Here is a 57,267-nt window from a genome sequence, read left to right as displayed (position 1 = left end):
GCGCTCGCTTGTCGCGGAGATGGAGCTGCTGCCGCAAACGATCGACGCGGCGCTTTCCGGAGAGCAGCTCCAGCCCCTGCTGCTCGGCCCGAAAGAAGCATGAGCAGCCTAAAGGTCCGCCTGCCGCCATCCGCCCACGCCGCTGCGAGGCGGATGGCGTATTTTTGCAAAATAATTTATATTTTACCCTGTCTTGCGGCTATGCCGCCACCCCTACATGTAGTTGCCGCACGCCGGCGCCGTCACTAAATAACGGATATTTCACACCAAACCAAGAACAAAAACCGGCTGATTTTAACAAATCGCGCCTTTTCCCGCACTTTACAAAAGGTAATACAGCGAGTATAATAAAAATACTTTGATCATGGGGAAAACGGAGTATTAGAGAAATGGCCAGTGATTTTTCTCGCACGCTCGCGCTGCTGCGCCGGGAAAAGAAAATAAGCCAGCGCACGGCTGCGGATGATCTCTCGGTCTCTCAGGCGCTGCTCAGCCACTACGAAAACGGCCTGCGTGAACCAGGCCTTTCTTTTGTCGTGCGCGCAGCTGATTACTACGGTGTTTCGTGCGACTACCTGCTGGGCCGCTCGCTCGCGCGGGATGGCTCCGCCGTGCCGAACGAAAGGCTGGATGTTCAGCCCGACCCTGCGCAGCAAAAAAATTTGGTGCTGGACGCTGCCGGTCTTGTTTTGGAACTGGCCGAGCAGACGGGCAGCAAACAGCTGCCGAAAGAAATCGAAGAATACTTTTCCTTTGCCATTTACAAAGCTTACCGTTACATGTATCTGTCCGACCCTGCCGGCGTGCAGACCGTATTCCGAACCAAAAGCGAACACTTCGACGCGCTGAGCGATGCGCGCATGAAATTGAGCGAGCTGCGCATCCGCGCCGCCGCCGAGGGCGCGGGCGGCTTCGGACTTGCGGCCGAAGAGCTTGCGCGGCCTTCCATTTCGCCGGACGAGTTGCTGCGCCGGTATCCCTCTGTATCTAAATCTCTGCTCACCGTGTTGCAGCAGGTATCCGACGCGCTCGAAGGTCTTTCCGGGCAAAAACCTAAAACATTACAAAAAATTTAAAATAACTGTTGACAGGTCCCCGCCTCCTATGGTATTATAAATATCGTCGCCGAGCGAAAAACAAAACCTGCAAAATGCTGGTGTAGCTCAGTTGGTAGAGCAGCTGATTTGTAATCAGCAGGTCGGGGGTTCAAGTCCGTCCACCAGCTCCACCACCCTTCAAACCGGCGCACAATTTCATATGGGAGGTTTCCCGAGTGGCCAAAGGGAACAGACTGTAAATCTGTCGTCTATGACTTCGGTGGTTCGAATCCACCACCTCCCACCATGTGAACAGGTCGATTGTTTCTTTGAGCAATCGACCTGTTTTCTCTTTTTTCTGAAACGATGTAAGGAGAGCGAACGATGCTTAGCACACATGAAATTTTAAAATGGCGGCAGCAGCAAAGCGGCCTGAACCGCCTGATGAACATGCAGATCACCGAACTGACCGAGGGGCACGCGGAGGTCACGCTGGCGCTATCTCCCGCACTGCTCAACCCCCTAGGCATGGCGCACGGCGGCACGATCTATTCCCTGTGCGACGTCGCGGCCGGTACGGCGGCGGCCTCGCGCGGCAGGGTCGCGGTGACGCTGAACAGTTCCACCAATTATCTGCGCCCCGGCAAGCCCGACCGCACGCTGCGCGCCGTTGCGACCGAGCGAAAGGCCGGGCGGACGACCGGCGTATTTCTGGTTGAGGTGTTCGACGACCGCGGCGAGCACGTTGCGGACGCGACCTTTACCATGTACTATACCGGCCAGACGCTGGAGGATATGATATGCCCCGTGGAGGACTGAGCGAGGCGCTCATCTCCCCCCTGCTCGATTGGTATGACGGCGCTGGGCGCGACCTACCCTGGCGCGCCCAGCCAACGCCCTATCGTGTTTGGGTGAGCGAGATCATGCTGCAACAGACCCGCGTGGAGGCGGTTCGCGCTTATTTCGAGCGTTGGATGGAGGCGCTGCCCACCATTGAGGCCTTGTCCGAAGCGGACGAGGCGGTATGTCTGAAGCTTTGGGAGGGCCTTGGTTATTATTCCCGGGTGCGCAGCCTGCACAAGGCAGCCAAAATCGTCTGCGCACAGTACGGCGGCGCGCTGCCCGCGGACTACGAAGCGCTGCTCGGGCTTCCCGGTATCGGCGACTATACGGCGGGCGCGATCGCTTCGATCGCCTTCGGCCTGCCCCAGCCCGCGGTGGACGGCAACGTGCTGCGCGTCGCCGCTCGGTTGACCGCGGATGAGACCCCGATCACCGACCTTAAATACAAGAAGCTAATCGCGCGGCGGCTTTCCGACCTGATACCGCACGACCGCCCGGGCGATTTTAATCAGGCGCTGATGGAACTTGGCGCGACCGTCTGCCTGCCAAATGGCGCGCCCGCCTGCGGCGTCTGCCCCCTGCGGCATCTATGCGCCGCTTTGGAAGACGGCACCGCTTCCCTGCTGCCCAAACGCGCCCCTAAGAAGCCCCGCCGCATCGAGGAGCGCACGGTATTGCTCGTGCGTGCCGGCGCGCTTGTAGGGCTGTCACAGCGCCCGGAAACCGGCCTGCTCGCCGGGCTTTGGGAGTTGCCCGCTCTGGCCGGCCATTTAACGCCAAGCGAGGTGCGCCAAGCCCTTGCCGCGCGCGGCTGGCAGGTGGACAACCTGTTCTCTCTACGCCCTGCCAAACATATTTTTACGCATGTGGAATGGCATATGACGGGCTATTACGTCGAGTTGTCGGGCCGCCCGGAGGAGCTGCAATTTGTCACCCCCGCCGCGCTGCGCGCCAACTATGCGCTGCCCAGCGCGTTCCGCCCGTTTTTATCGGTCATTGAGGAGGAAATATGACGCCCGAGCTTGTCGTACACAACATACCGCCGCTTTATGACGAAAACTCCCGCGTGCTGCTGCTCGGCTCAATCCCAAGCCCCAAATCGCGGCAGGCGGAGTTTTTCTACGCCCACCCGCAAAATCGGTTCTGGCGCGTACTGGCCACCGTGTTGGAGGTACCCGCGCCGCAGACGATCGAGGACAAGCGGACGCTTTGCCTGACCCACGGCATTGCCCTGTGGGATACGATCGCGCGGTGCGAGATCGCGGGCGCATCCGACGTTTCGATCAAAAACGCCGTGCCGAACGATATCGGCGCGTTGCTGCGACAGACGCAGATCAAGCGCATTTTCGCCACGGGCGCAAAATCAGCCGAATTGTACCGCCGCTTGATCGAGCCCACGCTGCACGTACCGATCACCCAGTTGCCCTCGACCAGCCCGGCCAACGCCGCATGGTCGCTTGAACGGCTGACCGAAGCCTACCGCATCATTCTTTGAAAGAAGGCGCACGAAAACGAATAAGGATCTTTTTGACAAACCAAAGCTTAAAAAGCTGATTGTGCCGCTGATCATCGAGCAGGTGCTTTCGCTCACCATCGGCCTTGCGGATACTATTATGGTATCCTCCGTTGGCGAGGCGGCGGTCTCCGGCGTGTCTCTGGTCGACATGCTGAACGTACTGATCTTCAACATCTTCGCCGCGCTTTCCACGGGCGGCGCGGTCGTTGTGGCGCAGCTGCTCGGCGCCAGAGAACGAGAGCGCGCATGCAGCGCGGCCAAGCAGCTGCTCACCGTCGTTGCCCTGATCTCGCTTGTGATCACCGGCCTTGTGCTGCTATTCCGCACGCCCCTGCTCCGCCTCTTGTTCGGCTCGATCGAGGACGACGTGATGAGCAGCTCGCTCCGCTACCTGACGATCAGCGCGATCTCCTTTCCGGCGTTAGCGCTGTACAATGCCGGCGCGGCCCTATTTCGCGCACAGGGCAATTCGCGCGTGTCCATGATGATCGCGGGCCTGATTAACATCGTCAACATCGGCGGCAACGCGCTGCTAATCTTCGGCTTCCATCTGGGCGTGACCGGCGCGGCTGCCGCCTCCGCTTTTGCCCGGCTGGTCGCTGCCGTCGCCATCTTACTGCTGCTGCGCGCGCCCGAGCACGAAGTATCGCTCTCCCGCGGCGGCTCGTTCAAGCCGGACGGCGGGCTGATCCGCCGCATCCTACAGATCGGCGTGCCGAACGGGCTGGAAAACAGCCTGTTTCAGCTGGGCCGCGTGCTGGTCGTCAGCATCATCGCGCTGTTCGGTACCACGCAGATCGCGGCGAACGCGGTCGCAAACAATCTGGACGCGATCGGCGTGCTGCCCGGCCAAGCCATCAACCTTGCGATGATCACCGTTGTCGGCCAATGCATCGGCGCGGGCGACGCGGCGCAGGCACGGCGAATGGTCAAAAAGCTGATGCGGCTTACTTATCAGATCTCCGCCGCGGTCTGCATTGTCACAATCTTACTGTGTCCGCTGATCTTGCGTATCTACAATTTATCGCCTGAAACGCTCGCGCTTGCCCAGTTGCTGGTGACGATCCATAACGGCAGTGCCATTCTGCTGTGGCCCGCCTCCTTCACGCTCACCAACGCCCTGCGCGCGGCAAACGATGTGCGCTACCCCATGGTGTGCGCCATTGCCTCGATGATGCTCGTGCGGCTCGCGACCGGTTATGTGCTTGCCGTACAGTTTAATCTGGGCGCGCTCGGCATCTGGATTGCCATGGTATGCGACTGGCTGTGCCGCTCCATCTGCTTTGTCACCCGCTTCCGCGGGGACAAATGGCTGAAAAACGCGCCCTTGCAGGAGGCGCAGCCCCAAACGTAAAAACCCGCCCGGAACACCAACGTGTTCCGGGCGGTGAGACTGTCAAAAAACTGTTTTTGACAGTCTGTCGATCGAAACAAAGCCCCATTTCGATCGAGTATTCCGGCTTCTGCGCGCGCCTTACAGGCACACTTGAAGTCGGTTTGTATAGCCCGTAGGCCTCTATCCATTAACCGCCGCTCGGGCGGCGATTAAATGAGAGCAAACCGAGATACACGGCCCAGGCCGGCCTCTCTTGGCCTGCGGCCAATTCACCTTCTGCTCCCGGTTTTTATGGATTTTGCCGCAAGCGGTAAAATCCTATTTTATACGCGCTGCGGCGCAAAGAAGTCCTTTGACAGCATAACCCGCCCGGAACACCAACGTGTTCCGGGCGGGTTTTACATAGCAGCTTTTATTTTTCGCTGCCTTCGCCGCAGTATTTATTCAGCGTTTCGCGGATGGCGCGCGGGCCGCGGTTCATCTCATTGAAGAGCTGCACCACGATCTCGCCCACGCCGACCTCGAACAGGTTGACGCCGAAATACATACGGCTGCTGAGCAGCTTGTACAGTTGTTTTTCCGGCACCTGATCGCCGAGCTTGACCGCGCCCATCATGGCGCGCACAGTGTCGAGGTTAGGGTCGGAGCTCAGCTCGATCGCCTCGCCGCGATCATCCACGCCGACCAGATAGCGCAGCCAACCGGCCAGCACCAGCGGGATGTAGATCAGCTTGGTGGCCTTGTGCATCGGCGAGGTGGAGTTATAGTAGGCGTACAGCGTTTCGCCAAAGCGCAGCGAAAGCTTACGCGAGGTATCGGTCATGATACGCTGGGGCGTGTCTTGCAGAAAGGGGTTGGGATAGCGCTCGCCCAGAATGCGGTGCAGGAACTCGACCGGATCGATCACGCCCGGGTCGGCCACCATCGGCATGGCTTCCAATTCGCTCATACGGGTGACCAGCGTGACCAATTCCTGATCCTTCATTTCATCGCTGATCTTATTGTAGCCGAGCAAGCAACCGAATACGCCCAGCGCCGTATCCATCGGGTTCATGCAGGTGCTTACCTTCATATGCGCCGAACGTTCGACGATGTCGCGGCGGGTCAGGATAACGCCGCACTGCTCGAGCGCCGGATGACCGTTCGGGAACGCATCTTCAATCAGCAGATACTGCAGGCTTTCGGTGTTGACAAAGCCGGCGGCATAGGTGTTTTTCGCGGTGACAAACGGCAGCATGCCTTCGATCCCTTGCTTCTCAAGCATTTTGGCAATGCGTTCATCCGGATGCGGCGTGATCTTATCGATCATCGACACCGGATAGGTGCACTGGCGAAGCAGATAATCGCACTCTTCCTCGGTGATCAAGCCGTTTTCCAGCCACGCTTCGACCATCAGGCGAACGGCGCGTTCCAAACGCTCGCCGTTGTTCTGGAAGTTATCCAGCGAAACAAGGGCCAGCGGCGGCAGACCGGCGCGGCAGCGCGCCAGACACAGCGCGCTCAGCTTGCCGAAGAAACACGCCGCCTCGTCCGGGCCGTTTACGCGGTCGTGCTCATAGGCGGGCAAGAATTCGCGTTCGGGCGTTTGGATTACATAGCCCTTTTCCGTCAGCGTAAAGCTGACCATTTGCAGGCTGGGCGCCAAGAAAATTTCTTGCAGGCGCGCGCCGTCCTCGCTCAGCTTGAGGCTTTCCGTGACCGAACCGACGACTTCCTTGTTCAGCGTGCCGTTGGAATAAACGGTCACGACGAGGGACAGGTGGTCGCGGTCGCGATAGCAACGGTCGATCAGGTCTTCATCGTACCCGTCGCAGCAGATCACGCCGGTCTTCGACAGGCCCGCGGTCAGCAGGCGCTGGGCCAGCACGGCGGGAAACGCGCGGAACAGGTTGCCCGCGCCGAAATGCAGCCAGGCAGGCGCTTCCTGCGTCAGCCGGCGCGTCTCGTCGATATCGTATTGCGGCAGGCGGAAACCGCGCCAAGACGCATGATGCTTAATACTCTCTCTTGTCAGCTTCATCAGCGGCACATCCTTTCAGTAAACGGAAAAGCTCCGTTCTTTCCAATATCTATAGTATACCAAAAAAAGAGCCGCCTGCATAGAAAAAAATAGTCTATTTGCCGAAAGGTTTATGTGGTGCGCTGCTTTGCCGGACGCGGCGGCGCCGTCACGCCGGGCAGCATGCGGTAGAACCGGTCGATCAAACGCATGCCGAAATATAAAAGCGCGATCTCGACCGGCAGCATGAGCAGATTTTTGGGTACGCGCAGCACCAGCAGCGCTCCCATTGCCTTGCCTCCCGTGATTGTCAGCCACAGGGTATTGAGGCCGATGTTGCAAAACAGATTGATGCAGGCTTTCGCGCCGATCGCGCGCCATACGGTGAGCTTGCGCGGATAAAGCCACAGCCCCCAGATCAAACCGGCCGCGATGGCGGTGACGGTAAAGCCCGGGAAATAGCCGCCCATGGTGAAGCCGCCAGCGAAATAGCCGAGCACATCGGTCGCAATGCCGCCCAGCATGGCCACCGTGGGCCCGAACAGCATGCCGATCGCCGCGTTACACAAAAAGCCGAAGCCGATCCGCAGATTGGGCGGCAGCTTGATCGTGAGGCCCAACAGATCGAGCGTGAGATTCACCGCGATGAGCAAGGCCGTGAGCGCCAGACAGCGCACACTTTTCAGTTCGTGCAGCGAGCGGATAAAGATATTTTGTTTTTTGGACATAGAAAAAGACACCTCCATAAAAATTCTCTGTTGCCACAGCGATTTAGGAGATGCCTAAACAGTTGCAGCAGCGGGATGCGATCACTTTACCGCAAGGAATTACTCCCTTTCGTCCGCCGAACAACTCCCCGTCTCGGCGGCACTTAACGCAAAATGATCTACTCTGCTTTTTCTGCCTTTATTCTATCACGAATCTTTCACTTGTCAATACCAAAGATATGGCGGATGGTACGGCAAACGCCGTCTTCATCGTTAGAGGGGCAAATGTATTTTGCCGTTTTTTTGAGTGTGTCGTGCGCGTTTTCCATGGCGTACGATTCGCCGACCGACTGCAACAGCTCCAGATCGTTCAGGTAATCGCCAAACGCCATGCAGTCCTCCGGCGCGATGCCGAGCGCTTCGCACAGCGAGCCGATGGCCTGCCCCTTGTTCATGCCCGGCCGCATCAGGTCGACCCAGTCCGCGCCCGAGAGCGCGACCTGCGCCTCGGCGGCAAAAGGCGCGAGCGCGGGCAGCACGGTCGATTCCGCTTTGCGCGAACAAAAGACCGCGACCTTGCATACCGGTTCCCGCTCCGCTAAGCGCAAAAGATCGGGCGCATAGCGGCGGCGCGCGTAATAATGCGCCATATTTTCAAGAAATACGCCGTCCTTTTCGTTTTCGTAAAACGCGCCTTCCCGGCAGGCCAAGATCGCCGACGCGCCCGGAATTTCACGGGCCGTTTCGACCGCACGCTGTACCACCTCCGCCGGCATGGCGGAAAAGGATATGATCTTTGCACCGTCGCACACCATGGCGCCGTTTTCGCTGATATACACGAGTTCGTCCGCCATGGGCGCGAACATTTCGCGCAAATTATAATACTGCCGCCCGGACGCGGGCGCAAAGCGCACGCCCTGCTTTTCCAGCGCCCCGATCAAAGGAAACAGATCGGGAGAAAGCTGCTTATCACTATCCAGCAGCGTGCCGTCCAGATCGGCCGCGACCAGTTTGATCGCCATGATACTTCCACCTTTCTTCTCTTGCTTACAGGAACAAACCGCCCACTTGGTAGATGACAAGCGCGACGATATAGGCCAGCCCGGTTTGGAAAGCGGCCGCGCCGAGCGCCCAGCGCCAGCCGCCCATTTCGCGCCGGATCGTCGCGAAGGCGGACATACAGGGCATGTATAGCAGCGTAAACGTCAAAAACGCATAACCGGAAAGCGGCGTGAAAACCGTGCCGATCAGCCCGGACAGCATCGCGCTGTCCCCCGCCGCGCCGTAGAGCACGCTCATCGTCGAAACGACGGCCTCCTTCGCGACAAGGCCGGTCAGCAGCGCCACGGATTCCTGCCAGTGTCCAAAACCGAGCGGACCGAACACCGGCGCGATCGCGGCGCCAAGCACGCCCAAAATACTTTCCGCACTGTTACCCGCCACGGCGAGCGACAGCGTGAAGTTTTGCAGCAGCCAGATGACCACGCTCATCAAGAAAATAATCGTACCTGCCTTGGTGATAAAATCCTTGGCCTTCTGCCACATATTGAGCACCGTGCCCTTAAAGGAGGGCATGCGGTAGGTCGGCAGTTCCAGCACAAAACCGGAGGAAACGCCGCGAAAAACAGTTTTCTTTAAAATGAATCCCGCCAATATGCCGACTAAAATACCCAGCACGTACAGGCTGAGGATGATCAGCCCTTGATGCTCTTTAAACACCGCGCCCGCGACAAGGGCGTACACCGGCAGCTTGGCCCCGCAGGACATGAAGGGCGTGAGCATGATGGTCATGCGGCGGTCCTTCTCGTTTTCCATCGTACGGGCGGCCAGCACGGCGGGCGTGGTACAGCCAAAACCCATCAGCATGGGCACGAACGATTTGCCCGAAAGGCCGATGCGGCGCAGCAGCGTGTCCATGATAAAGGCAACGCGCGCCAGATAGCCGGTGTCCTCCAAGATCGAAAGGTAGAAAAATAAAATGACGATCTGCGGCAAAAAGCTTAAAACGCCGCCCACGCCGCCGATCACGCCGTCGCACAGCAGACCGATCAGCCAGCCCTGCGCATTGACCGTGGTGAGCGCGCCGCGCACCGCGGGCGCCAGCAACCCTTGCAGCAGATATTCCATCCCATCCGCCAGCGCCGAACCGATCGGCCCAAAGGTGCTCCAAAACATGAGGAACATGAAAAATGCAAAGATCGGCAGCGCCCAAAACCGGTGCAGCACGATTTTATCGATCCGCTCGGTCACGGTGATTTTTCGTCCGTGCGGGTGGCGGTAGCTTGCCGCCACGATCTCTTCTATGTAATCATAAAGCGCGTCCGCCAGCACCATTTCGTTGTCTGTCGAATTGGCGTGGCTGTGCATACCGGCCGCGATGGCGTGCAGCTCATCCCGCGTTCCGCGCGGCAGATCGACCTGTTCGCGCATTTTTTCGTCGCCTTCCAGCAGCTTTGCCGCGTAAAACGACAGGCTGCACCGACGCAGCGGCAACGGCTCCAACAAGGTCGCCGCGCGGCGGATCGCCGCGCTCACGCCGTGCAGATAAGCCGGCTGGCGCGCGGGCGGACGCATTTCACCGGTTATGGCCGAGAGCAGCTCGTCCATATTCTCGCCCTTTTTCGCGCTAATCGGCACGACCGGCACGCCGAGACGCTCGGATAGCGCGGCGCAGTCGATCTCGATACCTTGCGCGCGCACATCGTCCATGAAGCCAAGGGCAACGACCATGGGAAGACCAAGCGCGATCAGCTGAAGCGTCAAATACAGATTGCGTTCGATATTGGCGGCGTCAACGATATTTAAAATACCGTCCAGCTCGTCGGAAAGAACGTATTCCCGCGCAATGATTTCTTCTTGCGTGTAGGGGGAAAGCGAATAGATGCCGGGCAAATCGACCAGTTCGACCGAGGTGCCCTTATAACACACGCCGCCGCTTTTCCGATCCACCGTTACGCCGGGCCAGTTGCCCACGTGCTGGTTTGCGCCGGTCAGCCGGTTGAAGAGCGTCGTTTTACCGCTGTTTGGGTTGCCGATAATGGCAAGGGTTCTTTTTTTCATCGGCTTTGCTCCAACACGATTTTTTTCGCTTCTTCACGCCGCAGGGAAAGGCTGTAGCCCCGCAGCCGCACGGCCACGGGGTCGCCAAACGGAGCGATCCGCTCCATCATAACGGGCACGCCCTTGGTAATGCCCATATCAAGAAAGTGGCGCTTGAGCGCCCCCTCCGCCGTGATCTGCGCGACGACGCCGACCTCGCCGGGACGCAGATTGTTCAGTGTTTTCATGGTTTCCCCCGCTCTTCTGTTCGCATTCGCTAACCGCTAATATTGTACGCCGCCAAGCGCTACTTGTCAAGGCGAGCGGCGGACAACCGCAACAACACAAAGCTTTCGCGAAGCGCGGCAGCAACGCCCCCGGCCGCACAGGCCAAGGGCCCGCCGCGATAGAACGCAGCGGGCCCCGATTGATGCCGTTATTTTATGTGAACAGAAACCCGATGGCGCTGGAAAAAGTATGCGCGGCGTTGTAGGAAGCGATCAGCCGTTCCACCGGCAGCACGCATAGCAGGCAGACCAATATAGCGCCGGAGATCGCCGCGAACCGCACGATGCCGAAGCGCTTGCACTGATACGCGATCGCGCTCAAAAAGACCAGCGCCAGCCAGACGAGGAATACCGTTGCCACCACGCGTTTTACCGTTAGCCCATAGGCCGCGATATAGAGCCCCATTTTGCTCATCGCTGTCGCGCAAAGCAGCAGGGAGAGCGCGCTCAGCGCGACGCTGCCTAGGCGCAGCGCCCGATTTTTCTCATCCTCAGCGCGGCTGAACAGGTGCGTTACCAGCAGCAGGCATACGTTAATTACGCCAATACGGCAAAGCTCAAAAAAGCCTTGCCGCGCGTAAGCGGCGTGGGAAAAGGTGGCCGGCAGGCGGCCGGAAAAACCGGAAAACAGATACCCGCCCTGCAACGCAATAAACAGGGCATAAGCCACGCATACCAGCATGAGCGCGGTCACGCTCGCCAACGCGGGAACCAAATGCGCCTTTTGCGCCATCCGCCGCACGGTAGCGCGGTCATACGGTTCGGTATGAACTCCGCGCGCCGCGCCATAGCAGGCGGCATATACCCACGCGCCGACCGGCACAGCCAGTATAAGACGCAGCAGCACATCACCGCAGTTGTTCAGGAACCACGTTCCCGTTTTCCGTATGCCTTCGGCAAACATCTGATCCGCGCTGGCGAGCAGCGGAAGCACCAACGCAAGCAGCGGCACCGCGATACATACGCCCAGCAGCACCATGCCCACCTGCCGCCGCGTTTTTCCGCCGCCCCGCTTGTCGAGCAGCGCGCGAAACGCCGCGGGGAAATTGGCGGCCGGCACGACGAGCAGCGCGGACAGACAATCAAACGGCAGCCAATTACCGGTTTTGCCGCCGTACAGCACGCCGGCGGCCGACAGGGTCCAATAAAGCGCAACGCCGTGCAGTAGGAATATCTGGAGCGTTGGCGCTAGGCTCCACAGCGTGACCGGCAAGCCAAGACTGAACAGCACCGCCAGCCAAAACCAGCTTTCCGCTCCGGGACGGCGTCCCCGCAGATACAGATAGGTCAACACGAAGGCCGCGTATCCAACCGTGATCAGCGCGATCAGCGGGCTGGTCATGGTTTTCTCAAACGACCAAATATAGAAATAGCCGAAGGCGAAAGCCAAAACCGCGAACAGCGTATCCGTCCGATCACAGGCAAAGGGCGGCTTTTGGGGCGATGCCTGAGGCGTTTTGGGTATAGAAACCTGAGGCGCGCGGATCTCGCCGCTCGCCGAAGTGATATTCGGTTGCATGGTTTATTCCTCCGTATAATCCAGCAGGTCGGCCGGCTTACAGTCGAGCGCCTTGCAAAGCGCTTCGAGTGTGGAAAAACGAATGGCCTTGGCCTTGTTATTTTTCAGAATAGAAAGATTGGCGGGGGTGATGCCGATGCGCTCAGCCAGCTCGCCTGCACTCATCTTGCGGCGGGCCATCATCACATCGATATTGACCACAATGGGCATATCGGCAATTCCTTTCTCAAATTGTAAAATCGTTTTCGGCCTTGATCGCCACCGCTTCGGCAATGACGTTTTTGACCACGCGCAGGATCAGGCCGACGAACGCCGCCATGGCCGACAGCGCGAAAAACAGGAAATCGTAAAACCCGCTCGCAAATAGAACCGCCGCCGCGCCGATGCAGCACCACGAGATCGCGCGCAGACAGCGTACGTTCGTTTGAACGAACACCTCTCCCCTGCCGATATTGCGCAGGAGCCGGTGCAGCTGCCACAGCACCGCGGCGGCAAAAGGCGCCGAGCAATAGATGCTGGCCAAATAAAACGGCATTAAATAGGCGTGGTAGCCCAGCCGCCAACCCAGCAGCTTGGGTGCAAAAATGCAGACGGCGATAAGCGCCGCGAAAAACAGGATAACGCTCACGCGGGACAACACAAGGCTTTTGTCCTTCGTCCAGTTCATGCGATTTCCTCCCTTGATGTTTACTAGGATCATCATACCATACAGCTTGTTGTATTGCAAGTATTATTTATCGTTTTTCGATAAATAATTGTTGATATGCAAAAAGGAGAACTCCCTTTCGGGGAGTTCTCCTGCTTTTGATCTAAACGGACGTGTTACCAAGGCAGCGCGGGTTCGGCGGCGATTTCGCCGTCCATTCGCAAGTTATCCTCCGGTTGCGCCGCCTTCGCCGTGGCGCTGTATGCTTCGATCAGCGCCGTGGGCGTTTTACCGAGCGGGTAACGCAGGACAAAGTAATTGTTGCCGCGCTTGCTGACAGCTACCACGCGCACATCCGTTACCTTATCGAATGCAGTCTCGATACTGTCATCGCTATTCCACATTCTAAATATCTCGATATTGACCGCATCCTTCAGCATCTGCGCCACATCGGTTGGATCGGTCACATCGGCCTGCCAGGTTTCCTCAGTTAGTGGTGAAATCTCTATCAATCGGACATCATCCACTGTTAACGGTTGCGGCGTAATGCCGGTAAACTTCTCAATCAGTGCCAGCGTTTTGGTATCCGCACGGGTGACGGTCGCACAACCCGCATGTTCCACATAGGACCTGCCATCTTCCCATTTTTCCTGATAGCCCAGATTCAGGCATAGTGTGGGCACTGACGTATCGGTTCGGGACAACACTTCCTCGCGCAGAGTATCCAACACCTGCTGCACCTGCTCTGCCTCAAAAATCACACCCTGCGTTCCGGTGCCCTGCTCGTTTATGACTTCGATCGCGGCTTGCTCTTTACCTGTCGCACCCGCGGGGTCATATGTGAAGAGCTCCCACTTGCATTGCTTATACTCCGCAGAAGAGGTAACCTGACGCTGCAGCGCCGTCAATTCTTCTGTTAAAGGGATGGTGTAAGCACGGTTTACGATATGGCCATTAGTCAATTGATACGAAATCGTCACGTAATCAAACCGTGGCCCATCGTCCTCACCGTATGCTGCCTTTTTCATCTCTTCCACGGTATCTACCACTTCCACGCCCATTTCTGCGATTCGACGAACCGCACTGATGTTCTCCGCTGTTTTCAGCGCCGGGGGCGTGCCTGCATTTAAATCGACTGCCGCGATCTTATCTTCCGCAGGCAGATAATGGTCGTAACCAATCACATCGGCTCGCAGGAGCAGACAAAAGCCAACCAGAACCAATAGTATCACTGCAAGGTGAATTGGCTTTTTAAAGATCGCGTGAAAATCAAATGCGTAAATAATCTCGATCAGGAAGTGGAATAACACCGCGCCGATGATCAGTCCCGGCCAGAACCAGAACCCGCCGGATATCGCCTGAAACACCAGACCGGCCGCCAAGCCCATGATCAGACACATCACGATCTTAAGCGGTGTCTTGAGCGGTTCAAACGCAAGAGCCAGACCCGAACGCTCACTTTTGCGAATGCGGTAGAGGAACAGGCATAAAAGCGTAGCCAGTACCGCCACAAGAAGATAAACGCCATGCAACGCGCCGGCAGATAATCCCGCCGCATCAGACGCGCTGCTATATTGCAGACCGTCAAACGCAAAGCTTTGTAATGCCGGAGAAAGGCGCAGCGCCATTGTGCTGTCCATAACTGAATAAGCGTAGGTTCCGAAAAACATACGGCACAGGTTAATTTTAAGAGCGCCGATCACCGCCGGTCCAAACAAGAACCAAATCAGAAGAAGAAGAGAAATAATCGTGTTGCCGCACAAAATAGCCGACAACGCCGACAGCGCGTATACTACAATAAAAATAACCAGCATACTAACAATCGTGCTGCCGATATAACTCCACCGAATCGCTTCGCCAAAGCCCATGGCGCTCGTACAACCAAGCGTAAGCGCCAGCACAATTAAATATACCGGCACAACATATAATATGCCTATTACAAAGCGATTGAAAAACTGCCGCGTGCGGGAAATCGGCAGCGCGTGATAAAAATCGACCCGCTGGCGCGAATGCAGATAGCTATACGCCGCCACGCCGCATACCACAGCGAGCACCAGAAACATAAGTTTAAGTAACGGATTATAGCCGCCGATCATACGGCCCACGTCATCCAAGGCGTTTTGCCAATATATTGCCGCGTCTGCTGTGCCCAGCAGTCCCTCCGCGATCTGCTTTTGCCGTTCCAGCGCACGCTGCATTAGCATCAATACAGGCAGGGTAAGCGTCATTAAAAATCCAAGGGTGGAAAGGACGACGCACCAGAGGTTCCGGCGCAGGCCGTCGCACAGGAGCGCGCCCTCAGAAAAGGAGTGTTTTGATGTCATATCCAGCCACCTCCGTTTCATTGATAAATATCTCTTCCAGCGTCAGCGGGAGCAGCTCGAAGAAAGTAGGGTCCATCCCCGCGACGCGGGCTTGCAGCTCTTCGCGCCCACCGCGCGCGGTCAGCGTATACAGCGAACCCCGCTGGTCGAGGTGCAGCACGTTGATTCCCTCCCACGCATCCTTTTCCGGCGGCGTGCGGAACACGATCTGCATTTTAAACATGCCAAGCTTCATTTCGTCCAGATCGCGGGAGAACAGAATGCCGCCGCGGTGCAGTAAACCCACATGATCGCAGATATCCTCCAGTTCGCGCAGGTTATGGCTGGCGATCACGGGCGTTAGGCCGCGTTCGGCCACATCCTCCGCGAACAGGCTTTTGACCGCCTGCCGCACGACCGGGTCAAGGCCGTCAAAGGTTTCATCGCAAAATAAGTAGTCCGCTCCGGCGCATACGCCGCAAATGACAGACACCTGCTTTTTCATACCCTTGGAAAAGGTACGGATCTTGCGGGTCTCGTCGATAGCAAAGGCGTGTATCAGCTTTTGATAGCGCGCCTCGTCGAAACGCGGATAGTATTTCTTATAAAAGTCCTTGATCTCCGCCGGCGTGCCGTTCGGAAAAAAGAACTGTTCATCGGAAATGAAAAAGCAGCGCTGCTTTAAGGCCACATTTTCAAAGATTGCGGCGCCGTCGATCTCCACCGTGCCTTCATCCGGCGCCAAAATACCGGCCAGCATGCGCAGGAACGTGCTTTTGCCGGCGCCGTTGGAACCGATCAGGCCAAAAACCGAAGCGTCCCTTATTTCGGCGTCCACATGGTCAAGCGCGGTCAGTCCGCCAAAATGCTTGGTGGCGTTTTTCGCCGTTATCATCGTTTGTTCTCCCCTTTCGTCTGTATCCAGCTGTTCAGCCGCGCGTCGTCCGCGCCAAGATCGCGCGCCACCGCTACAAGCGAGCGCACCTCACGTTCGATCTCGCTCAGCCTGCGTTCCCGCAGCGCGGAAAAATCGCCCGATACAAAATTGCCCCTTCCCTTCGCGGCATAGACCACGCCGCGCTGCTCCAACTCGCTGTACGCACGCTGGATCGTATTCGGGTTAATGGAAAGCTCGGTAGCCAGCTGGCGCACGCTGGGCAGTTGACTGTCCGGCGCCAACACGCCGCGCAGCACGAGCTGCTCGATCTCATCCGCCACTTGCTCATAAAGCGGCCGGGCGTCCCGGTAATCGATCTGTATCACGAGCGCGCCTCCTTTCTTCTCACTGTATCATCTGTACTATTTGTGTTAGTACACTTCAAATATACCCGCTTCCTCCCGTCTTGTCAATAGCTTTTTTCGCGCGCCTGTGCTATAATGGCAAAAAAACACTTGGGGTGAACATGAAATGGTGCATATCGGAAACGAATGGGACGACCTGCTCGCGGACGAATTCGAGCAGGAGTATTATAAGAAAATACGCTATTTCTTGAAGAAGGAATATGCGGAACAGACGATTTTCCCGCCTATGAGCGATATTTTCAACGCGCTGCGCTATACCTCTTTTTCGGATGTAAAGGCCGTGCTGTTCGGACAGGATCCCTATCACGGACCGGGTCAGGCGCATGGGCTGTGCTTTTCGGTAAAAGAAGGCGTACAGCCGCCGCCGAGCCTGCAAAACATTTTTAAGGAACTGCACGACGATCTGGGTTTTGACGCGCCGCCGAACGGCACGCTGACCAAATGGGCCAAACAGGGCGTATTGCTTTTGAACACCGTGCTCACCGTGCGGCAGGGCTTTGCCAACAGCCACAAAAATTTGGGCTGGACCACTTTTACCGATCATGTGATTCAGCGGCTGAACGAACGCGAAAAGCCGGTGGTCTTTCTGCTATGGGGCGCGGGCGCCCGTTCCAAAAAGCCGCTCATCACCGCGCCGCAGCATCTAATTCTGGAGTGCGCGCACCCCTCTCCCCTCTCTGCGTTCAACGGTTTTTTCGGGTGCAAGCATTTTTCCAAATGCAACGCGTTTCTAGAACAAAACGGCATGGAACCGATCGATTGGAATCTCAATACGCCGTAACAAAAACCGCCGCGAGGATTGTCCTCGCGGCGGTTTTTGTTACTTTTTGTACATATCGCTGATGAAGAGGCAGCGCATGATCGCGAGCAGCCCCTGCGCGATCAGGACAACCGCCACGAGCACGGCGATCGCGACCGCCGCGACGAGCGGCTTGATAAAGGTAGCGACGCCGAGCGCCGCCAAAATAATACCGATCACCAACGACCAGCCCCATGCCATGGAGCCGAACCTTCGGAGAATGGAGGCGTTGACCAGCTTGGTAAGCCCTGAAATCACCGCCCATACCGCAAAGATAAACGGCAATAGCGAAGTCGCGATCCAGCGGTTACATAGAAACGCCAGGCCGATCAAAACATCGACCAATCCATCCGCCAAAAACCAGCCGGATGCAAGATACGCGCGGCGGCGCGTTACATAAACGATCAAATTCGCGCCGCCGGATACCAGCAGCGCCAGCCCCATCATAAACGCGATGGAGACCAGCGTGGCGTCCGGATGGATGATAAAATAAACGCCTGTTACAACCAGAAACAAACCGGCGGCGCCCCACAAAGCGCGGCTGACTGAATCCTTCACAGAAATCCCTCCCCGCTGTCCTTAGTGTGTGATAAACGCTGTTTACTTCATCGAGCCCAGCGTGCCCCAGTTTTCAAATTCGCTGTAGGTAAGGTATACCGCGTCCTTCGGCAAGCCCACGGTCTGCTCCAGCAGCTGGAACACCGCTTCGGTGAATCTCTTTTTGCTTTCAAATTCCGCGGCGCGGTAGCACTTTACATCCACATAGGCCAGTTCCCGCTGCACGCCCGCCAAATACATGGCGTGCCCGTCCGCGATGTCCACCATCAGCCGGCTTTCGTCCTTGCCGGGAATGAGCGCGATACGCTCGCCAAGGCCCGATTTCAGTTCATCCTTTTGCTCCTGCGACAGCGCGCAGGAGGTGCGAATTGCAATATACGGCATAATTTAAGCGCCTCTTTCCTTATATTTCTTTCATTATAGCACGCTTTCCGTCACCCGGCAAGCCTGTGTCCAGCTTGGTACAGTTTTGAACGCTTTGTTAACTTTGTACATTTTACAGCACAAACGGCCGAAAATGTGATATGATATTGCCAGCAAATTATCACCCGTCGGATCGGAAGTGTATTTTATGAATATCAAGTGTACCCAAAATATTTTCCGCAGCGCCAACGGTGTGTCCAACGTCACCTATTACATCCTTGTACCCGAAGGCGTCACGGTGAACGGGATCGTCCAAATCTCACACGGCATGTGTGAGTATTTTTCTCGTTATACCGCCTTTGCAAAGTATCTTTGCAGCCTCGGCTTTATCGTTTGCGGGAATGACCATATCGGACACGGCGCATCAGTCTCCCGCCCGGGCGAACTCGGCTTTTTTGCCACAAAGGACGGCTGGCGGTATCTTGTACGCGATGTGCAGCAGTTGACCGACCTGATGCAGGGCCGCTACCCCGACCTGCCCTATTTTCTTTTGGGGCATTCAATGGGCTCGCTGATCGCCCGCCTGTACCTGACCGAATACGGAGAGCGGCTTTCCGGCTGTATCCTATCCGGCACCATCGGTCCCAACCCCGCGGCGGCCACCTGCGCCCATCTGGCCGATTCCATCGCCCGCTCGCGCGGCATGACCTACCGAAGCGGCTTTCTCTCAGGCCTGACCTACAAGGGCTATAACCGCCGCATCAAGGACGCGCACAGCGTTTTTGACTGGCTTTCCAGAGATGAGGACGTCGTCGCCCTATACGAATCCGATGCCAAATGCAATTTTGTCTTTACCGCGACCGGTTTCCGCGATTTATACACGCTGTGCTTTAAAGCGAACGCCGCGCATACGTTCCGCGCCACGCCCCGCTCGCTGCCGCTGCTTTTCCTCGCAGGCGACGGCGACCCGGTCGGCAAATACGGGGACGGCGTGCGCCGTGTCGTCGGCCTGTATCGCGGCGCCGGCGTGCGGGGTATCGATGTAATCTTTTACAAGGACGCCCGCCACGAAATTTTAAACGAGCTGAACCGGCTTGATGTATATGGCGATATCTCACGCTGGCTGGAAAACCGGCTTGCCGGTGAGACCGCACCCGAAGAAGCTGCAAACTGACCCTATTTCTGCGCCGCTTTCCCCAAGCGGCGCTTTTCCTTTGTAATTTCTTCCAAAGTTACCGTCCCAATTTCTGCAAATCTGTACAACCGCTCTCTGTTTTTCGCGCGCAAAACGATTTATAATATAAAAGGAGACAAGAGGATTTAAAAAAACATCCGCTGGAGGTGCTTTGCAATGTACGATGCTTATCTTGACGATTTGCTTCATGTGGACAGCTATGGCTGTATCTTCATGTACGCCACCCACAAGGATTTGACCACCGCGCCGCGCCATATCATCCGCATGACCGAACCGGTCGACCCGCGTGTGCTGCTGGCCGCTGTGCGACAGGCGCTCGAGCGTTACCCGCAGTTTGCGCTGGGCTTGACGCGCGGCGACACGAAATACGCCTATCGCCTGCTGACCAAGCCGCCGGTCGTGCTGCCCATGGAGGATATTTCGCCCTACTACATTGGTTCAGACGATACGAACGGTTATTTGTTCCTTTGCGGCTACAAGGAAAGCACGATCTATCTGGAATACCAGCACTGTACATCGGACGGGCGCGGGTTCGACGCTTTTATCCGCACCATTCTGTTTTATTATCTGCGCGGCATGGGGCATGACGTGGTAAACGACGGCTCGATCCGCACCAAGGAGACCGCGTTTACCCCCAGCGATTGCGAGGACGGCTATCTGCGCCTGCGCGGCATGCCCCAATCGGACGCCGAGCACCACGAAGACGTGCCCGCCTTCCATATGCCCGAGTACGACTCGTCGAGCGACGAGGACGAGCTAACCACCGAGCTGACGCTTTCCCTGCCGAAAGTATTGCACTACACCAAGGAAAACGGCGTTACGCCCATGACCTTTTTGATGACCGCGCTTTCTATGGGCATGTACCGCACCTATTACGAAGGCACTGACCGCAAGGAGCCCATCATCGCCGAGATCCCGATGGACCTGCGCGCCTATGTGAAAACAACGACGACGCGTTTCTTTGTATCCCTGCTCGATCTGCCCTTTTTCTACGATTATTTTAGCCTGCCGTTTCTGGAAGCGTGTCAGGCCTGCAAGGCGTATTTTGATACGCAGCGCCATTTACCGCACGCCGTTTACTGGGCGCTGAAAAACGCGAACCGTGTGGCGAGCTCGCACAAGAGCGACATGCCGATCGATGAAAAAGAGCAAATGATGCGCCAGCAGGCGCGCGATTACATACGTCGCGACAGCTTTATCCTTACCAACATCGGCGCTTTTAAGGTGCCGCCCGAGATGGAAGCGCTGATCGCCGATTATTCCGCCATTCTGCCATGCGCCTTCCAGCCCTTCGGCGTGCTGGTCAGCTCGTACAAGGATGTGCTGAAGGTCTCGCTCTCTCAGCGGGATTTCAATTATAAGCTTGTTGAAAATGTGCGCGCCGTGCTGCGCGAGATCGGCTTTGAGACCGACGCGATGCCCTACACCTACCACGTAACCCGCTACGACGGCATGCATTTAGCGAAAGACGAATAAAAGAAAGAAGGTTTTATGATGCTGCTCACCACCACCGAGACCTTGCCGGGTACGAAATTCACGATTTTAGGGTTAGTACGCGGCAGCACCGTACAGTGCAAAAACTTTGGACATGATTTCATGTCGGGCCTGAAAAATCTAGTCGGCGGCGAGATGGAATCCTATACCGAGCTGATGAACGAATCCCGCGACATCGCTACCGAACGGATGACCGCGCAGGCCGAACGCATGTGTGCGGACGCGATCGTCGGCGTGCGTTACCTTTCCTCCGAGATCGCGCCCGGCGCGGCCGAAGTGATGGCCTATGGCACAGCGGTAAAATTTGAAAACTAAATGACGGATAAACAAATAATGCCTGTTGCACTATAAGCAGCAGGCATTATTTTTATTTCAAACTTATTCTAGCTTTTTTAAAGATACCGCCGTACTTTAGCCATGTACTGTAGATACGCTTTTCCGTATTGCTGCACGCACCAGCGTTCTTCCGACCGAATGATCCAGTGCGCCGATATTTGAAAAAGAAGCACCAAAACAAACAGAAAAAGCGATCGCGTCAACAGCGCGCAGCCGATGAAAAACACGAAATACGCAACGTACATGGGGTTGCGGGACAGCCTATAAAGTCCGTTTTTGTGAAACCCGTTTTCCACAGGAGCTGCAAAATTCACGACCGACACCGCAAGCAGCAGCAAACCTACCGCATACATGGTCAGCCCTGTGGCAAATATCCACGTTGGAATGCGTTTGACCGAAAGGAAAAGTAGATAGAGCACGATCGCCGCATTGGAAATTTGGTAAATCCAATAGGCCGCTCTTTCTGTTTCCAGCAGCGGCGCAAAGTAGGCGGCGCGCTTCACCGCATCCTGACTGAGTCGGGATAAAAGCCCGAACCGTATCAGAAAAAAAGGCAGCAATAAAAAAACGCCCATGCGGTCACAGCTTTAAGATCTCGGACGGATGGCTCAGCTTATGATCCGCATCCAACGCGTCCGCTTCCTCGCAGCCCCAGAGCGCAAGGCCCGCCGTCACGCCGGCCGATCTGGCGCACGCCATATCATACCGGCTGTCCCCGATATAAACGGCTTCTTCGGCCGTGCCGCCCAAACGGCGCAGGCACTCGTGCAGCTCGTCCGGCGCGGGCTTAGGGTGGGCGACCTCGTCCGCGCAGACGACTGTATCAAAGTATTTTTCAAGGCCGAGCGGCTGAAAGCCCGCTTCGTATTGCGCGCGGGTGCGCGCCGTCACGATGCCGAGCTTCGCGCCCCGCGCCCGCAGCGCGCAAAGGGTTTCAATCACGCCTTCATACGGACTGATCTTATCCAGTTCCGCGTAGGCCAGCTGTTCCCACCGCGCGATCGTGCCCTCGATATCGGGCACCTGCAAAATGCGCAGCGCTTCCCGCCCCGGCATGCCAAAGGAGAAGCGCAGCTCCTCGAGTGTGTACTCCCTGCCCTGCTCGCGGAGCACCGTTTGGATGGCGTACTGGTCCACCTGCACGGTGTCGATCAGCGTACCGTCAATATCAAAAGCAAAGATTCGTTTCATAGTTCCTCCCCGGTCAGTCCGGCGGCAAGTTCGAACAATCCCTGTTCATAGTCGCTGTAAAAATCCCCGGAAAGAATCAGCTCCGGAACGGCCTGCGGCGGCAGCGTCTTTTCGCAGGCGCTGCGGATTCGTTCCAGCTTCCCCTCCAGCAGCGCATCCCGGTAAATGACGACGCGGTCCGGGTTGACCAGCGCCGCGTACGCGCGGATGACTTGCAAATAGTATGCCACCATATCCACGCCCGCAAAGTGCGTTTTGGCGTATTCCAGATTGTTTTTGATGGGCAGATAATGCAGCTCGCCCGCAAATTCGTTCGCGCCGCTCCAAACCCGGCCATCCAGCGCAAGGCTGGAGCCGATGCCGGTTGGCCCCAGATAAATACAGGCCACGGCGCGCGGTTTCTTTTTGCTTCGCGCGACGTGGCCGAGCGCCACCGCGTGCATATCGCGCTGCACCACGGCGGGCAGGCCCAGTTTTTCCTGTAAAAACGCTGCGAGGCTCACGCCCCGCAGCTCGGTCCGGCCAAACGTTTCGGTGACCGTGCCGCTTTTCAGCGTGCCGGACAGGCCGAAAGCGGCGGCGCCAAGCCGCGGGTAACGCGCCCGCACACACGTTAGCAGTGTGCCGATCGCTTGTAGGGTATCTCCCTTGCAGGCGGTTTCCTGCTCTTCGATCCGTCTGCCGTCCAAATCACTGACAAACCAGTGCAGCGTATCGGTTTCCAGCCGCAAACAAAGAAACAGCCGATATTCCGGGTCAAGCGCCACTTGCATGGCGCATCGGCCGCCTGTGGACGTGCCCGCGCCAAGCTCCCGCACCTCGCCTGTCCGTACCAATTCGTCTACAATGCGGCTGACCGTGGGAAAGCTCAGTCCGGTTAAACGGGCCAATTCATTTTTTCCAAAACGCTCGCCGCCGCGCAGCGCGCGGCGAAGCAGCCGGGTGTTTTCCTGTTTTAGTTTTCCGGCGTCCGCCATGCAAGCACCTCTTATTTACAAAGTTTTTAATAGTACTTTAATTTCTATGTTTACTATACCGCAGACGCGCTATCTTGTCAAGCAAAAAAGGGCTGTAAAAAAACTGTTACAAAATAGAAGAGTACCAAATGTCATTCTGAACGAAGTGAAGAATCTCGCGCGAACGCGCGTTCCCAGCGTAACTTCCGCGCGTTGGCACGAGATTCTTCGTCGCTTCGCTCCTCAGAATGACAAAATTGGTAGCATTCTTCGCTTTGCAACAGTTTTCTATTCATTTGTGGGAACTTATTTTGCTGCTTTTCGTATGACGATTTACTTGCTCCAGCCCGCCTTGGCGGCGCCTTGCTCAAACACGTCATGGAACGCCTTGACATTACCGGCAATATCGCCGCCGAACACGGCGGAACCGGCGACGATCACATCCGCGCCCGCCGCGACGATATCGGCGGTATTGGATAGCTTTGCGCCGCCGTCAATCTCCAACTCGCACGCATAGCCGTTTTTTTGAATTTCCGCGCGGACGGCCTTGATCTTATCCATGCATTCCGGGATAAAGCCCTGTCCGCCAAAGCCCGGCTCCACGGTCATAATCAGCACCATATCGCAGTGCGGCAGCAGCGGGAACAGCACGGAAGCATCGGTACCGGGCTTGATCGTGCAAGCCGCCTTCACGCCCGCAGCGCGGATCTTTTTGAGCTGCTCCAGCGTATCGCCGTTCGATTCGTAATGCACGGTGATGATATCGGAGCCCGCGGCGATAAAATCATCTAAGTACTGATCGGGGTCGGAGATCATCAGGTGCACGTCGAGCACCTTGTCGGTCGCCTTACGCAGCGCTTTGACGACCGGCGCGCCAATCGTAATATTGGGCACAAAGTGACCGTCCATAACGTCTACGTGGACATATTCCGCGCCCGCGTCGGTCGCGACCTTGATATCCCGCGCGAGGTTGGCGAAATCCGCCGAAAGGATGGACGGCGATAATTTGATTTCCATATTTTATATTCCTCCTGTGACCGCGCGGCCTTGCGCGGCATAATTTGATGGTAAGCGGCTCCCGGCGTCCGGCCGGCTCCGGGCCGCTTTTTTTAGATACGGGAGCGGCGCACGGGGCGGTATCGTCCCGCGCCCGCTCCCCTTTGACTTTATTATACACGTTTTCTTCATAATTTCAAAGGAATTTGTCTGCCTCACCGATTGATTTATAGAGGAAAAGCAGGTAGAATAAATATATTAGCGAAATTTGAGTTTTTATGATGAGAGGACTAAAGAATATGAGCGTTTTTCGTTGCTATTCCGAAAAAAAGCCCGGGTTTGATGTGGAAGCGCGCGGCCTGTGCCAGAGCCTGCGCGACCTTTTAGGCATTGAGCGGCTGACGCACGTGCGCACCCTGTGCCGGTACGATGTCGAGGGCCTTGCGCCGCAGCACTACGAACGCGCCAAGCGCATCGTCTTTTCCGAACCCATGGCCGATCTGTGCTTTGACGAAGACTTCGCGCGGCCGGAGGGCCCGCACACGATTCTTGCCGCCGAGCCGCTGCCCGGCCAGTTTGACCAGCGCGCGGATTCCTGCGCCCAGTGTATCCAGCTGCTGACCGGCGGCGACCGACCGCGCGTCGCGGCGGCCAAGGTCTACGTGCTGGAAGGCGCGCTCACGGCCGACGATCTCGACAAGATCCGCGGCTATCTCATCAACCCGGTCGACGCCCGCGAGGCTTCGATGGACAAGCCGAAAACGCTTTTTGTCGAATACGCGATCCCCTCTTCGGTCGCCTCGGTCACCGGCTTTACGCATATGGACGAAAACGACCTGCGCGACCTGCTGTCCGGCATGGGCCTTGCCATGGATCTGGACGATCTGAAATTCCTGCAAAGCTACTTTGCAAACGAGGAAAAGCGCGACCCGACCATCACCGAGGTGCGCATGGTCGATACCTATTGGTCGGATCACTGCCGCCACACCACCTTCCTGACCGAGATCGACGGCGTTCAGATCGACGATCCGATGGTGCAGCAGGCGTTTGACCGCTACCTTGCCGCCCGTGTCGAGGTGTACGGCGAGGAAAAGGCGAGCAAGCGTCCGGTCACGCTGATGGATATCGCCACCGCCGCGGCCAAGGTGCTGAAAAAGCGCGGCTACCTCAAAAATCTGGACGAGTCCGAAGAGATTAACGCCTGTTCGATCCGCGTCAAGGCGCTGGTGGACCAGCACTTCGAGGACTGGCTGCTGATGTTTAAAAACGAGACCCACAACCACCCGACCGAGATCGAGCCCTTCGGCGGCGCGGCCACCTGTCTGGGCGGCGCGATTCGCGACCCGCTCTCCGGCCGTTCCTACGTTTATCAGGCCATGCGCGTGACCGGCGCGGGCGATCCGACCGTGCCCCTTTCCGACACCCTTGCGCATAAGCTGCCCCAGCGCAAGCTGTGCCAGACGGCGGCGGCGGGTTATTCGTCCTACGGCAACCAGATCGGCCTTGCCACCGGTCTTGTGCATGAGATTTATCACCCCGGCTATGTAGCCAAGCGTATGGAGATCGGCGCGGTCGTGGGCGCGGCGCCGGCGGAAAACGTCGTGCGCGAAGTGCCCGATCCGGGCGATATCGTCATCCTGCTCGGCGGCAAAACCGGCCGCGACGGCTGCGGCGGCGCGACCGGCTCCTCCAAAAAGCACACCGACCAGTCGCTCGAATCCTGCGGCGCGGAAGTGCAGAAGGGCAACCCGCCCGAGGAACGCAAAATCCAGCGCCTGTTCCGCAACGGCGAGGTCACCCGCATGATCCGCCGCTGCAACGATTTTGGCGCGGGCGGCGTATCGGTTGCCATCGGCGAGCTGGCCGACGGCCTTGACATCGATCTGAACAAGGTGCCCAAGAAGTATGACGGTCTGGACGGCACCGAGCTTGCGATCTCCGAATCGCAGGAACGCATGGCCGTCGTCGTCGCGCCTGAAAATGCGGATAAATTTATCGCAGAAGCCGCGAAGGAAAATATCGAGGCGGTCGTCGTCGCGACCGTGACCGATCTGAACCGTCTGCGCATGACGTGGAACGGCGTGATGATTGCCGATGTTTCGCGCGATTTCCTTAATACAAACGGTTGCGCCAAGCATGTAACGGCTGAGATCGCACCCCTGCCCGCGCCTTCCATCGAGTGCGCGCCCGCGGGCGACACCATGCGCGACAAGCTGCTTGCGCACGCCGCAACGCTCGGCATTTGTCTGGAGCGCGGCCTTGTCGAGCGGTTTGACGGTTCGATCGGCGCCAACTCCGTCTTTATGCCCTTTGGCGGCAAATATCAGCTAACGCCCACGCAGGTCATGGCCGCCACGCTGCCCGCGCAGTCGGGTCAGTGCGCGACCGCCTCTGTCATGGCGTTCGGCTTTGATCCTTATTTCACCGCTGAAAATCCCTTCCTCGGCGCTTCGTGCGCGGTCATTGAATCGGTGGCCAAGCTCGTCGCGGCGGGCTGCGATTACGAGACCGCCTATCTCACCTTCCAAGAGTATTTTGAGCGTTTGGGACGCGATCCGAAGCGCTTCGGCAAGCCGCTTTCCGCCCTGCTCGGCGCGTATAACGCGCAGGAGGAGCTGTGCCTCGCGGCCATCGGCGGCAAGGATTCCATGTCCGGCTCGTTTGACGAGATGGACGTGCCCCCCACGCTTGTTTCCTTCGCGATCGCGCCGCAGGACGCGGGCCGGCTGATCTCGCCCGAATTCAAGGCCGCCGGGCATCCGGTCTACCTGCTTGACGCTTCCTACCTGCCGGACGGCTCGCCCGATTACGCGACGATCATGCAGATGTGGAACGAAGCCGCCGATCTGATCGCTTCCGGCAAGGCGGTTTCCGCTTGGGCGCTGTCCGTGGGCGGCGTGGCCGAGGGCGTGTGCAAGATGGCGCTCGGCAACCGCGTCGGCTTTGCGTTTGACGAGGGCTTCCCGGCGGAAGCGCTGTTCCTGAAAAACTTCGGCGGTATCCTGCTCGAAGCGACCGAGCCGCTGCCCGCCTGCTGGCTGGTCGGCCATACGACGGGCGACGAAGCGGTCTCCGCCTTTGGCGAGCGGGTATCGCTTGACGAATTGACCGCCGCCTTTGAGGGCAAACTGGAAAGCGTGTTTGCGACCAAGGCGCCCGCCGAGGACGAACACCTTCAAGCCGTATCTTTCGCTGCGCGCGGCGCCGCGGCGCCCGCCGTCAAAACGGCGAAGCCGCTCGCGGTCATTCCGGTCTTCCCCGGCACCAACTGTGAGTACGACACCGCGCGCGCCGTGGAAAACGCGGGCGGCGCGGCGGAGGTCATCGTCGTGCGCAACTATTCGCCCGCTGCTCTCGCCGAGTCGGCCGAGCAGCTGGAGCAGGCGATCCGCCGCGCGCAGATGGTCATTCTGCCGGGCGGCTTCTCGGGTGGCGACGAACCCGACGGCTCGGGCAAGTTCATCGCCTCTTTCCTGCGCGGTCCCGGCATCGAGGATGGTATCCACGAGCTGCTCCACCGGCGCGACGGCCTGATGCTCGGCATCTGCAACGGCTTCCAAGCGCTCATCAAGCTCGGCCTTGTGCCTTACGGCGAGATTCGCAGCGAAATGACGCCGGACGATCCGACGCTTACCTTTAATCTAATCGGCCGCCACCAGTCGCGTTATGTGAACACGCGCGTGGCTTCGGTCAAGTCGCCTTGGCTGTCCTCCTGCGAGGTGGGCGAAATGCACGCGATCGCCGTTTCCCACGGCGAGGGCCGCTTTGTCGCGCCGCAGCATGTGATCGATGAGCTGATCGCAAACGGACAGGTCGCGCTTCAGTACGTCGATGCGATGGGCAAGCCCTCCATGGACATCGCATGGAACCCGAACGGTTCGATGTGCGCGATTGAAGGCATTACCAGCCCGGATGGCCGCGTGCTGGGCAAGATGGGGCACACCGAACGCTACAGCCCGTTTGTCGGCCGCAACATTTACGGCAACAAGTATCAGCCGATCTTTGAAAACGGCGTAAAATACTTTAAGTAAAGAGAGAGGCTGTAAAAAACCTGTTGCAAAATAGAAGAGTACCCACATGTCATTCTGAACGAAGTGAAGAATCTCGCGCGAACGTGCGTTCCCAGCATAAATTTCGCGCGTTCGCGCGAGATTCGCGCTCATTAAAATGCCACCAAGCGGCAGATTAAGGATAGCAGACTACGGTCTCGTCGCTTCGCTCCTCAGAATGACAAAATTTGTGAGAACTTATTTTACAGCCCCGACTATGAACCCGTAAATTAAAGGAGCGCTGCAATTTGTACGAGCATAAGGTCCAATATTATGAATCGGACGGTATGGGCATCACACACCACTCCAACTATATCCGCTGGTTTGAGGAGGCGCGGGTGGCTTTGCTGGAATACCTCGGCTATCCTTATGAGGAGATCGAGCAGCAAGGGATCGGCAGCCCGGTGTTAACGGCAAACGCGTCCTACAAGGCGTCGACCCGTTTCGGGGATGTGGTGCAGGTCGCCGCGCGCGTCACCGGTTACACCGGCGTTAAGCTTTTCCTCGCCTACGAGGTGTATAACAAAGCCACCGGCATCCTATGCTGTACCGGCGAGACCAGCCATTGCTTTACCGATCGAACGGGCAAGCCCGTGGCGCTCCGCCGCGTTTGGCCGGAACTGCACGAGGTATTTGCAACCGCCGCGCAAGCAGAATCTTAAGAAAAAGCTGCCCTCCTTTTAGGAAGGGCAGCTTTTTTTGATGTATTTCTCTTTTACGGGGCCGCTACATCTTCTTTGACTGCGGTCTTATCCGAGGCCGGCGCAGCCTTTTTCGCCTGCTTTGCCAGTTGTTCCATTTCCTTGTCGACCGTACCGTTCATCATCCGCCATACGCAAACCACGGCGAGGATGGTGAACAGGAAAATGGGCAAAGCGTAAACAATGCTCATGTTTTGCAGCGAAGTGGTGCCGCTGGTGCCGAGGCAGAACAGGCACAGGATCGTGGCGCCGCCGGACAGCAGGCCCCAGAACACCTTGATCAGCACAGGCGCTTCATCCTCGGTGATATTCTTACAGGTCATCGTGGCCATGGTGCCTGTCATGGCGTCGGCCAGCGTGATGAAGGAGAAGAACAGCGCGAGAATGACGATGGGAATGGTGATTGATTTCAAGGGCAGGTGCCCCAGCAGCGCGTAGTTGGATACCGGGAAGCCCATTTCATTGATCGTGCCGATGATATTGGCATTATTGAAAGCATCCTGATAAATGGCGTTGCCGCCAAAGGATACGAACCAAAGCACCACAAAGGTGCCGGGCACCAAAATATTGACCAGCAGGAACTGGCGAATGGTGCGGCCGCGTGATATCTTTGCGAGGAACAGGCCGATCAGCGGCGCGTAAGCCATGATCCAAGCCATAAAGAATACGGTATTGCCCCGGCTCCAGCCGTTGCCCACATCAAACGCGTCGGCGTTCAAAGCCGTGCCAATAAAGTTGTTGATGGTGGAACCCAGCACGTCCACCGTCATATTCAGCTCAAACACCGTCGGGCCGGCAAGGAATAGAAACGCGATCAAGGCAATATAGATATAGGCGTTGACGTTACTGATAATCGCCATGCCTTTCTTGATCCCTCGTCCGCTGGACACGGTATAGCTGAGGGTCACCACTAAAATGGTGGCCACAAAGATCAGGTTGCTGGGCTTGATGCCAAATACATAATCCAGTCCGGAAGCGAACTGCTGCACGCCAAAGCCCAGAGAGGTCACCATGCCGCCGATCAGGGCCAGCAGGCACAACACGTCGATGACTTTGCCGATCGGTCCGTAGATCTTATCCTTTAAAACCGGATAAAGGCCGGAACTCGGCCGCGGCGGCAGGTTATGGTTGTATACCATATACCCCACTACCAGACCCCAGAAGGTAAAGATGCCGTAGTAGACGTAACCCCAGTGGAACGCGGCGATCTGAATGCCGCGCACCGCGGCGGCGGCGGTTTCCGCCTCCAGCCCGGTGAACGCGGGCGGATTGTGGAAATATGTCAGCGGCTCGCCCACGGCGTAGAATACGACCGCGGTGGCAATGCCGCAGCAAATGGTCATTGCGCACCAAGTAAATACATTATGCTCCGGTTTGGCTTCTTTGCCGCCGAGTATCTTCTTGCCAAACGGTGTGACGCAAACGAACAAGCAGAAGAAAATCAGGAACGCGGAGCATAGCAGATAAAACCAGCCAAAGCTCTTGGTGGTCGCATCGTAAAGCAGCAGCATGAGTTCATTGAACTTATCAAGGAATAGAAACCCGAACAGGATCATCGCAATTAAAACGATCGCGCCGGGAATAAAGATACCCTTTTCGATTTTTATTTTTTTCTTACCCATTACATACCTCATTTTGCGGTTTACACGAAGCCCAAGCGCCCCTTGGGAACCTAACTGATACCTAGGGGCGCTTTGGGCCGTGTAATTTTCTATTGTGATCAACAAGAAACAGTTTTCGCTGTTGGCCCAAATGATAGTTCTCACGCTTGTGAGCCGGTGTATGGTATACCGCACCGCTCATGATAAGGTGTAGGTAATATGCTTATAAAGAAAGCTTCGGTTACAGGAGCGCGGGGTCGATGATCAGGTTTCCCTTGGCAAAGCGGTCGATCGAATGGGTTTCCATGGGCAGAGTGGTCTCTATCCCCACCGCGCATTCAGCCGCTAGGATGCCGATCGCCGGAGCGAACATGGTGCCCTTCGTGCAGCCCAAGGCACAGATGAACCCTTCCACTTCGGGAACCGCGCCGACGACCACGCCGTGGTCCGGGCAGTTGCCGTACTGGCCCGCCCAGTGTCGGACGATGCGCACATTCGCCAGCGCGGGTACCTGCGCGATGATACGCTTGGAGAGCTCTTCGAGGAACTTCCATTCCGGCTGGAAATCGATAATGCCCGCTTCGACGTCGGGATCCGACCAGCCCATCAGGAAGCCGCCGTGCTTGACCTGCGTAATGTACGTGCCGTATTTGTAAAGTGAATAGATCATGGGCGCGCGGATATATTCCAGCGGCTCCGTGACCACGATCTGGTGCTTTTCGGGTTCCACCGGGATGGATACGCCCGCCATGCGGCCGATAAACTTGCCCCATTCACCGGCGGCGTTGACAACGCAATCCGTGGCAATTTCGCCCTTGTCGGTCACAACGCCCTTGATCTTTCCGTTTTCAATCCGAAAACCGGTCACGGATGTGTAGTTGTTGAACTCGACCCCACGGTCTTCCGCGCCCTTTTTGTAGGCCAGCGCCAGCTTCATGGGGTTAATCACGCCTTCACCGGTGCAGTAAGAGCCTGCCAGAACCTCGCCCACCTCCAGATACGGGGCGGTTTCTTTACACTGCTTTTGATCCAGCACATAGGAATCGATACCCATGGCGCGCTGCATCGCCACATTGTATTTCAGGCTTTCGACCTGTTCGGGGGTGTAGGCCGGCAAAAGATAGCCGTGCTTGTCGATCTCCAGATCGCCAAAGCCGGTCTCTTCACCGAGAACATCGAATTCAGCGGTGGAGAGCAGGGCCAGCCGCAGGTTGGATTCCGTGGCAAACTGCTGCCGGAACTGCGCCGCGCAGCGGCCCGAGCCACCGAAGGGCGTATACTGCTGCTCTACAACTACTACGTTTTTTACACCCAGCTTTGCCAGATGGTAGGCGACCGATGTGCCGGCGTTACCGCCGCCGATCACCACTACGTCAGCGGTCTTTCTCACGTCTCGTCACCTCCGATGCTCTCATAGATCTGGCCCAGCGTGATGGGCTTGATCGGAATACGGCTGACGGGTACATCCACCTCGTCCACCGTCTTATGTAAATAGTTGGCGATCTCCTTCGCGATCATTTCCTTGCAGGTGCGTCCTTGGCAGGGGCCCATTGTACAGCGGGATTTCTTTTTGATCTCCTGCATCGACGTCATGCCCTCGTCCAGCATTTTATGCAGGTCGGCCAGCGTCAGGTTTTCGCAGCGGCACAAGATGATTTTGCTTTCATCCATTACGGTTCCTGCCTCCTTTCATTCGCAGCGGATATTGCGCGCGTCATAAATGAGCTCCGCCGCAACCCGCATGGTGATCACGTTGGTGTGGTCCAGCTTGGGAGAATGAAGGACACGGACGATCTCCGCCTGTCCGACCACGGCGCCGTCGCGGCCAAGGGCCTGCACGATAGCGCCCTTTTCCGGTACCGGCAGCATTTCATAGGGGAATGTGATATCAATCAGTCCGTTTCCCACGGTTTCGTTGATCACGAAGCAGGCCAGACCGGGGCAGCGACTGACGCAGCTGCCGCAGCCCGTGCAGTCGTCATATTCGCAGATGGGGCATTCGTTCAGCGAACCCATCTTGACGGCGTGGCAGGGGCAGCTTGTGCTGCAGGGATTGCACGGAATTTCTTCATAGCACTCCATCACCGCGTAGGGGCCTTTCGCCCTCCGCTCGGCGGAAGGAAGAAGCTTTTCAAACATTTCACGGCTTGCAATGCCGGTGCTCTCCAATGTTCCAGTCAATTTTGTTCCCTCCCCATCAGTTCCAGTCCATCACGAATCTTCTTGCCGGTTTTGCCGGAACGGAGAATGCTGAGCTGCTCGATCCACTCGTCGCGCTTGGCGAGCATCTCCGGATGGTTCATCCCCGTGGCGATCGCGGCGGACAGGCCTGCGATGCTGCCCTCGATCATGGCGGCGGTGGCCTCCTCGATGCAGGATACGTCGCCCGCCACATATACGCCGGGCGCGGTCGTTTCGAGCGTGTCGTCCCGTTCCGGCACGAAGCCGCCCAGCTGCGGGATATAATGCATTTGCGCGCCGGTCTGCGATACCAGCTCGCTCAGCGGAGCCAGACCGACGGACAGACAGATGGTGTCCACCTCGATCTCGCGTTCGGTGCCCGGAACGATCTGGAACTTATCGTCCATATCCGCCAGCACGGCGCCGGTGACATGGTTGCTGCCGAGCGCGGATTTGACCGTGGTTTTTGTATAGATCGGCACGCCCATACGGCGAACCTTGGAAGCGTGCACCTTATAGCCGCCGATCCGGGGCGCGGCCTCAACGATCGCTACAACGTTCACACCGGCCTGCAGCAGCTGATAGGTCACGATCAGGCCGATATTGCCCGCGCCGATCATCAAAACCTTTTGTCCGGGCTGTATCCCGTAAACGTTCATCAGCGTCTGTACCGCGCCTGCGCCGTATACGCCGGGCAGGTCGTTGTTTTCAAATAACAGCATTTTCTCCGCGGCGCCGGTGCTGACCACGATCTTTTCCGCCGTCATGCGGCCGTACTGGTCGCCTTCTTCATAGGAGATGACACGGTCGGAATAGATACCCAGAACATCGGTATTCACCTTGACCTCGATCCGCGGATTTTCCGTGATCTGCTTGCGAAGCTGCTGCACGATCTCGATGCCGCGCGTGCCGGCCTTTTCCCGTTCCGATCCAAAAAAGCGGTGGGTCTGCTTGATCAACTGACCGCCCAATTCACCCCAGCGATCCATAATCGTCACACGGACGCCGGCATCGGCGGCGGCAAGCGCTGCGCTCATCCCGGCGGGGCCGCCCCCGATCACTACAACGTCTGAAAATTTCATGTCATGCTACCTCCCATCAACGAGCCGTTGCCCTGTTGCAGTTTTACGACCATTCCACTTTTAAGAGGTTCGACGCAGACGCGGACATTAGGAACACCGTCGACTTCCATCAAACAGGACGAGCAGTTACCGATGGCACAGAAAAAACCTCTGGGACGTCCGTGGTGCTCGCGCAGTTCACGGACTCCATTCGCATGGAGCGCCGCCGCAATCGGCTCACCTTCCGTACCAACCAGAGTGCGACCTTCAAAAGTGAATTCGACCTCCTGTCCGTGCTGGAATTCCAATACAGGATGTTCTGTGATTCTCATGTTTGTCCCTCCTAGGCGCTGTGTTATCTCAAGCCGGCCGGCTGAGTATAACCCGCAATATTATGTTGTCTATCATTCGGACGCTGCTCATCTGAAAAAAATCTTGTTCCATGTTTTTTAACATAGGCTCGCTCTATGTCATGCCGTACCCGCTCCCTTCCCGATCGTTTTTATATGCAAAGCCGGTCGTATGGCGGAAAGTTTGCCATGGCCTCTGGATCGGCTTTTTGCACGAAATACTGCGGTTGTTCTTGAAATCTAGTTTAGCATGTTACACAATGGAACAGTCAATTCCAAATTGTTTCTGCACCGCTATGGCAAAAACAGATGATTTCATTCTCGTTTCATTGTGCAAACTAAACATATTTCGTGCTGCAAAGCCACTTTTTCTGTCAGGAGTTCTTTTCCGCTACTGTTCCGCGATGGAACGGTTCGCGATTTTTGGCGGCAACGAAAACGATCGGTCGACAAGAGCGCCGGTTGCTGTTTGTTCCGCGGCGGCCTATGTGCGGCAGCCGCCGCTTTTGTGATACGTTATCAATAAAAAAATCCGTGGTAATCAGCAGTTACCACGGATTTTTTATCGATCCGATGACTGTGCGGGTTTTTCCCTGCGGCGTTTAAAAACTATGGATCTCGCCAATCCGCAGAGCGCGTAAAAGGGCCGGTACGCCGCGGCGCCGCGTCTGTAAAGTATTCCATTGCGGAACGGTGCTCACAGGGGCAAAAAAACGATAACACGGGCTTTTCTCCGGAAAGTCTGTACACTATGCATAAAATCATCTTCTCAAACTCATACGTTTTTGCCCCATCAATGCATAAATAATTTGTGGTTGACTGTTCCATTGCGTCACACATTACAATACAACTGAAGAAAGAAAATGAACACGAACCCCCGAACGCATGCTGATAAGGAGGCCGGATCATGAACAATACACTGGATTGTCACCTCTATCATGAGTGCTATGGAGAGCATGCGCACGGTTATCCGCAGATTCTGATCCCGCTAGAGCAGCCGCTGCATATATGGATCGGGTCGGAAGAATACGAGGTAACGCCCAAGGAGCTATGCTTTATCCCGCCGGGATTGCTGCACCGCTGTGATTTTTCCGGACTGTTGCAAGTGATCAATATACCAAAGGATGAGCCTGAACTGAAAAACCACGTATTGCTATCCTATCCGCTCATCGTTGCCATCCGGGATCAGATCACGCAATTAGTCGAGCTGATACAAACGGAGCTCAAGCAAAACCCGGAGAGCCGGTCGGTGCACCATCTTTACAGCTATCTGTATAGCAAGCTGATGGGCAACTGCGCCTCTCCTTCCATCCGCTATATCAGCGAATTCTATCATTTGCCTATCACGATCAGCCAGCTTGCCAAGATCGAAAGCTATAACGCGACCTATTACAGCGATTGGTTCAAGCAGCAAACAGGCTTCTCCCCCAGCATTTACTTGCGCTATATCCGTATCAACCGGGCGAAAGAGCTGCTGGAAGGCATGAATTACAGCGTGATGGACATCGCCATCATGGTTGGATACAGCAGCAACGCGACCTTCACCCGCGCGTTCCACAACATTACAGGCATGACGCCAAAGGCCTATCGGGAGCGCGCCTGCGCCAAACGGCAAAACAGACCGGACGCGCCGGCCGAGTTTGAAGCGCAAGGACTAAGGCGAACCACAGGCTAACAGGAGCACCATCATAAATACGGTTTTATCAGGAACCCACACCCTGAGCAAACCATTTTTATGCGAAAAGATGTAGGAAAGGAGGCAAACCGCGAATTTTCCAAGCAGGCGGCTTCGGCAGCCGAAAGGGAAAATTGGAACAGTTGTTGCAAGCGCTAAAGCGCAGGGTCACATCGTTAAAGGATTACAGGAGGAACGTATTATGGACAACTTTACTTTTTACAGCCCTACCTATTTTGTTTTCGGCAAAGATTCGGAAGAGCAGACCGGCGCGTGCGTCAAACGTTACGGCGGCAGCAAGGTCCTGATCCATTACGGCGGCGGCTCGGTGGTTCGTTCCGGTTTGCTGGACCGCGTGAAGAAATCGCTTGACGCGGAAGGGATCTCCTACATCGAGCTGGGCGGCGCGAAGCCGAACCCGCTCAGCGGTCTGGTCTACGAAGGCATCGAGCTGGCGCGCAAGGAAAAGATCGACTTTGTGCTCGCGGTAGGCGGCGGCAGCGCGATTGACTCGGCCAAGGCCATTGCGTTCGGCTCGCTCTACGACGGCGATTTTTGGGACTTCTACTGCGGCAAGCAGGGCCAAGTCACCAAGTCTCTGCCGATCGGCGTTGTGCTCACACTGGCCGCGACCGGCAGCGAAGGCTCGACCGACTCGGTTATCACCAACGAGGACGGCATGCACAAGAGATGCGCGGACGGCGACGTGCTGCGCCCGATGTTCGCCATCATGAACCCCGAGCTGACCACCACCCTGCCCCCGTATCAGACGGCAAGCGGCATTTCCGACATTATGTCGCACAGCATGGAACGCTATTTCTCGCACACCAGAGATGTCGAGCTGACCGACCGTCTGCTCGAAGCGGTCATGCTGACCATCGTCAAGGAAGCCAAGCGCGTCATGGCCGATCCTTCTAATTATGAAGCGCGCGCCAACATCATGTGGGCTGCCATGATCGCGCACAACAACATCACGGGCGTGGGCCGCGAACAGGATTGGGGCACCCACCATATGGAGAACGAGCTGTCCACCACCTACGGCTGCTCACACGGCGCGGGCCTTGCGATTCTGACGCCGTACTGGATGAACTATGCGATGAAGCACGAGGGCGTAGACCGTTTCGTGCAGTTCGCCACCCGCGTGTTCGGCTGCCAGATGAACTTTGAGGACCCCGAGACCACCGCGCTCGAAGGCATCGCGGCGTTCCAGAACTTTGTAAAGTCCATCGGCATGCCCACGACGATCGGCGAGATCGGCGGCAAGCCGGAGGACGCGCCCAAACTCGCGGCGGGCATGTTCCACGAAGCGCCCAACCACGGCCACTTCGTCAAGCTGACCCCGGAGATCGCGGAAGAGATTTACCGCTCGGCTATGTAAAAAAACGCACTGGAGCCGCGGCGGGGGAAAAGGCCCCTCCGCCCGCCCCCGCCGCGCCCAGTTATAAAGGAGAAACGGTATCATGAAGCATTATGGCTATATTGGCAAGGGCGATGATGATTTCGACGTCGTCAAGCCGCTCGCACAGCAGATGTCCGGCTATCCGATCGGCATTATGCTGCTCAACGTGGGCTATCCCATCGTTCCCGGCAACGTTGCAAACGCCTGCACCTATGATTTCCCGGTGCGCTATGCAAGGGTACGGACCGTGGACTCTCCGCGCCTGCACACCAAGGATCCGACCATCATCGACGATCTGACCGCGGTGGGCAAGGAACTGCAAGAGGACGGCGTGCGCGCCATCATCTGCGCCTGCGGTTATTTTGGCCGCTGGCAGAAGCAGTTGACCGAGCGCTTGGACGTTCCGGTATACGCCTCCAGCCTGACCCAAATTCCGATGATCCGAATCGGTCTGAAAAAGAGCCAAAAGATCGGCATTCTGTGCGCGGTTACCCGCACGTTTGACGATGAGCTGCTGTCTTGCTGCGGCGTGGACGATCCTTCCATGCTGGTCGTCAAGTCCATGGAGGAGGCCGCGGAATTCTCCGCGATCCCCAGAGACCGCGACACCATGAACAACGCCAAGGTCCGCGCGGAAATGGTGCAGGCCGCCAAGGAAATGGTAGCGGAAAACCCGGATATCGGCGCGATCCTGCTGGAATGCAGCGATATGCCGCCCTATGCGGCCGCCGTGCAGGCCGCCGTCAACCTGCCTGTTTACGATTTCACCACCATGATCCGCTGGGTTGAATCCGCGGTTTGCAGAAAGCCCTTCTACGGATATATCTAAGACGGCGGGCCGGAAGACCGGCCGCCCACAGCGTCCTTTCCCGCCTACACCCCCAAGCGCTGCTTTACGGATGCGCTTGGGGTTTTTTAATGCGGGATAACCTTGACCGGTATTTGCTGTTTCAGAATGATCTGGGTATCGTTATAGTCGAAAATAGATGATTCCGCAACGACTTGTCCAATGTAAGAGCCGGAGATTTGGTATTCGTTCTCTCGAATATAGTTCAGCAGCATCCGAATGCCCCGTACCTCTTCCGAGTTATCCATGGCGTTGTATTTTTGATACATGCACACATAAATGCCGGAGTCGACAGAGGTCTGCGGCAGATGGTAGCGGTAACCGTTATCCATCTGTATGAAGGTACCGCTGCAATGCAGGCGGCCGCGTTCCAGATCCTCCTTGGAAACGATGCCCCCCACCTGCTGGAACAGCGTGAGCGGTACGCCCTCTTGAATGAAAACCTTTTTCACCTTATCCAGCGCGTCCTTCCACGGAGAATGCTCCGGATATTTGTTGACAAGATCGTAGCTGTCGATATCGCGATAAATAAAGGCCGTTCGGCGCGGCATATACTCGGTGAAGATCGAATTAAAGACCGGCGGGTTTTGGATCAGCTTGCAGCCTTCCAGCTGCTTGGACAGGGATTCCCGGCACATCTGGCATTCCGCGATCTTTTCGTCCAGCTGGTCGAGCTGCTCTCCCAAAATTGCTTCAAACAGGGATAGATTTTGCGTGTCCAGCATTTGCTTGATCTGTTTCAGGGAAAGCCCGGCATTTTTCATTTGCAGAATCATTTCCAAACGCGGGAATTGCTTGGACAGATAATAGCGGTAGCCGGTTTTTTCATCTACATAATAAGGGATCAGCAGTCCCATATCATGATACAGACGCAGCGTTCTTTTGGATACACTGTAAATTTTTGATAAATCTCCAATAATAATGGCATCTTCATTTTGAGCTGAACAATTTTCCATTCAGAATCATTCCCTCCGCCATGGCGATCGCGGCACGATTATGCGGCCGTCTTTTTCGTTTTACGTCGTTGATGACTTTATAATATTTTATCATGAGGATTTACCATAATCAATCCGATTTTGATGATTTTGCACAAAAATATAGCGCCAAACATTGACATTGCGTAACATGTAATACATCATAATCACAGCACACTCCCCTTTTTTTAAGAAAAAACCACCACATTTCTGTGCGTTTTCTACAAAAAACCACAGAGCATTGCTGGTATTGACTGTTACGCAGCGGAACGGTGTATAATAAAAATATATAGCTTTTTATGTCGAACCAACACTTCATGCCGCTCCACAGACAATATAAATATTGGAAATATAGTTTTATATGTCCAATCCTTCGACATCGGTACGAGCGCGACCGCAAATTTTTACAAAATTGCCGCGCAAAACGAACCCCCGGACAGGCCAGTGAAAAACACTGCTCCGTCCGGGGGTTCGCTTTGCCGCAAGCGCGGCGCGCATGACGCTAAATTATTCGCTTTTCTTTTTGACCGGGTAGCACACTTCGGTGACCAGCTCGTCCGGGTTCTGCGTATCGTGCGGGCTGACGTGATCGATCGTGAAATTCGGCCCCGCGAACGCATAGCCGTTATCACGCACCCATTCCGCCACCGAGGCGTTTACCTCGCTCAGCTTGGCGTAGCTGCCCTGATATGTGGCGGAAGCCATAAGGATGGGCGGCACGGTCTTAAATTTGACGTGCTCCGTATCCTGATGTTTGCCTTCTACCGCAAGCTGGATCTCCACATCGACATCGTGATCGCGATACTCCAAATCATGGTAAATGCCAAGCCCGTAACACGGCTGCGCCTGCCGTACGTTCGCCATCCCCAACTCCTTCATCATTGTATGCCACAGGCGGCCCTCCTCCGCGTAAACGGGCAGCACGCCGCGTACGCTTGCCACATACCGTTCGGGCAACGTCTTTACACGAACCTCGTATTTCATTCTGCTCTCGTCCTTTCCAAGGCGCTGAAGGGCGATTTCCAGACGGTTCAGCTGCTCCCAAAGCTCCTGACGCTCGCGGATCAGTTCGGCGCGCCGCAGGCGCAGCGCATGTTCGAGCGCTTCATCGCCGCCAAAGATCACCTCGCCGATCGCCGTCACGCCAAAGCCCATGTCCCGCAGGTCTGCGATCCGCGCGGCCAGCGCCAACTGGTCCTCCCGGTAATACCGGTAGCCGGTCGTTTCGTCGACATGATCGGGCCGCAACAACCCCAGTTCATTATAATAGCGCAGCATACGCACGCTGATGCGCGACAGGCCGGAAAACTCGCCGATTTTCAGCATAGGTTTGGTTCCCTCCCACAGATATCTGTTTTGTTCTTCTTGAGCTCAAATACAGTATAGGACCTGCCACCATGTCAGAGTCAAGCGGTTTGTCAAAATCTTTTTCACAAAAAAACAGACGGCCCGAGGCCGTCTGTTTTTTTGTTTTATCCTTCGGTGTAATAGATCGCCGTGACCTCGCCATCCACGATCGAGGGGTAGCAGTAACGATACTTGCCGCCCGTGCCTGTCGGCGCGTCGATCTTGTGATAATGGGTCACATCAATCGCCACGCAGTTGGAAGCGGTGGGATAGCTGACCGTCGCCCCGGCTTCACCCGCGGGATCGTTCAGTGTGAGCGTACCGTTCGCATAAGTCGCCGTTCGGTCAATCGGCTGGTTTTCCTCCAGCGTAATATAAGTCGTTCCGCCGGACTGCCGCAGCTTGGAGTAGCGCATCAGCTCGCCGTAGTAAACGGTGGGATCGTAGTTTTCGATCTCCACATCGGCATAGACCTGCGCGCCGATACAAACATTGACCACGTCGCCGCGTTTTTCATAAAAGGTCCCGCTGTCCTGCTCTGTCAAATGGGTCGCCCGGTATAGCATGACCGCCATTTCCGCGCGCGTGACAAGCGCCTTGGGACTGATCTTGCCGCCTGAACCGCTGATCACATGCGCCGAAACCAGCGAACCGACGGATTCCCGCGCATAGCCGGAAACCTGCGCCGCATCTGAAAAGCCGGACATCGATCCCGCGGGCAGGCTGATCTGCGTGCGGTCGATCGTCCGCTTCAAAAATACCATAGCGTCCTGTCGCGTCATATTTTGCTGCGGGTTAAACTTGTTCCCTTCCGCGCCGTTGGCAACGCCAAAGGCCTTGGCAGCCGTGATGGCTTCGCTGTAATACGCATTCGCCGGCACGTCCGCAAAGGCGCCCTTGGATGCGATCAGGCCGTTATCCAGCGCGGTGCTCATCCCGTATGCCCGATCGAGCATCACGATAAAATCCGCTCTGGTGATGGGGGATTCCGGGTTAAACAAATGGTCGCCGCTGCCCTTGGTCACACCGGCCAGCGATAGCGCGTCTACCTCGCGGTGAGCCCACGCGTAGCCGTCGGATACGTCATAAAAATAAACAGAGTGATCGGGCAAATACGCATAGGTTTGCGAAACGTTTTCCGTCGCGAGCGCTGCGGTGAGACCGCTGACCGCGACGGCAGTGACCAGCAAACCACCGGCCAGAAGCTTCCGCGTTCTTGTCATAATCTTCTCCTTGCAGTATGTTTCCAACACAGGTAGGGTTTGGTTCACCACCTGTGCAAACTTACTGCAAAATTATAACACACTCTTCCCCACTTTGCAAGTTATAAGTTGACTAAAAATGTCGAGCACCACTTTGGAAACTAAATTTTTAAGGGTTTGGCCGCTCGGTGGGGACTGGTTTCGCCATTTTCCGGTTTTCTACGACCATCCACGCGACGGCCGTCGCCAGAAGCGGCAGTCCGGCCAGCAGACCGGCAGCGCTCGGTCCAAGCAGGCGGCTGCCGGTAGCGGCCGACGGTAGGAACATCATCGGCGCGGCGGCCAGCGCGTTTAACCCGGCGTGCGCGAGCGACGCGGGCCAGATGCTGCCGCTTTTCACGGTCAGATAGTGCAGCAGCGTACCCATCGCAATACAGAACACGCACATGGCAAGCACGCCCAGCCATGGGAAGCCGGGATAATCCAGCCCATAATTATGGCCTCGCATTGTGACCGGCGCATGCCACAGGCCCCATATCACACCGCCCACCAGACAGGCCGCGGCGGGCGAAAGCTTTTCGCGCAGCGCGGGATACAGCAGACCGCGCCAGCCGATCTCCTCCCCCGCGCCCGCGATCACATTGATCAGCGGCCCTAACAGCACCGCCACGGCGATTTGTAGAATAACGGATGCGCGGATCGTACCATCCGCGTATAAGGCCGCCGCGCTGCCGCCCATCTCCCGTACAAAGCCCATGGATGGATCGAGCTGATTACGAAAAACAAGAAAATACAGCAGGCCGCCAGCCAGCACCGCCAGCGAGGGGCCGAACCAAGCCAGCAGGTAACTTTTCGCGTTGCCGCGAAACTTCGGCCGCAGCGGAAGGGAAAACGGTTCGCGTTTGCGCAGGATCAGCCACGTGACCAATACGCCGATCGTGGGACACAGCATGCCGAGCCCTATCATCAGCTGCGTCGCCATCGGCATACCGGTAACGACCGGGCCGCTGGTCGCCAGCCCCCACAGCGCCCATGTCAGCGGAAAGGTGACGGCCAGATAAATGCAGATTCGTTTCACGGCTGACTCTCCCCTTCCCGGCGGAACCAAATGTAGCTCATCACATTGGGAATGAGCACCGCGACGATCAACGCGGTGAAGAATACGGCAAAACGCGGCCGGTCGGGTAAAAAGCAGGTTGCCAGACCGATCAAGCCCGCCAAAAACATCAGCCGCCCGCCCAGACGGTGGGTCTTGACCCAAACGCTCTCACTGGCTAAGGTCCACGGGTTTTTCAAGCCGCTGAAATAGTTTTGGCGGAATTTCGGCAGCATATTGCCCAAGATGAGCAGCATCAGGCTGACCAGTCCGGTCACCACATTGCCGACGCGCACCGTACCGGGGCGCATGGTTTCGACGATCACGATGCCGCTCATCACGATCATAAACAGCATCATAACCACCTGAAACAGGTCGTAAGACGGTAGAAACTTATGATAGTTTTTCTTCCGTGGATCGATACGCGGCAGCACGGGAAACAGCACCGCGAACGGGACCGTAAGCCCCGCGATCATCCAAAGCGTGGTTTTTGAACCGTATGTGACCGTACCGTCCAAACTCCAATGCGTGGGCACTTGATCGGGCAAGCGTCCATAGACCGCGGCCACCATGATCAATGGAACGACCGCGAGCACCCATGCTAAAATTTGCATTTTGCTGAACTTTTTCATGATTCATCGTCTCCCTTTAACGCAGAAAGCCAGCCCAGAATTTCATCCACGACCGACATGTTGAGTTCGTAGTAAATGTACTTTCCTTTCTTTTCATCAAGCACCAGTCCGGCGTCCCGCAGAATGGACAGATGGTGCGAAATCGTCGCGCCCGATACGTCGAACCGCTGCGCGATATCACCCGCCGCCATCGGCCCCGCGCGCAGCAGATGCAGGATCTGCCGGCGGATCGGATCAGACAACGCTTTGAAGCTTTGTTGAAAGCTCACCTAATTCCCCTCCTTCTCACTGGGTGCGACTGCCACGCACCAGCCCTTATGTCCGCAATGCGGGCACCGCAATATGTATTCGTTGTTATAGTGCTGCACCCAAAGGGCGCGGCGCCACGGAATGTGAAACGTTTTGCCGCACGCCTTGCATGTAAAGCTGCAGCGCGATAAACGCAATCCTACCAGCGCAATCACAAACGCAGCGGCGGCTGCAACGCCAACCGTAAAGGGCCAGAGCTTCATTGGTCTCACCTCGTTTAGATGTTTATCTAAACGTATAATAATCTTTCTTAGTGAAAATGTCAATATCATTTTGATAATTGTCTAAATATTCTTGCGAACAAAAAAAACACCGGCCCTCGATTGAGGTCCGGTGTCTCTTCCTTTGCAGCTATGAGAGAGGCCTTACGCCATGCCGTTCAGCTTGGTGGTCAGCGAACTCTTCTTGTTCGCAGCGTTATTCTTATGCAGGAGGTGCTTGGCAGCCGCCTGATCAACCGCCTTGACAGCGGTCTTATACTGAGCAGTCGCTTCCACCTTGTCGCCGGCGGCGACAGCGCCGTCGAACTTCTTCAGCACAGTCTTGAGCGCGCTCTTCGCCATCTGGTTGTTCAGGTTCTTGGCGCCGTTGACCTTGACGCGCTTCTTCGCAGATTTGATGTTGGGCATTCCGAAAACACCTCCTTCGTTATCAATTCGTCAGTAGTTCTATTTTAGCATTTGATTCTGTAAAATGCAAGGTTTTTTTTCATTTCTTTCGCATAAGATTTATTCCCTGCCGCACAATAGCTGAAAAGGAGTTGTTACCATGGCTTTTCGCACCGATTTGGCGGTTGAAGCGATTGAAAACAGTGATAAAGCCGCCGAGCTGCGGCAGGTGGAACAGACTGAACGCACACTGGAGGGCTTTTCCGTGCGCGAGGTGGATATCCTCGGCGAGGAAGCGGCGCGCGAGCTGGGCAAACCGCGCGGCCGCTATCTAACGCTGGAATTGACGGCGCTGATGCGCCGCGAGGAGGACGCTTTCCCGCGCGCCTGCCGCGCGCTCAGCACGCTTTTGTCCGAACTTTTGCCGGAAACGGCAAAATCCGCCCCTATTCTGGTGACCGGTCTGGGCAACCGGATGATCACGCCGGACGCGATCGGCCCGCAGGCCGCGGATCATGTGATCGCCACGCGGCATTTGGTCGAGCATGAACCGGATATTTTTTCTTCTTGGCGGGCGGTATCCGCTTTAGCGCCCGGCGTTTTAGGTCAGACCGGCATCGAGACCGGCGAGGTCGTGCAGGGCGTGATGGACCGCATCGCCCCGGGCGCCGTCATTGCGGTGGACGCACTCGCGGCGGGCCGCCTATCACGCCTGATGCGCACGGTGCAGATCGCGGACACCGGCATCACACCGGGCGCGGGCGTCGGCAACGCGCGCGCCGCCTTTAATAAGGAAACGCTCGGCGTACCGGTCATCGCGGTAGGCGTGCCCACTGTGGTGGACGGCGCGACGCTTGCGCACGAGATCGGCGCGCAGATGAACGGCGCGAGCTGCGAAGCGCTGGACGACCTGTCCAGCCCGGTCATGATCACCACGCGCGACATCGACCGCGAGGTCTCCGATATTGCCCGTATGATCGGCTATTCGATCAATATGGCGCTGCACCCCCACCTGAGCGTAACCGATATCGACCTTTACCTTTCCTAAAAAGCCATCGGCTTTTTAGGAAAGGTAGTAGTTAGGAGTTAGGAAGTAGAAGTTGTAGGAAATCGGCCAACGGCCGATATTTTAAATTACCGCGCTACACGCGGAACGATCATTACTAATTGCTAATTACTAATTACTAATTCAAAAAGCTCCTAATTCCTAACTATTCCATTCGTCCCTTTTCTGTCATACTCGCGCGGCAAAGGGCGTATGATAGAGACAAAGACAAGGAGGCGGTGGACATGGTTCGGCACAGAAAAAAATACCGCCGGCGGCGCACAGTGGCGCTGCCGGCGTCGGTCACGCTGTGTCTGGCCGCCTCGCTGCTGCTCTTCTCCCGCGCGGGCGGCGAAAGCACGGTACGCGCGATCCTGACCGATCTGGCAAAAAACAGCGGTTTTGTCGCGCACGCCGTGTCGTTTGAGCTCGGCCTATCCGCTACGTCGGATGAGGTGTTCGCCCCCCGCGCGCCCTCCGCCGCGCGTGATGAGCAGGCGGACACCCCGCTGTCCGAAAGCGTTTATATCCCACAGGCCGAGCCAAACGACGCGCCCGTTCTTTCCGCCGCCGATAAAGCGGCGACCATTACCATCAATAACGAAACCTCTTATTCCGTGGACGCCGCCGCCTGCCTTGCCGATCCCTACCCGATCCGCGCGGAAGCAAACGGCGAACCGCAGGTGCTGATCGTACATACGCACGGCAGCGAAAGCTACGCGCCGGACGCCGCCTTCCCCTACACGCCCACCGAGTTTGAACGCACGACGGATATCCGCTACAACGTGGTGCGCGTGGGCGACGAATTAGCCGGCGTGCTCGAAAAGAACGGCATTAAAACGCTGCATTGCCGCGAAATGTTCGACACGCCGGCCTATTCCGGCTCTTACGACCGCGCGCTCGAAGAGATCAACGCCGAGATCGAAGCGCATCCCTCGATCAAGGTCGTGATCGACGTACACCGCGATTCTATCCTGACGGACGATAACCGCGCCTACAAAACCTCCTGTACGATCGACGGCAAAGAAATGGCGCAGCTGATGTTCGTCGTCGGCACGAACGACGGCGGGCTGACGCATGACAACTGGCGGGATAACCTGCGCTATGTCTCGGGCCTGCAATACGAGTTGAACCAGCAGCACCCCGGATTGATGCGACCGGTCAACCTGCGCACGCAGCGCTTCAACCAACACGCCCGCGCGGGTTCCATGCTGGTTGAGGTCGGCTCATCCGGCAACACGCTCACAGAGGCGCTCGCTTCGATCCGTTTGTTCGGCGAGGTTCTGGCAGATGACCTAAACGGTGCATAAAACCCCTCATTTGCGCCATGCTATCCGGGAGCAAGTCTCTGAAATGAGGGGTGCAGCCATGGATAAAATTACATTCTCCACCGATTTGGAGCAAAACATCCGCCTGATGCAGGATATTTTTCAGGGGGACAACACGCTTGTCACCCGGCGCGCGCAAAGCCCCAAGGGGCTTTCCTGCGCCGTGTTCTTTTTCGACGGCATGGTAAACGCCATTGCCATCAACCAAAGCATCATCCGGCCCATCGTCTGCTCCGACCGCAAGCGCGTTTCGTCGGAGGAGTTGGCGCAAACCATTTTGCAGGTGAACGACAGCCGCGTGGAGATCGATTCCGACAAGCTGTTCGCTTCCTTTCTATATGGCGACACGGTGGTTTTCACCGAGGGGGAAAGCCGCCCGGTCGTCGTCAACACCAAGGGCTTCACCATGCGCTCGACGCAGGAGCCCACGAACGAGCGCGTGCTTTCCGGCCCGCGCGAGGGCTTTACCGAGTGCTTTATGCCCAATCTGTCGTTGATCCGCCGCCGCCTGAACGACAGGCGGCTCAAATTCACCTTTTTGCGTATCGGCACACGCACCAATACGGTGGTATGCCTCGCTTACCTCGCCGGGGTGTGCGAGGACAAGCTGGTGCAAAACCTGAAAAAGCGCTTGGAATCGCTTGACCCGGACAGCGTGCTGGATTCCAACTATCTAGCCGAACGCATCCGCGACCACCGCTGGTCGCCCTTCCCCACCCTCGGCACCACCGAGCGGCCCGATGTTGTCGCCGCCCGTTTGGTAGAGGGGCGCTGCGCGATCGTGGTGGACGGCAGCCCGGTCGTACTGACCGCACCCTATCTGCTGCAAGAGTGCTTCCAATCGAACGACGATTACTATATCAGCTTTTTGCAGGCTAACCTGTCGCGCCTATTGCGGCTTATCGGTTTTCTGTTTTCCGTATGCGTGCCCGCCATTTATACGGCGCTCATGCTGTACCACCGCGAGCTGATCCCCGCCCGGCTGCTGTTTGCGGTATCGGCGGCGCAGCGAGGCGTGCCCCTACCAGCCGGTTGGGAAACGTTTTTGCTTTTGCTTGTTTTAGAGGCGCTCAAGGAAGCGGGCGCGCGAACGCCCGGCCCCATGGGACAGACGATGAGTATCGTCGGCGGCCTCGTTTTGGGACAGGCGGCGGTATCCGCCCGCTTTGCCGCCGCGCCCACCGTTATCGTCGTTGCGATCGCGGGCGTAACGGGGCTGATGGTGCCCAAGCTGCAAACCGCCGCGCTATACCTTCGCTTCGGCTTGCTGGCCGCCGGGGCGGCTTATGGGCTGTACGGCGTCGGCATCGCGCTCGCGATCATGCTGGCCATGCTGTGCGGCATGCGCTCCTGTTCAGTACCCTATCTGCTCAATCTGGTGCCGCGCGTTTCCATCGAGCACGAGGACGCGTATGTGCGCGCACCCTGGTTTTTCATGCGGCACGACCGCTTCCCCGTAAAAAAGGAGGACAGGCATTGAAAAAACGATCACTGATGGCGCTGTTCGCCGCGCTCACTGTGCTTTGTGGCTGCGCGCGCGAGGTCTCGCCGGTATCGAGCCTTGCGCTCGACCGGCTGGAGGACGGCTACCGACTGACTGCCGAAGTCGTGCGGCAGGACAGTTTGGACGACGCGGCCGCGCCCGCCTATCTCTCCGCCACCGGGCGCGACATGCCCGAATTACTGCAAAACATTGAACGCGTACTGGGCAACGAGCTGTATTTGAACCACGCGCAGGTGCTGCTGATCGACGAAGCGGTCGCCAACGAAGGCATTTTAACGCTGGCGGACTATTTATGCCAGCTCAGCGACGTACGGCTTTCGCTGCGCGCCGCCGTGGTACGGGACGGCGAAGCCGCCGCTCTAATGCAGCAGGATAGCGAGGTATTCGCGCTTGCCGATCTGCTGGACCTTGCCGCCGAGCAGGGCACGCTGCCCGATATGCCGCTTTACCGCGTGACCGAGGTGCTGCATGCGAACGGCACGGCCATTCTGCCCGCGCTGCATGTCGATGAATTCGACCAGATCTCGCCCGCGGGCGTCGCGGTATTCGCTAACGAAAAGCTTTCCTGCTATTTAGATGGAGAAATGGAGGACGGGTTCCATGCGTGAGCGGCTTTTTCCCCGCTGGGGCGCGGCGTTATTCGCGCTGCTGCCACTGGCGGAGCTCCTTTACTGCGGGGTATCGACGCAAACGGCTTATGCGGCCGCGATTGCCAGCTTGATCACCGCGCTGATCGTCGCGGGCGCGGCAAAGCTCGCGCCGTTCACGCGGCAGTACCGCGTTCCCCAATGGGCGCTGGCCGTTTTCGCGCTGTGGCCGCTTTGCCGCTCGCTCTCGCGCATGGCGGTGTTTCTGCAAAAGACGTTGTTTGTCGGGCGGTCGCTGTGGGGACTGATTTTTGCGCTTACGGTAAGCGCGCTACTGATCGCCCGTGTCGGGCAGATCCGTACCGCCATGTGGGCGCTGCCCATCGCGGCGGTAGCCATGACGGTGTGCGCGCTTTCGGGCGTGCTGACGGTAGCCGATCTGCGCGTCACCTATCTGGAAGCGCCGCAATGGGGCCTATGGGGACAGACCGGAGAGATCTTGAACGCCTTGCTTCCCGCCGCCCTCGTGCTGGCGCTCACGCTGCCGGAGGGGCTTTCCGGCGCGGCGGCGCGCGGCATGTCCGCGGGCGGCGCGCTGCTGGCGCTGCTCTGCCTGCGCACGGCGCTGCTTCTGGGCGCGCACACGGCGGCCCTGCTGCCCTACCCCAATTTTACAGCGGCCGGGCTTGCCGCCGTGGGCGACTTTGCGCGCCATGGTGAAGTTTTTTTCGCGGTGCCGCTTATCCTTTGCGATCTTGGGCGCTCCGCCGCCCTTTCCTGCGCGGTACTCGCGCCCATGCGCCGGCTCACCGCCGCGCGAAGCAAACAGCACGCATAACAAAAGGGACGGCTGCAAAGCCGTCCCTTTTGTTATGCTAATGCGCTGCCCAGCAGGGACGCGGCAATCGCCAAAATATACACGTGCGCGGGATAGTAGATGTAGAATAGGTACTTCATGCTTCTTCCCTTTTCGCCGTTGTAGAGTAAGATAAACGGCAGCGACAGCCACATAAAGAAAATATATTGGATGTTCTCGGGCGTTAATCCGATTAAAAGCAGCGTAATGATACAATACAGTGTGTAGAATACCCCCGTAGCCAGCTTACTCTTACGGCAATAATAGAAGCCGATACCGAGCACGACGAATAGCGGGCCGCCCTCGCAAATCAGCGGCAAAGGTACAAAGATCATCAGCGCGTTGGCCGCGAACGGCGCCGCGCTGAGCAGCGGCAGCAGTGCGAAGCTGAGCGCGATAGGCGCCAGAATCCCCAGAATACACAGCGCCATTCGGCCATATTGACGCGTACGCGCCGCGCCGCGCAGGCCCTCGATACAAATGAGGTAAAAAACGATCAACGCCATGGTCGAAAAAATGCCGTTTATCACGATCACATTGTTTTGCAGCGGGAACAGCCGATTCATCACGATATTGCCGAGCTGCATTAGCGTAGCGCCAATATATAGGCGCAGCAGATATTTGCCCCTGCTGTGCGTATAGCCGAAGCCGTTTGCCAGCATAAAGACGAATATGGGGGCCGCGATCCGTCCGATCAGCGTTAATATTTCGGGCACATTCCATAGCGAGGAACCAAAATAATGAATATGGTCGATCGTCATGATGATGAGCGCAAGCAGCTTTAGCTGAAACGCATTGATTCCCTTCTTTTGTGTAAGCTCCATGTTTCTCTCCTTTTGTCTGTTTGTTCTATATGAATAATACAATAATGCAATTCATTTGTCAACCCCTTGTCTGCATCGTTTTGTCCTGCTATAATAAAGGGGTATAAAGGAGAGTTAAGCTATGAACATACAGGTTTTCGGCAAGAATAAATGCTTTGACACAAAAAAAGCGCAGCGTTGGTTCAAGGAGCGCGGTATTAAATTTCAAATGATCGATCTGGCGCAAAAATGTATGTCCGCGGGCGAGCTGGACAGCGTTATAAAAGCGGTCGGCGGGCTGGACGCGCTGATCGACGAAAAGAGCAAGGGCTATGCTTCGCTCGCCTATCTGGCGTATGAAGCGGATAAACGGGAAAAGCTTTTGGAGGACGGTACGCTGCTCAAAACGCCCATTGTCCGCAACGGACGGCAGGCGACGGTCGGGTTCCGGCCGGAGATTTGGGAATCGTGGGAATGAGAGATAGGAAAAGCGCCGGCGACAGCCGGCGCTTCAGACTGTCAAAAAACAATTTTTGACAGTCTGTCGATCGAAACAAAGCCCCATTTCGATCGAGAATTCCGGCTTCTACGCGCGCCTTACAGGCACACTTGAAGCCGGTTTGTATAAAAACCGAGATACATGCTCCCGGTTTTTATGGATTTTGCCGCAAACGGCAAAATCCTATTTTATGCGCGCTGCGGCGCGAAAGGTTCTTTGACAAGCTGAAGCGCCGGCGGCTGCCGGCGCTTTTGTTGTGGCTCGCTTTGCTCGCAATGAAATACGCGGCGGCGGCCGCGTACGGCGTGATGAGGTCATTGTCCAGACCCGCTTCTCTTGGTCTGCGGCCAATTCACCTTCTCACGCCCTACTTTGAGGGTCGTTATACTCTCTTTACAGCAACGCGACCCGTTCCCTTGTAGGGCGCGACGCCCTCGGCGCGCCGTGCTCGAAGGGACGTAACACTTCCTGAGAAACCATGTGCCCTCGCTCGGCCGTACCGGCCTGTTTGATGCTCTCACTTATCCCGGTGCTTCGCTCTTGGCGCGCCGAGGGCGTCGCGCCCTACATTTTCTGTGATTGCAATACTGTTTTGCATTGCTTGACCTTATCTGAATGATATTGGTGTCTTCAGCGCACCTTGCACCTATTTTTACAAGACGTCATTGTTCGTTTTTTTAATGTTTTATCGCAATTTATATAGCTAAAAGCTATAATTGATTTGAATTACAGATATCAATATAATATAAGTAGAGAAAATAAAACAAATAATTTTCTCTGCTTATATTAGGAGGTGTCATCATGGAATTCAAACAATCCACATTATCCGAGCTGCGCGAGGAACTGAAATACTCTGTCGAAAACCTGCTGATCGACCTGTTTGTGATCGACTGCTTTGTGCGCTGTCCCGCAAAGGAGGAATGGAACACCGAAGTACTGCGATCTTCCCTGCACCGCGCGGACGCTTTTTTAAAGCAGCATACGGACGATGTTTATTCCGTGGGCAAAATTTTCATTCACAGGCTTGAAGAAGAGGCCGCGTCAGCGTGACGCGGCCTCTAATGTAGGGCCGCGTGACTCACTCGGCCGCCTGCGACTACCGCCGCGTATTTAATCGTTCGCGCAGCGAACCACCATAGATAGCGACGGACGTAACGCCCCCCATTCGTCACGCGCCTATGGCGCGCGCCACCTTCCCCTCGTAGGGGGAAGGCCAAGAAACGTGGGCGCGCCAAACAGTTCGGCCCGGCCGAGCGGAGGTACCCATCCAAATGAATCCCCCGGCACCCCGTTCCCCGGTTTTCTCCCAACCCCGCAAAATACGGCGGCGGGCATACGGGCGGCGCACCGCCAAATGTAGGGCTGAGTGACTCACTCGGCCGCTCGCGGCTACCGCCGCGCATTTAATCGTTCGCGCAGCGAACCACCAGTAAACGCAATAAGCAAGGCCGCGTCAGTGTGACGCGGCCTCGCTGTTTTAGTTTTTCAGGCTCTGGATCGGGGCCGGAATACGGCCGCCGCGATGGATGAATTTCGCCGGGGACCCCGTCGAAATGGGCATGATCGGCGCGGAGCCGAGCAAACCGCCGAACTCCACCATATCGCCCACCTTTTTGCCGATGGCGGGAATGACGCGCACGGCGGTGGTTTTGGAATTGACCACGCCGATGGCGATCTCGTCCGCGATCAGGCCGGAGAGCACCTCCGCCGTCGTGTCGCCGGGCACGGCGACCATATCGATGCCGACCGAGCAGACCGCCGTCATGGCTTCCAGCTTTTCCAGAGAAAGCGCGCCCGCCTGCGCGGCGGCGATCATACCCTCATCCTCGGAAACCGGTATGAACGCACCGGATAGGCCGCCAACGCTCGACGACGCCATAACGCCGCCCTTCTTAACCGCATCGTTCAGCATGGCGAGGATGGCGGTCGTGCCGCAGCATCCGCACACGTCAAGGCCGACCTCTTCCAGAATGCGGGCGACCGAATCGCCGATCGCCGGGGTGGGCGCGAGCGACAGGTCGACAATACCGAACGGCACGCCAAGGCGGCTGGACGCGAGCGAGCCGACCAACTGGCCCATGCGGGTGATTTTAAACGCGGTCTTTTTGATGACCTCGGCCACTTCATTAATAGAGCAGTCCCCCACCCGCCGAATCGCGGACTGGACGACGCCCGGGCCGGAAACGCCGACATTGATCACGGTTTCCGGCTCACCGATGCCGTGGAACGCGCCCGCCATAAACGGGTTATCATCCACCGCGTTGGCGAAAACGACCAGCTTGGAGCAGCCCATCGATTCATTATCCCGCGTCAGTTCCGCGGTTTGCTTGATGATGCGGCCCATCAGCTCGATCGCATCGAGATTGACGCCCGCCTTGGTGGAAGCGACGTTGACGGACGAGCAGACAAGCTCGGTCTCGGCCAGCGCTTCGGGGATGGAGTGGATCAGTATTTCATCGCCCTTGGCAAAGCCCTTTTGCACTAAGGCGGAAAAACCGCCGACGAAGTTGACGCCGGTCGAATGCGCCGCGCGGTCGAGCGCTTTGGCAAGCGGCACGTAGCTGGTGGCGTTCGTCACCGCGCCGATCATCGCGATCGGCGTTACCGAAATACGCTTGTTGATGATCGGAATGCCCAGCTCGCGCTCGATCTGCTCGCCGGTGGATACCAGCTTTTCCGCGCGGCGGGTGATCTTGTCGTACACCTTATCGCTGAGGACACCTATATCGTCCGACGCGAGGTCGCGCAGCGAGATGCCCATGGTAATCGTTCGGATATCGAGGTGTTCCTCCTCGATCATCTTGATCGTTTCTAAAACGTCATGTGTATTGATATTCGTCATGTTTCTCCCGCCCTCAGATCGTGTGCATGGCGTTGAAGATATCCTCGTGCATGGTGTGAATCTTCATGCCGAGCTCTTCGCCGTCCTTGTCGAGCAGGTCGACCAGCGCGGTGAAGTCCACCGTGCAATGATCGATATTGACCAGCATGACCATGGCGAACATATCCTCCATGACGTTCTGCGAAATATCAACGATATTGACCTGATGAGCGTACAGCGTGTCCGAAATCTTGGCGATAATGCCCGTTCGATCCTTGCCGACGACTGTAATAACTGCGCGCATTTTAATAAACCACCTTTTTAATTAGTAATGAGAAATTAGCAATTAGTAATTTATAGCGACTTGGCTTAAGCGTTAGGAGCGGTATTCAAAAATTACTCATTCCTAACTACTAATTACTAATTATTCCGTTGTGCCTGCTGAAACAATGAAGTTGATGATGCTGTTGGATACCAAAAAGCCCTTTTCGGTAAGGTGCCAGCGCGTGCCCTTGTGGGCGACAAGCTCCTGCCCCATCAGGGCGCGGAACGCTTCCTCGTAGGGCGTGGAATCGATGTTGTAGCGCTTTTCCAGATCGAGAAAATCAACGCCCTCCGCCGTGCGCAGACGCACCATCAGGTATTCGCCCTGCCGCTGGAAGGTGGCGATCTCGTCCTCGTCGCGGATGATGTCCTCGCCGCCGATATATGCCTTGATATCCCGCGCGAACTCAAACCGGCGGCCATTCATAAACGAATGCGCACCCGGACCAAGGCCGAGGTATTCGGAAAGATCCCAGTATTTTTGGTTGTGCCGCGAGCGGCAGCCGGGCTTTGCAAAATTCGATATTTCATAATGTTCAAACCAGTTTCTTGCCAGCAGGTCGCACAGCGCAAGGTATGTATCGGCCTGTTCGTCATCCTCCGGCAAAACAGGGGCTTCGCGCCCCATTTTCGTCGCGGGTTCCAGCTTTAGGCCATAGCAAGACAGATGGCGCGGGCCGAGCGCCAAGCACTCGGTCGCCGAGTGCAGCACTCCCTGCCGCGTCTGTCCGGGCAGGCCGTACATCAGATCCAGACTGATGTTTTCAAACCCGCGCTCACGCGCCAGATCGACGGCAGCCTTCGCCTGTTCAAACGTGTGGATACGGCCGATGCGCTTTAGCTCTTCGTCGTCCGCCGACTGCACGCCAAAGGACAGACGGTTCACCCCCGCCTTGCGCAACGCGTCCAGCAGTTTTTTATCCGTGCTTTCCGGGTTGCACTCTACGGTGATTTCAGCGTCTTCATCGACCACGAACTTGTTTTTGACTTCCTGCAAAATACGGGTCAAATACTTAGGCCCTAAACAGGACGGCGTTCCGCCGCCCAGATAGACGGTATCCACCGTGTAGCCGCCGCATACCCTGCCGTACTCGCGGATATGGCTGAGCAGCGCCGACACGTAACCCTTCATCAGGCTTTCATCGGTCACGGAATAAAAATCGCAATAACCGCATTTGGAAACGCAGAAAGGGATGTGCAGATACAGCCCCAACGGTTTATTTTTATAACTGAATTTTCCCATTATTCCTCATCCAGCTTGAGCACCGCCATAAAAGCCTCGGTCGGCAACTGTACCGTGCCAAGCGTGCGCATCTTCTTTTTGCCTTCCTTTTGCTTTTCCAGCAGCTTTTTCTTTCGCGTGATATCGCCGCCGTAGCACTTAGCCAGCACGTCCTTGCGCATGGCCTTTACCGTTTCGCGCGCGATTACCTTGCCGCCGATCGCGGCTTGGATCGGCACCTCGAACAGTTGGCGCGGAATGTTATCCTTTAGCTTTTCGCAGATGCGGCGGGCGCGGCCGTAGGCCTTTTCCCGGTGCGCGATAAAGGACAGCGCGTCCACCTGATCGCCGTTCAGCAGCAAATCGACCTTGACAAGATCGCTTTTGCGGTAATCCAAAAACTCATAATCCAGCGAAGCGTAGCCCTTGGTGCGGGCCTTGAGCGCGTCGAAGAAATCATAAATGATCTCGCCGGTCGGCATTTCGTAGTGCAGTTCAACAAGGTTCGCGTCCAGATACTTCATATCCTTGAATACGCCGCGCCGGTCCTGACACATCGGCATGATGTTGCCGACATACTCCTGCGGGGTCATGATCGTGGCTTTGACAAACGGCTCGTGCGCCTCTTCGATAATCACCGGATCGGGGTAATCATGCGGGTTATCGCACATGATGGACGTGCCGTCGGTCTTAACGACCTCGTAAATTACGCTGGGCAGCGTCGTAACCAGATCAAGATCGAACTCGCGTTCCAGACGCTCCTGAATGATCTCCATGTGCAGCATGCCGAGAAAGCCGCAGCGGAAGCCGAAGCCCAGCGCGACCGAGCTTTCCGGTTCAAACGAGAGCGCCGCGTCGTTCAGCTGCAGTTTTTCCAGCGCGTCGCGCAGGTCGGGGTATTTGGAGCCGTCCTCCGTATAAATGCCGCAAAAGACCATGGGGCGCGCCGGACGGTAGCCGGGCAGCGGTTCCGAAGCCGGGCGTTCGGCCTCGGTCACGGTATCGCCCACGCGGGTATCCGATACGGTTTTGATCGAAGCGGTAAAGTAACCTACCTCGCCCGCCGTCAGTTCCTGCTGCGCGGAAAGGCCGAGCGGCTGCATGTAGCCGCATTCCAGCACCTGAAACACCGCGCCCGTCGCCATCATGCGTACCTTCATGCCGGGCGTGAGCCGCCCGTCCATCAGCCGCATGTAGACGATAACGCCCTTATAGGGATCGTACTGGCTATCAAAGATCAGCGCGCGCAAAGGCGCGTCCGCGTCCCCTTCGGGCGCGGGAATTTCGGTCACGATGCGTTCCAGCACCGAGCGGATGTTGATATCCATTTTAGCCGAAATTTCGGGCGCGTCCTCGGCGGGTATGCCGATGATGTCCTCGATCTCGGTCTTGACGCGCGCGGGGTCGGCCGCGGGCAGGTCGATCTTGTTGACAATGGGCACGACCTCCAAATTATGGTCGAGCGCAAGGTAGGTGTTGCCCAGCGTCTGCGCTTCGATGCCCTGCGCGGCGTCCACCACCAGAAGCGCGCCCTCGCACGCGGCGAGCGAGCGCGAGACCTCGTAGTTAAAGTCCACGTGGCCGGGCGTGTCGATCAGGTTCATCTCATAGGTTTCGCCGTTGTCCGCTTCATATTCCATGCGCACGGCGCGCGCTTTGATCGTAATGCCGCGCTCGCGCTCCAAATCCATATTATCGAGCAGCTGTTCCTCCATTTCGCGCTGCGAAACCGCCTTGCACTTTTCCAGCAGGCGGTCGGCCAGCGTCGATTTGCCGTGGTCGATATGGGCAATGATGGAGAAATTCCGTATCCGTTCGCGATTT

Annotated in this window: 58 protein-coding genes, 2 tRNA genes and 1 riboswitch (2 of these 61 cut by a window edge); of the genes, 25 read left to right on the top strand and 35 right to left on the bottom strand. The window is 56.9% G+C overall.

The features are described 5' to 3' along the window. From NE562_RS00585 to NE562_RS00550, 8 genes are all read left to right on the top strand, one after another. Positions 1–103, top strand: the final stretch of a protein-coding gene (locus NE562_RS00585; protein WP_280960441.1) for a dipicolinate synthase subunit B. It extends 488 nt beyond the left edge of the window; 103 of the gene's 591 nt are visible here — the last part of the coding sequence; the start codon falls outside the window, past its left edge; the stop codon is at positions 101–103. Positions 104–389: 286 nt separating this feature from the next. After that, entirely contained in the window at positions 390–1,076 is a 687-nt protein-coding gene (locus NE562_RS00580; protein ID WP_280960440.1) for a helix-turn-helix domain-containing protein, read from the top strand. A 76-nt stretch (positions 1,077–1,152) separates the two neighbouring features. After that, positions 1,153–1,228 (top strand) — tRNA-Thr (locus tag NE562_RS00575). A 31-nt stretch (positions 1,229–1,259) separates the two neighbouring features. Further along, positions 1,260–1,344: transfer RNA gene (locus NE562_RS00570), tRNA-Tyr, on the top strand. 77 nt (positions 1,345–1,421) lie between these two features. Beyond that, a complete protein-coding gene (locus tag NE562_RS00565; protein ID WP_280960439.1) occupies positions 1,422–1,856 on the top strand; it encodes a PaaI family thioesterase in 435 nt (144 codons plus the stop codon). Continuing rightward, the gene (gene mutY / locus NE562_RS00560) at positions 1,838–2,893 is read left to right on the top strand and encodes an A/G-specific adenine glycosylase (RefSeq protein WP_280960438.1); all 1,056 of its coding nucleotides are present in this window, start codon (positions 1,838–1,840) and stop codon (positions 2,891–2,893) included. The genes NE562_RS00565 and mutY overlap by 19 nt, the downstream gene beginning before the upstream one ends. Beyond that, the gene (locus NE562_RS00555; protein WP_280960437.1) at positions 2,890–3,375 is read left to right on the top strand and encodes a DNA-deoxyinosine glycosylase; all 486 of its coding nucleotides are present in this window, start codon (positions 2,890–2,892) and stop codon (positions 3,373–3,375) included. The genes mutY and NE562_RS00555 overlap by 4 nt, the downstream gene beginning before the upstream one ends. A gap of 55 nt (positions 3,376–3,430) precedes the next feature. Further along, positions 3,431–4,750, top strand: a complete 1,320-nt coding sequence (locus NE562_RS00550; protein ID WP_305147323.1) for an MATE family efflux transporter — start codon at positions 3,431–3,433, stop codon at positions 4,748–4,750. 394 nt (positions 4,751–5,144) lie between these two features. On the opposite strand, the gene NE562_RS00545 is transcribed toward NE562_RS00550, so the two are convergent. From NE562_RS00545 to NE562_RS00495, 11 genes are all read right to left on the bottom strand, one after another. Continuing rightward, positions 5,145–6,752: a mannitol dehydrogenase family protein gene (locus NE562_RS00545; protein ID WP_280960435.1), complete on the bottom strand. Its 1,608-nt coding sequence runs from the start codon at positions 6,750–6,752 to the stop codon at positions 5,145–5,147. Between the two features lie 110 nt (positions 6,753–6,862). Further along, entirely contained in the window at positions 6,863–7,459 is a 597-nt protein-coding gene (locus NE562_RS00540) for a folate family ECF transporter S component (RefSeq protein ID WP_280960434.1), read from the bottom strand. A gap of 66 nt (positions 7,460–7,525) precedes the next feature. Beyond that, positions 7,526–7,627, bottom strand: a riboswitch (THF riboswitch). A 29-nt stretch (positions 7,628–7,656) separates the two neighbouring features. Next, entirely contained in the window at positions 7,657–8,460 is an 804-nt protein-coding gene (locus NE562_RS00535; RefSeq protein WP_280960433.1) for an HAD family hydrolase, read from the bottom strand. A 25-nt stretch (positions 8,461–8,485) separates the two neighbouring features. Beyond that, a complete protein-coding gene (gene feoB / locus NE562_RS00530; RefSeq protein WP_280960432.1) occupies positions 8,486–10,498 on the bottom strand; it encodes a ferrous iron transport protein B in 2,013 nt (670 codons plus the stop codon). Beyond that, the gene (locus NE562_RS00525; protein ID WP_280960431.1) at positions 10,495–10,725 is read right to left on the bottom strand and encodes a FeoA family protein; all 231 of its coding nucleotides are present in this window, start codon (positions 10,723–10,725) and stop codon (positions 10,495–10,497) included. Before NE562_RS00525 ends, feoB begins: the two co-directional genes overlap by 4 nt. Positions 10,726–10,918: 193 nt before the next feature. Beyond that, positions 10,919–12,283 carry a DUF4173 domain-containing protein gene (locus NE562_RS00520; RefSeq protein ID WP_280960430.1) on the bottom strand — a complete coding sequence of 455 codons (1,365 nt, stop codon included), beginning with the start codon at positions 12,281–12,283 and terminating at the stop codon, positions 10,919–10,921. A gap of 3 nt (positions 12,284–12,286) precedes the next feature. Beyond that, positions 12,287–12,493 (bottom strand): helix-turn-helix domain-containing protein, encoded by a 207-nt coding sequence (locus tag NE562_RS00515; protein WP_280960429.1) that lies wholly within the window; start codon positions 12,491–12,493, stop codon positions 12,287–12,289. A gap of 16 nt (positions 12,494–12,509) precedes the next feature. Further along, a complete protein-coding gene (locus tag NE562_RS00510) occupies positions 12,510–12,950 on the bottom strand; it encodes a DUF2975 domain-containing protein (protein ID WP_280960428.1) in 441 nt (146 codons plus the stop codon). Positions 12,951–13,105: 155 nt separating this feature from the next. Continuing rightward, positions 13,106–15,253: a hypothetical protein gene (locus tag NE562_RS00505; RefSeq protein WP_280960427.1), complete on the bottom strand. Its 2,148-nt coding sequence runs from the start codon at positions 15,251–15,253 to the stop codon at positions 13,106–13,108. Next, positions 15,228–16,127 carry an ABC transporter ATP-binding protein gene (locus NE562_RS00500; RefSeq protein ID WP_280960426.1) on the bottom strand — a complete coding sequence of 300 codons (900 nt, stop codon included), beginning with the start codon at positions 16,125–16,127 and terminating at the stop codon, positions 15,228–15,230. The genes NE562_RS00505 and NE562_RS00500 overlap by 26 nt, the downstream gene beginning before the upstream one ends. Continuing rightward, positions 16,124–16,495: a GntR family transcriptional regulator gene (locus tag NE562_RS00495; RefSeq protein ID WP_280960425.1), complete on the bottom strand. Its 372-nt coding sequence runs from the start codon at positions 16,493–16,495 to the stop codon at positions 16,124–16,126. The genes NE562_RS00500 and NE562_RS00495 overlap by 4 nt, the downstream gene beginning before the upstream one ends. A gap of 145 nt (positions 16,496–16,640) precedes the next feature. Here NE562_RS00495 and ung point away from each other — a divergent pair, with 145 nt between their 5' ends. Continuing rightward, a complete protein-coding gene (gene ung / locus NE562_RS00490; protein WP_280960424.1) occupies positions 16,641–17,315 on the top strand; it encodes a uracil-DNA glycosylase in 675 nt (224 codons plus the stop codon). 39 nt (positions 17,316–17,354) lie between these two features. Here the strand turns inward: ung and NE562_RS00485 are convergent, their stop codons facing one another. Further along, a complete protein-coding gene (locus NE562_RS00485) occupies positions 17,355–17,891 on the bottom strand; it encodes an HdeD family acid-resistance protein (protein WP_280960423.1) in 537 nt (178 codons plus the stop codon). Positions 17,892–17,933: 42 nt separating this feature from the next. Next, entirely contained in the window at positions 17,934–18,275 is a 342-nt protein-coding gene (locus NE562_RS00480) for a phenylpyruvate tautomerase MIF-related protein (protein ID WP_280960422.1), read from the bottom strand. A gap of 187 nt (positions 18,276–18,462) precedes the next feature. On the opposite strand from NE562_RS00480, the gene NE562_RS00475 reads away from it, so the two are divergent. From NE562_RS00475 to NE562_RS00465, 3 genes are all read left to right on the top strand, one after another. Beyond that, a complete protein-coding gene (locus NE562_RS00475; protein ID WP_280960421.1) occupies positions 18,463–19,428 on the top strand; it encodes an alpha/beta fold hydrolase in 966 nt (321 codons plus the stop codon). Positions 19,429–19,605: 177 nt separating this feature from the next. After that, positions 19,606–20,925, top strand: coding sequence for a hypothetical protein (locus NE562_RS00470; RefSeq protein WP_280960420.1), 1,320 nt, complete (start codon positions 19,606–19,608; stop codon positions 20,923–20,925). Between the two features lie 18 nt (positions 20,926–20,943). Next, the gene (locus NE562_RS00465) at positions 20,944–21,258 is read left to right on the top strand and encodes a YbjQ family protein (protein WP_280960647.1); all 315 of its coding nucleotides are present in this window, start codon (positions 20,944–20,946) and stop codon (positions 21,256–21,258) included. Between the two features lie 77 nt (positions 21,259–21,335). Here the strand turns inward: NE562_RS00465 and NE562_RS00460 are convergent, their stop codons facing one another. The 4 genes from NE562_RS00460 to rpe all read right to left on the bottom strand — a co-directional run bounded on the left by NE562_RS00460 (position 21,336) and on the right by rpe (position 24,443). Further along, entirely contained in the window at positions 21,336–21,854 is a 519-nt protein-coding gene (locus NE562_RS00460) for a methyltransferase family protein (RefSeq protein WP_280960419.1), read from the bottom strand. 4 nt (positions 21,855–21,858) lie between these two features. After that, positions 21,859–22,470 (bottom strand): HAD family hydrolase, encoded by a 612-nt coding sequence (locus NE562_RS00455; protein WP_280960418.1) that lies wholly within the window; start codon positions 22,468–22,470, stop codon positions 21,859–21,861. Further along, complete coding sequence (locus tag NE562_RS00450; RefSeq protein ID WP_280960417.1) at positions 22,467–23,447, bottom strand: ROK family protein; 981 nt, start codon at positions 23,445–23,447, stop codon at positions 22,467–22,469. The genes NE562_RS00455 and NE562_RS00450 overlap by 4 nt, the downstream gene beginning before the upstream one ends. Before the next feature lie 312 nt (positions 23,448–23,759). Beyond that, entirely contained in the window at positions 23,760–24,443 is a 684-nt protein-coding gene (rpe, locus tag NE562_RS00445) for a ribulose-phosphate 3-epimerase (RefSeq protein WP_280960416.1), read from the bottom strand. 278 nt (positions 24,444–24,721) lie between these two features. Between rpe and NE562_RS00440 the strand changes: the two genes are divergently transcribed. Continuing rightward, the gene (locus NE562_RS00440) at positions 24,722–28,453 is read left to right on the top strand and encodes a phosphoribosylformylglycinamidine synthase (protein WP_280960415.1); all 3,732 of its coding nucleotides are present in this window, start codon (positions 24,722–24,724) and stop codon (positions 28,451–28,453) included. A gap of 266 nt (positions 28,454–28,719) precedes the next feature. Next, the gene (locus NE562_RS00435; RefSeq protein ID WP_280960414.1) at positions 28,720–29,133 is read left to right on the top strand and encodes an acyl-CoA thioesterase; all 414 of its coding nucleotides are present in this window, start codon (positions 28,720–28,722) and stop codon (positions 29,131–29,133) included. A 53-nt stretch (positions 29,134–29,186) separates the two neighbouring features. Here the strand turns inward: NE562_RS00435 and NE562_RS00430 are convergent, their stop codons facing one another. The 6 genes from NE562_RS00430 to NE562_RS00405 all read right to left on the bottom strand — a co-directional run bounded on the left by NE562_RS00430 (position 29,187) and on the right by NE562_RS00405 (position 34,347). Beyond that, entirely contained in the window at positions 29,187–30,794 is a 1,608-nt protein-coding gene (locus NE562_RS00430; protein WP_280960413.1) for a BCCT family transporter, read from the bottom strand. 220 nt (positions 30,795–31,014) lie between these two features. Then, positions 31,015–32,163, bottom strand: a complete 1,149-nt coding sequence (locus tag NE562_RS00425; protein WP_280960412.1) for an NAD(P)/FAD-dependent oxidoreductase — start codon at positions 32,161–32,163, stop codon at positions 31,015–31,017. After that, positions 32,160–32,444: a (2Fe-2S)-binding protein gene (locus NE562_RS00420; protein ID WP_280960411.1), complete on the bottom strand. Its 285-nt coding sequence runs from the start codon at positions 32,442–32,444 to the stop codon at positions 32,160–32,162. The genes NE562_RS00425 and NE562_RS00420 overlap by 4 nt, the downstream gene beginning before the upstream one ends. A gap of 18 nt (positions 32,445–32,462) precedes the next feature. After that, positions 32,463–32,954: a 4Fe-4S ferredoxin gene (locus tag NE562_RS00415; RefSeq protein WP_280960410.1), complete on the bottom strand. Its 492-nt coding sequence runs from the start codon at positions 32,952–32,954 to the stop codon at positions 32,463–32,465. After that, a complete protein-coding gene (locus tag NE562_RS00410; RefSeq protein ID WP_280960409.1) occupies positions 32,951–34,036 on the bottom strand; it encodes an NAD(P)/FAD-dependent oxidoreductase in 1,086 nt (361 codons plus the stop codon). Before NE562_RS00410 ends, NE562_RS00415 begins: the two co-directional genes overlap by 4 nt. Beyond that, positions 34,033–34,347 carry a (2Fe-2S)-binding protein gene (locus NE562_RS00405; RefSeq protein WP_280960408.1) on the bottom strand — a complete coding sequence of 105 codons (315 nt, stop codon included), beginning with the start codon at positions 34,345–34,347 and terminating at the stop codon, positions 34,033–34,035. The genes NE562_RS00410 and NE562_RS00405 overlap by 4 nt, the downstream gene beginning before the upstream one ends. Before the next feature lie 314 nt (positions 34,348–34,661). Here NE562_RS00405 and NE562_RS00400 point away from each other — a divergent pair, with 314 nt between their 5' ends. From NE562_RS00400 to NE562_RS00385, 4 genes are all read left to right on the top strand, one after another. Next, positions 34,662–34,877, top strand: a complete 216-nt coding sequence (locus NE562_RS00400; protein WP_280960407.1) for a hypothetical protein — start codon at positions 34,662–34,664, stop codon at positions 34,875–34,877. Between the two features lie 395 nt (positions 34,878–35,272). Further along, positions 35,273–36,040, top strand: a complete 768-nt coding sequence (locus NE562_RS00395; RefSeq protein ID WP_280960406.1) for a helix-turn-helix transcriptional regulator — start codon at positions 35,273–35,275, stop codon at positions 36,038–36,040. Positions 36,041–36,242: 202 nt separating this feature from the next. Next, the gene (locus tag NE562_RS00390) at positions 36,243–37,418 is read left to right on the top strand and encodes an iron-containing alcohol dehydrogenase (protein WP_280960405.1); all 1,176 of its coding nucleotides are present in this window, start codon (positions 36,243–36,245) and stop codon (positions 37,416–37,418) included. A gap of 82 nt (positions 37,419–37,500) precedes the next feature. Beyond that, positions 37,501–38,268: an aspartate/glutamate racemase family protein gene (locus NE562_RS00385; RefSeq protein WP_280960404.1), complete on the top strand. Its 768-nt coding sequence runs from the start codon at positions 37,501–37,503 to the stop codon at positions 38,266–38,268. Positions 38,269–38,354: 86 nt separating this feature from the next. Here the strand turns inward: NE562_RS00385 and NE562_RS00380 are convergent, their stop codons facing one another. The 7 genes from NE562_RS00380 to rpsT form a co-directional block, all read right to left on the bottom strand. Further along, positions 38,355–39,242, bottom strand: a complete 888-nt coding sequence (locus NE562_RS00380) for a MerR family transcriptional regulator (protein ID WP_280960403.1) — start codon at positions 39,240–39,242, stop codon at positions 38,355–38,357. Positions 39,243–39,767: 525 nt separating this feature from the next. Beyond that, entirely contained in the window at positions 39,768–40,586 is an 819-nt protein-coding gene (locus NE562_RS00375) for a MerR family transcriptional regulator (protein WP_280960402.1), read from the bottom strand. Between the two features lie 146 nt (positions 40,587–40,732). Next, positions 40,733–41,830, bottom strand: coding sequence for an S-layer homology domain-containing protein (locus NE562_RS00370; RefSeq protein ID WP_280960401.1), 1,098 nt, complete (start codon positions 41,828–41,830; stop codon positions 40,733–40,735). A 148-nt stretch (positions 41,831–41,978) separates the two neighbouring features. After that, on the bottom strand, positions 41,979–42,887 hold the full coding sequence (locus tag NE562_RS17750; protein WP_280960400.1) for a CPBP family intramembrane glutamic endopeptidase: 909 nt from the start codon (positions 42,885–42,887) through the stop codon (positions 41,979–41,981). Further along, positions 42,884–43,537 carry an SdpI family protein gene (locus tag NE562_RS00360; protein WP_280960399.1) on the bottom strand — a complete coding sequence of 218 codons (654 nt, stop codon included), beginning with the start codon at positions 43,535–43,537 and terminating at the stop codon, positions 42,884–42,886. The genes NE562_RS17750 and NE562_RS00360 overlap by 4 nt, the downstream gene beginning before the upstream one ends. Continuing rightward, the gene (locus NE562_RS00355) at positions 43,534–43,806 is read right to left on the bottom strand and encodes an autorepressor SdpR family transcription factor (protein ID WP_280960398.1); all 273 of its coding nucleotides are present in this window, start codon (positions 43,804–43,806) and stop codon (positions 43,534–43,536) included. The genes NE562_RS00360 and NE562_RS00355 overlap by 4 nt, the downstream gene beginning before the upstream one ends. 405 nt (positions 43,807–44,211) lie before the next feature. Then, a complete protein-coding gene (gene rpsT / locus NE562_RS00350) occupies positions 44,212–44,475 on the bottom strand; it encodes a 30S ribosomal protein S20 (RefSeq protein WP_280960397.1) in 264 nt (87 codons plus the stop codon). Between the two features lie 139 nt (positions 44,476–44,614). Here rpsT and gpr point away from each other — a divergent pair, with 139 nt between their 5' ends. The 5 genes from gpr to NE562_RS00325 all read left to right on the top strand — a co-directional run bounded on the left by gpr (position 44,615) and on the right by NE562_RS00325 (position 49,756). Next, positions 44,615–45,502 (top strand): GPR endopeptidase, encoded by an 888-nt coding sequence (gpr, locus tag NE562_RS00345; protein ID WP_280960396.1) that lies wholly within the window; start codon positions 44,615–44,617, stop codon positions 45,500–45,502. A gap of 242 nt (positions 45,503–45,744) precedes the next feature. Further along, entirely contained in the window at positions 45,745–46,809 is a 1,065-nt protein-coding gene (gene spoIIP / locus NE562_RS00340; protein ID WP_280960395.1) for a stage II sporulation protein P, read from the top strand. A 58-nt stretch (positions 46,810–46,867) separates the two neighbouring features. After that, positions 46,868–48,307: a spore germination protein gene (locus NE562_RS00335; RefSeq protein ID WP_280960394.1), complete on the top strand. Its 1,440-nt coding sequence runs from the start codon at positions 46,868–46,870 to the stop codon at positions 48,305–48,307. Continuing rightward, positions 48,304–48,939 carry a hypothetical protein gene (locus NE562_RS00330; protein ID WP_280960393.1) on the top strand — a complete coding sequence of 212 codons (636 nt, stop codon included), beginning with the start codon at positions 48,304–48,306 and terminating at the stop codon, positions 48,937–48,939. Before NE562_RS00335 ends, NE562_RS00330 begins: the two co-directional genes overlap by 4 nt. After that, positions 48,932–49,756, top strand: coding sequence for a hypothetical protein (locus NE562_RS00325; RefSeq protein WP_280960392.1), 825 nt, complete (start codon positions 48,932–48,934; stop codon positions 49,754–49,756). The genes NE562_RS00330 and NE562_RS00325 overlap by 8 nt, the downstream gene beginning before the upstream one ends. Positions 49,757–49,788: 32 nt before the next feature. On the opposite strand, the gene NE562_RS00320 is transcribed toward NE562_RS00325, so the two are convergent. Next, the gene (locus NE562_RS00320) at positions 49,789–50,598 is read right to left on the bottom strand and encodes a conjugal transfer protein TraX (protein ID WP_280960391.1); all 810 of its coding nucleotides are present in this window, start codon (positions 50,596–50,598) and stop codon (positions 49,789–49,791) included. A gap of 121 nt (positions 50,599–50,719) precedes the next feature. Here NE562_RS00320 and NE562_RS00315 point away from each other — a divergent pair, with 121 nt between their 5' ends. Both NE562_RS00315 and NE562_RS00310 read left to right on the top strand, forming a co-directional pair. Beyond that, a complete protein-coding gene (locus tag NE562_RS00315) occupies positions 50,720–51,055 on the top strand; it encodes an arsenate reductase family protein (RefSeq protein WP_280960390.1) in 336 nt (111 codons plus the stop codon). An 822-nt stretch (positions 51,056–51,877) separates the two neighbouring features. Then, positions 51,878–52,126, top strand: coding sequence for a hypothetical protein (locus NE562_RS00310; protein ID WP_280960389.1), 249 nt, complete (start codon positions 51,878–51,880; stop codon positions 52,124–52,126). Between the two features lie 427 nt (positions 52,127–52,553). On the opposite strand, the gene NE562_RS00305 is transcribed toward NE562_RS00310, so the two are convergent. The 4 genes from NE562_RS00305 to lepA all read right to left on the bottom strand — a co-directional run. Beyond that, a complete protein-coding gene (locus NE562_RS00305; RefSeq protein WP_280960388.1) occupies positions 52,554–53,918 on the bottom strand; it encodes a PFL family protein in 1,365 nt (454 codons plus the stop codon). Positions 53,919–53,931: 13 nt separating this feature from the next. Further along, positions 53,932–54,201 carry an ACT domain-containing protein gene (locus tag NE562_RS00300; protein ID WP_280960387.1) on the bottom strand — a complete coding sequence of 90 codons (270 nt, stop codon included), beginning with the start codon at positions 54,199–54,201 and terminating at the stop codon, positions 53,932–53,934. A gap of 120 nt (positions 54,202–54,321) precedes the next feature. Continuing rightward, on the bottom strand, positions 54,322–55,464 hold the full coding sequence (gene hemW / locus NE562_RS00295) for a radical SAM family heme chaperone HemW (protein WP_280960386.1): 1,143 nt from the start codon (positions 55,462–55,464) through the stop codon (positions 54,322–54,324). Beyond that, positions 55,464–57,267 carry the 3' portion of a translation elongation factor 4 gene (lepA, locus tag NE562_RS00290; protein WP_280960385.1) on the bottom strand. It continues 5 nt past the right edge of the window, so the window shows 1,804 of its 1,809 coding nt (coding positions 6–1,809); its start codon lies off the right edge, out of view; its stop codon occupies positions 55,464–55,466. Before lepA ends, hemW begins: the two co-directional genes overlap by 1 nt.

It is taken from the genome of Butyricicoccus faecihominis (assembly GCF_024462775.1).
GTDB lineage: Bacteria > Bacillota > Clostridia > Oscillospirales > Butyricicoccaceae > Agathobaculum > Agathobaculum faecihominis_A.
The sequence above is the reverse complement of the archived record's forward strand: the minus strand, read 5'-3'. Positions and strand labels throughout refer to the sequence as shown.

Coding starts and splice junctions, on each gene's coding strand:
- NE562_RS00580 (WP_280960440.1), top strand. CDS start 390: ATGGCCAGTGATTTTTCTCGCACGCTCGCGCTGCTGCGCCGGGAAAAG.
- NE562_RS00565 (WP_280960439.1), top strand. CDS start 1,422: ATGCTTAGCACACATGAAATTTTAAAATGGCGGCAGCAGCAAAGCGGC.
- mutY (WP_280960438.1), top strand. CDS start 1,838: ATGCCCCGTGGAGGACTGAGCGAGGCGCTCATCTCCCCCCTGCTCGAT.
- NE562_RS00555 (WP_280960437.1), top strand. CDS start 2,890: ATGACGCCCGAGCTTGTCGTACACAACATACCGCCGCTTTATGACGAA.
- NE562_RS00545 (WP_280960435.1), bottom strand. CDS start 6,752: ATGAAGCTGACAAGAGAGAGTATTAAGCATCATGCGTCTTGGCGCGGT.
- NE562_RS00540 (WP_280960434.1), bottom strand. CDS start 7,459: ATGTCCAAAAAACAAAATATCTTTATCCGCTCGCTGCACGAACTGAAA.
- NE562_RS00535 (WP_280960433.1), bottom strand. CDS start 8,460: ATGGCGATCAAACTGGTCGCGGCCGATCTGGACGGCACGCTGCTGGAT.
- feoB (WP_280960432.1), bottom strand. CDS start 10,498: ATGAAAAAAAGAACCCTTGCCATTATCGGCAACCCAAACAGCGGTAAA.
- NE562_RS00525 (WP_280960431.1), bottom strand. CDS start 10,725: ATGAAAACACTGAACAATCTGCGTCCCGGCGAGGTCGGCGTCGTCGCG.
- NE562_RS00520 (WP_280960430.1), bottom strand. CDS start 12,283: ATGCAACCGAATATCACTTCGGCGAGCGGCGAGATCCGCGCGCCTCAG.
- NE562_RS00515 (WP_280960429.1), bottom strand. CDS start 12,493: ATGCCCATTGTGGTCAATATCGATGTGATGATGGCCCGCCGCAAGATG.
- NE562_RS00510 (WP_280960428.1), bottom strand. CDS start 12,950: ATGAACTGGACGAAGGACAAAAGCCTTGTGTTGTCCCGCGTGAGCGTT.
- NE562_RS00505 (WP_280960427.1), bottom strand. CDS start 15,253: ATGACATCAAAACACTCCTTTTCTGAGGGCGCGCTCCTGTGCGACGGC.
- NE562_RS00500 (WP_280960426.1), bottom strand. CDS start 16,127: ATGATAACGGCGAAAAACGCCACCAAGCATTTTGGCGGACTGACCGCG.
- ung (WP_280960424.1), top strand. CDS start 16,641: ATGGTGCATATCGGAAACGAATGGGACGACCTGCTCGCGGACGAATTC.
- NE562_RS00480 (WP_280960422.1), bottom strand. CDS start 18,275: ATGCCGTATATTGCAATTCGCACCTCCTGCGCGCTGTCGCAGGAGCAA.
- NE562_RS00475 (WP_280960421.1), top strand. CDS start 18,463: ATGAATATCAAGTGTACCCAAAATATTTTCCGCAGCGCCAACGGTGTG.
- NE562_RS00470 (WP_280960420.1), top strand. CDS start 19,606: ATGTACGATGCTTATCTTGACGATTTGCTTCATGTGGACAGCTATGGC.
- NE562_RS00465 (WP_280960647.1), top strand. CDS start 20,944: ATGCTGCTCACCACCACCGAGACCTTGCCGGGTACGAAATTCACGATT.
- NE562_RS00460 (WP_280960419.1), bottom strand. CDS start 21,854: ATGGGCGTTTTTTTATTGCTGCCTTTTTTTCTGATACGGTTCGGGCTT.
- NE562_RS00455 (WP_280960418.1), bottom strand. CDS start 22,470: ATGAAACGAATCTTTGCTTTTGATATTGACGGTACGCTGATCGACACC.
- NE562_RS00450 (WP_280960417.1), bottom strand. CDS start 23,447: ATGGCGGACGCCGGAAAACTAAAACAGGAAAACACCCGGCTGCTTCGC.
- rpe (WP_280960416.1), bottom strand. CDS start 24,443: ATGGAAATCAAATTATCGCCGTCCATCCTTTCGGCGGATTTCGCCAAC.
- NE562_RS00440 (WP_280960415.1), top strand. CDS start 24,722: ATGAGCGTTTTTCGTTGCTATTCCGAAAAAAAGCCCGGGTTTGATGTG.
- NE562_RS00430 (WP_280960413.1), bottom strand. CDS start 30,794: ATGGGTAAGAAAAAAATAAAAATCGAAAAGGGTATCTTTATTCCCGGC.
- NE562_RS00420 (WP_280960411.1), bottom strand. CDS start 32,444: ATGGATGAAAGCAAAATCATCTTGTGCCGCTGCGAAAACCTGACGCTG.
- NE562_RS00410 (WP_280960409.1), bottom strand. CDS start 34,036: ATGAAATTTTCAGACGTTGTAGTGATCGGGGGCGGCCCCGCCGGGATG.
- NE562_RS00405 (WP_280960408.1), bottom strand. CDS start 34,347: ATGAGAATCACAGAACATCCTGTATTGGAATTCCAGCACGGACAGGAG.
- NE562_RS00400 (WP_280960407.1), top strand. CDS start 34,662: ATGGCAAAAACAGATGATTTCATTCTCGTTTCATTGTGCAAACTAAAC.
- NE562_RS00395 (WP_280960406.1), top strand. CDS start 35,273: ATGAACAATACACTGGATTGTCACCTCTATCATGAGTGCTATGGAGAG.
- NE562_RS00390 (WP_280960405.1), top strand. CDS start 36,243: ATGGACAACTTTACTTTTTACAGCCCTACCTATTTTGTTTTCGGCAAA.
- NE562_RS00385 (WP_280960404.1), top strand. CDS start 37,501: ATGAAGCATTATGGCTATATTGGCAAGGGCGATGATGATTTCGACGTC.
- NE562_RS00380 (WP_280960403.1), bottom strand. CDS start 39,242: ATGGAAAATTGTTCAGCTCAAAATGAAGATGCCATTATTATTGGAGAT.
- NE562_RS00375 (WP_280960402.1), bottom strand. CDS start 40,586: ATGCTGAAAATCGGCGAGTTTTCCGGCCTGTCGCGCATCAGCGTGCGT.
- NE562_RS00370 (WP_280960401.1), bottom strand. CDS start 41,830: ATGACAAGAACGCGGAAGCTTCTGGCCGGTGGTTTGCTGGTCACTGCC.
- NE562_RS00360 (WP_280960399.1), bottom strand. CDS start 43,537: ATGAAAAAGTTCAGCAAAATGCAAATTTTAGCATGGGTGCTCGCGGTC.
- rpsT (WP_280960397.1), bottom strand. CDS start 44,475: ATGCCCAACATCAAATCTGCGAAGAAGCGCGTCAAGGTCAACGGCGCC.
- gpr (WP_280960396.1), top strand. CDS start 44,615: ATGGCTTTTCGCACCGATTTGGCGGTTGAAGCGATTGAAAACAGTGAT.
- spoIIP (WP_280960395.1), top strand. CDS start 45,745: ATGGTTCGGCACAGAAAAAAATACCGCCGGCGGCGCACAGTGGCGCTG.
- NE562_RS00335 (WP_280960394.1), top strand. CDS start 46,868: ATGGATAAAATTACATTCTCCACCGATTTGGAGCAAAACATCCGCCTG.
- NE562_RS00325 (WP_280960392.1), top strand. CDS start 48,932: ATGCGTGAGCGGCTTTTTCCCCGCTGGGGCGCGGCGTTATTCGCGCTG.
- NE562_RS00320 (WP_280960391.1), bottom strand. CDS start 50,598: ATGGAGCTTACACAAAAGAAGGGAATCAATGCGTTTCAGCTAAAGCTG.
- NE562_RS00315 (WP_280960390.1), top strand. CDS start 50,720: ATGAACATACAGGTTTTCGGCAAGAATAAATGCTTTGACACAAAAAAA.
- NE562_RS00310 (WP_280960389.1), top strand. CDS start 51,878: ATGGAATTCAAACAATCCACATTATCCGAGCTGCGCGAGGAACTGAAA.
- NE562_RS00305 (WP_280960388.1), bottom strand. CDS start 53,918: ATGACGAATATCAATACACATGACGTTTTAGAAACGATCAAGATGATC.
- NE562_RS00300 (WP_280960387.1), bottom strand. CDS start 54,201: ATGCGCGCAGTTATTACAGTCGTCGGCAAGGATCGAACGGGCATTATC.
- hemW (WP_280960386.1), bottom strand. CDS start 55,464: ATGGGAAAATTCAGTTATAAAAATAAACCGTTGGGGCTGTATCTGCAC.